This is a genomic window from Chitinophaga rupis (genome assembly GCF_900109685.1).
Lineage (GTDB): Bacteria > Bacteroidota > Bacteroidia > Chitinophagales > Chitinophagaceae > Chitinophaga > Chitinophaga rupis.
Genome location: NZ_FOBB01000001.1, coordinates 1,095,755 through 1,153,425, shown reverse-complemented (window position 1 = coordinate 1,153,425; position 57,671 = coordinate 1,095,755). Strand labels below are relative to the sequence as shown.

44 protein-coding genes (2 of these 44 running past the window's edge) are annotated in these 57,671 nt (G+C 48.4%); 24 read left to right on the top strand and 20 right to left on the bottom strand.

The genetic code is table 11. The features are described 5' to 3' along the window. The 4 genes from BMZ54_RS04565 to BMZ54_RS04545 form a co-directional block, all read right to left on the bottom strand. Positions 1-418, bottom strand: the 5' portion of a protein-coding gene (locus BMZ54_RS04565) for a hypothetical protein (RefSeq protein ID WP_143080905.1). Its footprint begins 176 nt before the window's first position; 418 of the gene's 594 nt are visible here — the first part of the coding sequence; its start codon is at positions 416-418; its stop codon lies beyond the left edge, outside the window. A 135-nt stretch (positions 419-553) separates the two neighbouring features. Further along, positions 554-2,029 (bottom strand): glutamate synthase subunit beta, encoded by a 1,476-nt coding sequence (locus tag BMZ54_RS04560; RefSeq protein WP_089906935.1) that lies wholly within the window; start codon positions 2,027-2,029, stop codon positions 554-556. A 43-nt stretch (positions 2,030-2,072) separates the two neighbouring features. Then, positions 2,073-6,614 (bottom strand): glutamate synthase large subunit, encoded by a 4,542-nt coding sequence (gene gltB, locus BMZ54_RS04555; RefSeq protein ID WP_089908360.1) that lies wholly within the window; start codon positions 6,612-6,614, stop codon positions 2,073-2,075. Between the two features lie 445 nt (positions 6,615-7,059). After that, positions 7,060-8,604, bottom strand: a complete 1,545-nt coding sequence (locus tag BMZ54_RS04545) for a glycoside hydrolase family 10-like protein (protein ID WP_202909134.1) — start codon at positions 8,602-8,604, stop codon at positions 7,060-7,062. A 121-nt stretch (positions 8,605-8,725) separates the two neighbouring features. Here BMZ54_RS04545 and BMZ54_RS04540 point away from each other — a divergent pair, with 121 nt between their 5' ends. Further along, on the top strand, positions 8,726-9,748 hold the full coding sequence (locus BMZ54_RS04540; protein ID WP_089906933.1) for a DUF3500 domain-containing protein: 1,023 nt from the start codon (positions 8,726-8,728) through the stop codon (positions 9,746-9,748). Between the two features lies 1 nt (position 9,749). Here the strand turns inward: BMZ54_RS04540 and BMZ54_RS04535 are convergent, their stop codons facing one another. After that, positions 9,750-10,214 (bottom strand): methylglyoxal synthase, encoded by a 465-nt coding sequence (locus BMZ54_RS04535; RefSeq protein ID WP_089906932.1) that lies wholly within the window; start codon positions 10,212-10,214, stop codon positions 9,750-9,752. 64 nt (positions 10,215-10,278) lie between these two features. Then, on the bottom strand, positions 10,279-10,794 hold the full coding sequence (locus tag BMZ54_RS04530; RefSeq protein ID WP_089906931.1) for a ferritin: 516 nt from the start codon (positions 10,792-10,794) through the stop codon (positions 10,279-10,281). Positions 10,795-10,953: 159 nt separating this feature from the next. Between BMZ54_RS04530 and BMZ54_RS04525 the strand changes: the two genes are divergently transcribed. The 3 genes from BMZ54_RS04525 (at position 10,954) to BMZ54_RS04515 (ending at position 12,798) form a co-directional block, all read left to right on the top strand. Continuing rightward, complete coding sequence (locus BMZ54_RS04525) at positions 10,954-11,550, top strand: NifU family protein (RefSeq protein ID WP_089906930.1); 597 nt, start codon at positions 10,954-10,956, stop codon at positions 11,548-11,550. A 92-nt stretch (positions 11,551-11,642) separates the two neighbouring features. Further along, positions 11,643-12,278, top strand: a complete 636-nt coding sequence (gene pnuC / locus BMZ54_RS04520) for a nicotinamide riboside transporter PnuC (RefSeq protein ID WP_089906929.1) — start codon at positions 11,643-11,645, stop codon at positions 12,276-12,278. After that, positions 12,271-12,798, top strand: a complete 528-nt coding sequence (locus BMZ54_RS04515; RefSeq protein WP_089906928.1) for an AAA family ATPase — start codon at positions 12,271-12,273, stop codon at positions 12,796-12,798. Before pnuC ends, BMZ54_RS04515 begins: the two co-directional genes overlap by 8 nt. 112 nt (positions 12,799-12,910) lie before the next feature. Here the strand turns inward: BMZ54_RS04515 and mtgA are convergent, their stop codons facing one another. Further along, a complete protein-coding gene (mtgA, locus tag BMZ54_RS04510; protein ID WP_089906927.1) occupies positions 12,911-13,654 on the bottom strand; it encodes a monofunctional biosynthetic peptidoglycan transglycosylase in 744 nt (247 codons plus the stop codon). 107 nt (positions 13,655-13,761) lie between these two features. Here mtgA and BMZ54_RS04505 point away from each other — a divergent pair, with 107 nt between their 5' ends. Together BMZ54_RS04505 and BMZ54_RS04500 are read left to right on the top strand one after the other, a co-directional pair. Further along, a complete protein-coding gene (locus tag BMZ54_RS04505) occupies positions 13,762-14,379 on the top strand; it encodes an L-threonylcarbamoyladenylate synthase (RefSeq protein ID WP_089906926.1) in 618 nt (205 codons plus the stop codon). Between the two features lie 2 nt (positions 14,380-14,381). Then, positions 14,382-14,672: a hypothetical protein gene (locus BMZ54_RS04500; RefSeq protein WP_089906925.1), complete on the top strand. Its 291-nt coding sequence runs from the start codon at positions 14,382-14,384 to the stop codon at positions 14,670-14,672. A 132-nt stretch (positions 14,673-14,804) separates the two neighbouring features. On the opposite strand, the gene BMZ54_RS04495 is transcribed toward BMZ54_RS04500, so the two are convergent. From BMZ54_RS04495 to polA, 3 genes are all read right to left on the bottom strand, one after another. Beyond that, entirely contained in the window at positions 14,805-15,947 is a 1,143-nt protein-coding gene (locus BMZ54_RS04495) for a C1 family peptidase (protein WP_089906924.1), read from the bottom strand. A 188-nt stretch (positions 15,948-16,135) separates the two neighbouring features. Continuing rightward, complete coding sequence (locus tag BMZ54_RS04490; RefSeq protein WP_089906923.1) at positions 16,136-16,690, bottom strand: GNAT family N-acetyltransferase; 555 nt, start codon at positions 16,688-16,690, stop codon at positions 16,136-16,138. 305 nt (positions 16,691-16,995) lie between these two features. Next, complete coding sequence (gene polA / locus BMZ54_RS04485; RefSeq protein WP_089906922.1) at positions 16,996-19,821, bottom strand: DNA polymerase I; 2,826 nt, start codon at positions 19,819-19,821, stop codon at positions 16,996-16,998. Positions 19,822-19,926: 105 nt separating this feature from the next. Here polA and BMZ54_RS04480 point away from each other — a divergent pair, with 105 nt between their 5' ends. Then, positions 19,927-20,256, top strand: a complete 330-nt coding sequence (locus tag BMZ54_RS04480; protein WP_089908352.1) for an arsenate reductase family protein — start codon at positions 19,927-19,929, stop codon at positions 20,254-20,256. Positions 20,257-20,462: 206 nt separating this feature from the next. Here the strand turns inward: BMZ54_RS04480 and BMZ54_RS04475 are convergent, their stop codons facing one another. Beyond that, complete coding sequence (locus tag BMZ54_RS04475) at positions 20,463-21,554, bottom strand: glycosyltransferase (RefSeq protein ID WP_089906921.1); 1,092 nt, start codon at positions 21,552-21,554, stop codon at positions 20,463-20,465. A 356-nt stretch (positions 21,555-21,910) separates the two neighbouring features. On the opposite strand from BMZ54_RS04475, the gene BMZ54_RS04470 reads away from it, so the two are divergent. The 4 genes from BMZ54_RS04470 to BMZ54_RS04455 all read left to right on the top strand — a co-directional run bounded on the left by BMZ54_RS04470 (position 21,911) and on the right by BMZ54_RS04455 (position 25,846). Next, positions 21,911-22,159 (top strand): hypothetical protein, encoded by a 249-nt coding sequence (locus BMZ54_RS04470; RefSeq protein WP_089906920.1) that lies wholly within the window; start codon positions 21,911-21,913, stop codon positions 22,157-22,159. 297 nt (positions 22,160-22,456) lie between these two features. Next, on the top strand, positions 22,457-23,596 hold the full coding sequence (locus tag BMZ54_RS04465; protein WP_089906919.1) for a formimidoylglutamase: 1,140 nt from the start codon (positions 22,457-22,459) through the stop codon (positions 23,594-23,596). Between the two features lie 437 nt (positions 23,597-24,033). Next, positions 24,034-24,930, top strand: coding sequence for a YitT family protein (locus tag BMZ54_RS04460; RefSeq protein WP_089906918.1), 897 nt, complete (start codon positions 24,034-24,036; stop codon positions 24,928-24,930). 19 nt (positions 24,931-24,949) lie between these two features. Beyond that, entirely contained in the window at positions 24,950-25,846 is an 897-nt protein-coding gene (locus BMZ54_RS04455; RefSeq protein WP_089906917.1) for an alpha/beta hydrolase, read from the top strand. Positions 25,847-25,931: 85 nt separating this feature from the next. On the opposite strand, the gene BMZ54_RS04450 is transcribed toward BMZ54_RS04455, so the two are convergent. Continuing rightward, positions 25,932-26,354, bottom strand: a complete 423-nt coding sequence (locus tag BMZ54_RS04450; protein WP_089906916.1) for a lysozyme inhibitor LprI family protein — start codon at positions 26,352-26,354, stop codon at positions 25,932-25,934. A 156-nt stretch (positions 26,355-26,510) separates the two neighbouring features. Between BMZ54_RS04450 and BMZ54_RS04445 the strand changes: the two genes are divergently transcribed. From BMZ54_RS04445 to BMZ54_RS04415, 7 genes are all read left to right on the top strand, one after another. Continuing rightward, complete coding sequence (locus BMZ54_RS04445; RefSeq protein ID WP_089906915.1) at positions 26,511-27,620, top strand: Gfo/Idh/MocA family protein; 1,110 nt, start codon at positions 26,511-26,513, stop codon at positions 27,618-27,620. Between the two features lie 89 nt (positions 27,621-27,709). Then, positions 27,710-29,365, top strand: a complete 1,656-nt coding sequence (locus BMZ54_RS04440; RefSeq protein WP_143080904.1) for a DUF6377 domain-containing protein — start codon at positions 27,710-27,712, stop codon at positions 29,363-29,365. A 338-nt stretch (positions 29,366-29,703) separates the two neighbouring features. Then, the gene (locus BMZ54_RS04435) at positions 29,704-32,664 is read left to right on the top strand and encodes a SusC/RagA family TonB-linked outer membrane protein (protein ID WP_089906913.1); all 2,961 of its coding nucleotides are present in this window, start codon (positions 29,704-29,706) and stop codon (positions 32,662-32,664) included. 18 nt (positions 32,665-32,682) lie between these two features. Beyond that, a complete protein-coding gene (locus BMZ54_RS04430) occupies positions 32,683-34,263 on the top strand; it encodes a RagB/SusD family nutrient uptake outer membrane protein (RefSeq protein ID WP_089906912.1) in 1,581 nt (526 codons plus the stop codon). Between the two features lie 23 nt (positions 34,264-34,286). Continuing rightward, the gene (locus tag BMZ54_RS04425; RefSeq protein ID WP_089906911.1) at positions 34,287-35,396 is read left to right on the top strand and encodes a SusE domain-containing protein; all 1,110 of its coding nucleotides are present in this window, start codon (positions 34,287-34,289) and stop codon (positions 35,394-35,396) included. A 19-nt stretch (positions 35,397-35,415) separates the two neighbouring features. Next, positions 35,416-36,813: an alpha-amylase family glycosyl hydrolase gene (locus BMZ54_RS04420; RefSeq protein ID WP_089906910.1), complete on the top strand. Its 1,398-nt coding sequence runs from the start codon at positions 35,416-35,418 to the stop codon at positions 36,811-36,813. A 21-nt stretch (positions 36,814-36,834) separates the two neighbouring features. Continuing rightward, positions 36,835-39,279, top strand: coding sequence for a glycoside hydrolase family 31 protein (locus tag BMZ54_RS04415; protein WP_089906909.1), 2,445 nt, complete (start codon positions 36,835-36,837; stop codon positions 39,277-39,279). Between the two features lie 111 nt (positions 39,280-39,390). On the opposite strand, the gene BMZ54_RS04410 is transcribed toward BMZ54_RS04415, so the two are convergent. From BMZ54_RS04410 to BMZ54_RS04395, 4 genes are all read right to left on the bottom strand, one after another. After that, positions 39,391-40,671 carry a M16 family metallopeptidase gene (locus tag BMZ54_RS04410; protein WP_089906908.1) on the bottom strand — a complete coding sequence of 427 codons (1,281 nt, stop codon included), beginning with the start codon at positions 40,669-40,671 and terminating at the stop codon, positions 39,391-39,393. Beyond that, positions 40,668-41,912 (bottom strand): M16 family metallopeptidase, encoded by a 1,245-nt coding sequence (locus BMZ54_RS04405; RefSeq protein ID WP_089906907.1) that lies wholly within the window; start codon positions 41,910-41,912, stop codon positions 40,668-40,670. The genes BMZ54_RS04410 and BMZ54_RS04405 overlap by 4 nt, the downstream gene beginning before the upstream one ends. Before the next feature lie 101 nt (positions 41,913-42,013). Further along, positions 42,014-42,940 (bottom strand): aspartyl protease family protein, encoded by a 927-nt coding sequence (locus BMZ54_RS04400; protein ID WP_089906906.1) that lies wholly within the window; start codon positions 42,938-42,940, stop codon positions 42,014-42,016. Between the two features lie 24 nt (positions 42,941-42,964). Beyond that, on the bottom strand, positions 42,965-44,200 hold the full coding sequence (locus BMZ54_RS04395; protein WP_089906905.1) for an aspartyl protease family protein: 1,236 nt from the start codon (positions 44,198-44,200) through the stop codon (positions 42,965-42,967). Between the two features lie 852 nt (positions 44,201-45,052). Here BMZ54_RS04395 and mqnC point away from each other — a divergent pair. The 3 genes from mqnC to BMZ54_RS04380 all read left to right on the top strand — a co-directional run bounded on the left by mqnC (position 45,053) and on the right by BMZ54_RS04380 (position 48,185). Beyond that, on the top strand, positions 45,053-46,177 hold the full coding sequence (gene mqnC, locus BMZ54_RS04390; RefSeq protein WP_089906904.1) for a cyclic dehypoxanthinyl futalosine synthase: 1,125 nt from the start codon (positions 45,053-45,055) through the stop codon (positions 46,175-46,177). 677 nt (positions 46,178-46,854) lie between these two features. Beyond that, complete coding sequence (locus tag BMZ54_RS04385) at positions 46,855-47,490, top strand: hypothetical protein (protein ID WP_089906903.1); 636 nt, start codon at positions 46,855-46,857, stop codon at positions 47,488-47,490. A gap of 119 nt (positions 47,491-47,609) precedes the next feature. Then, on the top strand, positions 47,610-48,185 hold the full coding sequence (locus tag BMZ54_RS04380; RefSeq protein ID WP_162277471.1) for a GNAT family N-acetyltransferase: 576 nt from the start codon (positions 47,610-47,612) through the stop codon (positions 48,183-48,185). Between the two features lie 162 nt (positions 48,186-48,347). Here the strand turns inward: BMZ54_RS04380 and BMZ54_RS04375 are convergent, their stop codons facing one another. Both BMZ54_RS04375 and BMZ54_RS04370 read right to left on the bottom strand, forming a co-directional pair. Then, positions 48,348-49,808 (bottom strand): amino acid permease, encoded by a 1,461-nt coding sequence (locus BMZ54_RS04375; protein ID WP_089906901.1) that lies wholly within the window; start codon positions 49,806-49,808, stop codon positions 48,348-48,350. Between the two features lie 371 nt (positions 49,809-50,179). Continuing rightward, the gene (locus BMZ54_RS04370) at positions 50,180-51,073 is read right to left on the bottom strand and encodes a hydroxypyruvate isomerase family protein (protein WP_089906900.1); all 894 of its coding nucleotides are present in this window, start codon (positions 51,071-51,073) and stop codon (positions 50,180-50,182) included. A 544-nt stretch (positions 51,074-51,617) separates the two neighbouring features. Between BMZ54_RS04370 and BMZ54_RS04365 the strand changes: the two genes are divergently transcribed. After that, on the top strand, positions 51,618-51,920 hold the full coding sequence (locus BMZ54_RS04365; RefSeq protein ID WP_089906899.1) for a hypothetical protein: 303 nt from the start codon (positions 51,618-51,620) through the stop codon (positions 51,918-51,920). Between the two features lie 143 nt (positions 51,921-52,063). Here the strand turns inward: BMZ54_RS04365 and BMZ54_RS04360 are convergent, their stop codons facing one another. Beyond that, positions 52,064-54,877 (bottom strand): outer membrane beta-barrel family protein, encoded by a 2,814-nt coding sequence (locus BMZ54_RS04360; protein WP_089906898.1) that lies wholly within the window; start codon positions 54,875-54,877, stop codon positions 52,064-52,066. A 310-nt stretch (positions 54,878-55,187) separates the two neighbouring features. Between BMZ54_RS04360 and BMZ54_RS04355 the strand changes: the two genes are divergently transcribed. Beyond that, positions 55,188-56,624, top strand: coding sequence for a sensor histidine kinase (locus BMZ54_RS04355; protein ID WP_162277470.1), 1,437 nt, complete (start codon positions 55,188-55,190; stop codon positions 56,622-56,624). Between the two features lie 82 nt (positions 56,625-56,706). Further along, a complete protein-coding gene (locus tag BMZ54_RS04350) occupies positions 56,707-57,399 on the top strand; it encodes a response regulator transcription factor (RefSeq protein ID WP_089906896.1) in 693 nt (230 codons plus the stop codon). On the opposite strand, the gene BMZ54_RS04345 is transcribed toward BMZ54_RS04350, so the two are convergent. After that, a protein-coding gene (locus BMZ54_RS04345; protein WP_089906895.1) for a histidine kinase crosses the window boundary here: on the bottom strand, positions 57,396-57,671 show its 3' portion. Its footprint extends 1,023 nt past the window's final position; the window shows 276 of its 1,299 coding nt (coding positions 1,024-1,299); the start codon falls outside the window, past its right edge; its stop codon occupies positions 57,396-57,398. The two genes, BMZ54_RS04350 and BMZ54_RS04345, sit on opposite strands and share 4 nt — an antisense overlap.

Below are 57,671 nucleotides of genomic sequence, written 5' to 3'. Positions count from 1 at the left end.
GCAGCAGGGAGGTGCTGCTGGCATACGGCATGCCAGTGGGGGTAGTGTTAGTTGTTGCTGATCTTGTATAACCGATGGCTGCCATTGGGCGAATGTGTAAAAGTGCATCCGATGGGTTGGCGTCCATTACCCTTTTCAGGTTATTTTCTATGCTCACCCTTTCCGGGTTGCCCAGGAACTCATAATGATAAGAAAGCTTGGCTTTTTCCAGGCCGGGTTTCATGGCCCATACAATATTCTCAATGTAGGTGCGGCTAAGGAGCGAGCCTTCTGCTACGATGAGCAGGTTCTTATATTGTTTTTGCTGAGTGTTGGGCTGATAGGTTTCCATCCGGATCTTACTATTGGATCGTTCACTTACAGTACAGGAAACGGTACATACTATTAATAGGGTTATGGCCGGTAAAAATCGGATCATAGGGATAGTATAATATCATAAAAATACTACTTCTCCGGCAAGGTTGGTAAAAAGAAAGGGCCGGGTAAAAACCCAGCCCGGCTGAAGGTTACAACAAAATCTAAACCTGCTTATGAGAAAACTTTATATAAGTTATCAAATAGCCATTGCTTGTAAGGAATGATCCTTGCTTTCCAGCTGGGAGGTACCCATCAGGAACTCATCTACTTTACGCGCGCACTCCCGGCCTTCACTGATAGCCCATACCACCAAAGATTGTCCGCGGCGCATATCGCCGGCAGTAAATACTTTGGGAACAGAAGTCTGGTAAGCTTTTTCAGTAGCCTTTACGTTGCCGCGTTCATCTTTTTCCACACCCAGATCATCCAGCATACCGGTGTGCTGCGGATTGGTGAAACCCATAGCCAGCAGCGCCAGCTCACAGGGAACTTCCCTTTCGGAGCCCGGTACTTCTTTAAATCCACCCGGACGGCCATCTGTACCTGTGGACCATTGAATGTCCACCAGCTTCAGGCCTTTCAGGTTTCCATTCTCATCGCCCACAAATTCTTTGGTGGCAATAGCCCAGTGGCGGTTAGCGCCTTCTTCGTGGGAAGAAGATGTTTTCAGCACCATGGGATAGGTAGGCCAGGGCATGTACGGTGTACGCTCGCCCGGCGGTTTGGGCAGCAGCTCCAGCTGGGTAACGCTTACTGCGCCATGACGGTTGGAGGTACCTACACAGTCGGAGCCGGTATCGCCCCCGCCAATCACTACCACATTCTTTCCGGTAGCCCAAATGTCTTCCCCACCTACGGGGCGGTTGCTTACCCTTTTGTTCTGCTGTTTCAGGAAATCCATGGCAAAGTGCACCCCATTCAGCTCACGGCCCGGGATAGCCAGGTCGCGGGGAATGGTGGAACCACCTGCCAGCACGATGGCATTGTATTCCCGCAGCAGATCGCTCACACTAACGTTAACGCCTACATTGGCATTGCAGCGGAACTCTACGCCTTCTTCTTCCATTAGCTTGATACGGCGATCGATGACCCATTTTTCCAGCTTGAAATCCGGGATGCCGTAGCGCAATAATCCGCCCGGAGCATCATCCCTTTCAAAAACGGTTACCTGGTGGCCGGCATAATTGAGCTGTGCGGCAGCAGCCAGGCCGGCGGGGCCGGAACCTATTACGGCTATTTTTTTACCGGTGTGTACACGCGGTACTTTAGCCAGCACCAGCCCTTTATCAAAAGCAATTTCTATAATGTGCTTTTCTATTTCCTCAATAGCTACCGGCGGCTGGTTAATACCCAGTACGCATGCGCTTTCGCAAGGCGCAGGGCATATACGGCCGGTAAATTCGGGGAAGTTATTGGTGCTGGAAAGAATGTCATATGCTTCTTTCCAGTCTTTATGATATACTGCATCATTAAACTCCGGAATCACATTACCCAGCGGGCATCCGCTGTGGCAAAAGGGTACGCCGCAGTTCATACAACGCGCGGCCTGGTTGTTCAGCTTAGGCTCGCTGTAGCGTTCTACAAACTCATTATAATGCTGCGTTCTTTCCTTCGGGTCTGTTTTGCCCGGCAGCTCGCGTGTGAATTCCAGGAATCCTGTTGGTTTACCCATCTCTCTGATTCTTTAATTGTTAAGTAACAAGGCGTTTTTACGATCAGGATTTTTTCACCTGCTGGCTTTCTTCCGGTGCAGACGTTGCAGTCTTCAACACCGCCTTGTATTCTTTCGGGAACACCTTTACAAAATGGCGTAACTGATTTTCCCAGTCTTTTAATATGAACTTGGCCACAGTACTGTTCGTGTAGGCGTGGTGTTTGGTGATCAGGTCGTGCAGCTTGCTCACATCTTCCTGTTCCAGCGGATCCAGGTCGATCATGTCTTTATTGCACCTGCCTGCAAACGTGCCTTTTACATCATACACATATGCAATACCACCGCTCATGCCTGCGCCGAAGTTGCGGCCTGTTTCGCCCAGTATTACGGCACGGCCACCGGTCATGTATTCACAACCGTGATCGCCGGTACCTTCTACTACTACGGTAGCGCCGGAGTTACGTACGCAAAAACGTTCGCCTGCCTTACCGCGGATGTAGGCCTCACCGGAGGTAGCACCATACAGGGCTACGTTGCCGGCAATAATATTTTCCTCTGCTTTAAAACCTGCTTCTGCATGCGGGTATACAATTATTTTGGCGCCGGATAATCCCTTACCAAAATAGTCATTGGCTTCGCCTTCCAGCTCCAGCGTTACGCCGCGCGTGTTAAAGGCGCCAAAGCTTTGCCCTGCAGAGCCCTGGAATTTAAAGTGAATAGTATCTTCCGGTAATCCTTCGCCCTTGTAGCGTTTGGATATTTCGTTGCTTAAGATAGTACCAATAGTACGGTCTGTATTTCTTACACTGAACTGCTGGAACACGCGTGTTTTCTTGTCCAGCGCGGGCTGTGCGGCTTTCAGCAGCTGCCAGTCCAGCACTTCGCTGATACCGTGATCCTGCTCCTCCTGTTTGTATAAACCTACTTCAGGAGCTGAGGGCTCGCGGTACAGGATGGATGAGAGATCCAGTGTTTTATACTTCCAGTGATCCACGCCTTCACGCACCTGCAGGGACTCTACCTGGCCTACCATTTCATTTACGGTACGGAAGCCCAGGTCGGCCATGATCTCGCGCAGCTCTTCTACCAGGAATTTAAACAGGTTCACTACGTGATCTGCATTACCGGAAAAGCGTTTGCGCAGCTCAGGATCCTGTGTGGCTACCCCTACCGGGCAGGTGTTCACATGGCATTTACGCATCATGATACAACCTTCTACTACCAGGGCAGCAGTGGCTACACCCCATTCCTCAGCGCCCAGCAAAGTAGCAATGGCAATATCACGGCCGGTTTTCAGCTGGCCGTCGGATTGTACCACTACGCGGCTGCGGAGCTTATTACGTACCAGGGTCTGGTGGGTTTCTGCCAGGCCCAGCTCCCAGGGTAAACCGGCGTGTTTGATAGAGCTTATCGGGGAGGCGCCGGTACCGCCATCATGACCGGAGATCAGCACTACATCCGCATGGGCTTTGGCCACGCCGGCTGCAATGGTGCCTACACCGGCTTTGGATACCAGCTTAACGCTGATACGTGCGGCGCGGTTAGCATTCTTCAGGTCAAAGATCAGCTGTGCCAGATCCTCAATAGAATAAATATCATGGTGTGGCGGCGGGGAAATGAGGCCTACACCCGGGGTAGAGTGCCGCACTTTTGCAATCCAGTCATCCACCTTATGGCCGGGCAGCTGGCCACCCTCGCCGGGCTTGGCGCCCTGTGCCATTTTGATCTGCAGCTCATCTGCATTGGTAAGGTAGTAGCTGGTAACCCCAAAGCGGGCGCTGGCTACCTGTTTAATGGCAGAACGCATGCTGTCGCCATTGGGCAGCTGTTCATAACGCAGCTCATCTTCACCACCTTCACCGGTATTGCTTTTAGCGCCAATCCGGTTCATGGCAATTGCCAGGGTGGAGTGGGCCTCATGCGAGATAGAGCCAAAGCTCATAGCGCCGGTAGCAAAACGTTTCAGGATCACCTCTGCCGGCTCCACTTCCTCAATGGGAACGGAGGGGCGGGTGCGTTTGAAAGCAAACATGCTGCGTAATGTGCAGGCTTTTTCGCTCTGCTCATTTACGGCTTTGGAATATTTTTTAAACAGGCTGTAGTCGCCCTGGCGGGTGGAATATTGCAGCAGGTGTATGGTAGTGGGGTTAAAGAGGTGGAACTCACCTTTCCGTTTCCACTGGTATACACCGCCTACGGTTAAACGCTGTACGGGTGTTTCCTTACGGCCAAAACCCATCCAGTGCTTAGCCAGCGTTTCGCGGGCTATTTCATCCAGGCCCATGCCCTGTATGCGGGATACGGCGCCGGCAAAATATTTATCTACTACTTGTTGATTAATACCGAGTATTTCAAAGATCTGTGCACCCTGGTAAGACTGCAGGGTGGAGATACCCATTTTAGAGAACACTTTCAGCAGGCCTTCGCATACGGCCTTGATGTAGTTCTTCTTCAGCTTATCCACATCGTACTCCGTTTCCAGCTTGCCATTCAGCTTCATATCGCGGATGGTGCTGAGCGCCAGGTAAGGGTTAATGGCAGTAGCGCCAAAACCTAACAGGGCGGCAAAGTGGTGTACTTCCCAAACATCGCCGGCTTCTACGATCAGCCCTACCTGGCCACGGTAACCCTTGCGGATGAGGTGGTGGTGTACGGCGGATGCTGCCAGCAAAGAAGGAATGGGCGCGTGCTCAGAATCAATGGAGCGGTCAGAGAGGATCACCACCTCAAAACCATCTTCCACTGCATCTACCGCGTAGCGGCATAAGCGGGCCAGGCCTTTTTCCAAAGAGCCGGGCTTACCATCGGCCTTAAAATATGTTTGTAAGGTTTTAGCCTGGAAAATACCGGTATCAATACTGCGGATCTTTTCCAGCTCATGATTGTTCAGGATCGGGTGGCGCAGTGCCAGGCCATGGCAGTGCAGCGGATCTTCATCCAGCAGGTTGCCGTTGTTACCTACAAAGGTAGCCAGCGACATTACCAGTCTTTCCCGGATAGGATCAATGGGCGGGTTGGTTACCTGTGCAAACAGCTGTTTGAAGTAGCTGCTCAGGTGCTGGGGCTGATCGCTCAGCACGGCCAGCGGTACATCCGTACCCATAGAGCCAATAGGCTCCTTACCATCCAGGGCCATGGGCGCAATGATCTGATCCAGGTCCTCGGTTGTGTAACCAAATGCGCGCTGGTATTTAAAGATCTGGTCGTGCTCCAGGTGCGTAAAGGCTACGCGCGGCTCCGGCAGCTCTTCCAGGCGGATCTTATATTTATTCAGCCACTCAGCATAGGGTTGCTGGGTGCAAATGGTTTGCTTCAGCTCCTCATCGCCAATAATGCGGCCTTCGTCCATATTTACTATGAACATTTTACCGGGCTGCAGGCGGCCTTTTTCTTTAATATTCTTAGGATCTATTGGCAGTACCCCGGCTTCTGAAGCCATGATCACGCGGTCGTCCTTGGTTACTACAAAGCGGCTGGGGCGCAGACCGTTACGGTCCAGCGTGGCGCCAATGATCTTACCATCTGTAAAGGAGATGGAAGCAGGGCCGTCCCAGGGTTCCATTAAAGAAGCGTGGTATTCATAGAATGCTTTCTTGGCCGGATCCATATCCTCATTACCATCCCAGGCTTCCGGTATCAGCATCATCATTACATGCGGCAGTGAGCGGCCTGTCATGGTGAGCAGCTCTATTACATTATCCAGGCTGGCGGAGTCTGACTGACCTTCTTCTACAATAGGCAGCAGCATGTCCAGCTCTTCTTTGGAAAAATACTTGGTTACAAAATCCCGCTCACCGGCACGCAGCCAGTTCAGGTTCCCTTTGAGCGTATTGATCTCACCATTATGCGCAATGTAGCGGTAAGGGTGGGCCAGGCGCCAGCTGGGGAAGGTGTTGGTGGCAAAGCGGGAGTGGATCAGCGCAAAGGCGGATACCATTTTCTCATCACTCAGGTCAGGATAATAATGACGTACCTGGTAAGTGGTGAGCTGTCCTTTATATACAATGGTTTTGTAAGAAAGGGATGAGATATAGAACAGCGCCTTTTCTTTAGGCACCGTATTACGTACGGTTTTGGAAATATAGTTACGCAGTACGAAGAGCTTGCGTTCAAATGTTTCTGCGTCTGCAATATGATAAGGGCAGGCAATAAATACCTGCTCAATTTCCGGTTCTACGGAAAGGGCGCTTTCACCAATGCCATCGGGGCGTACCGGCACTTTGCGGTAACCCAGTATATCCAGTCCCAGCTTCTCTGCCGCCCGTTCAAAGATCTCGCGGCACTCTTCGCGCCAGCGGGGTTCTTTGGGGAAAAAGATCTGTCCTACGCCATATTTGCCGAATTCCGGCAGCGCAATCCCGATCTTCAGGCACTCGTCATAAAAAAATTCATGCGGCATCTGGATCAGGATACCGGCCCCGTCGCCGGTAGTGCGCTCACAACCGCAGGCACCACGGTGTTCCATGTTTTCCAGCATCGTCAGGGCATCCCGCACAATCTGGTGAGACTTACGGCCTTTAATGTGGGCCGTAAAACCAGTTCCGCAGGCGTCATGTTCAAATTCCGGACGATACAGGCCTTCCTGTTTTCTCACTTCAAGCATTCGTTTAAATTTTTGTATCAGGTACACTACACCTTTTAAGCTGTTGCTGGCCGGGAGAAGTACCATTATTATTTCGGGAACGGTTTAAAGATACTAAAAGAATGCAGTATTTTTTATATAAACATTTGTTTAGCCCCTAAAATTTAGAAAAAATTAAAATTAAATAGGAATAAGTTGAATTTAATGAAAAAATAGGCTACACAAAAGTGCTAGTTGGCTCCAGGAGGGAAGGTTAATATTCCATTAGGGAGAGGTATGAAAGTTTCCCGCTATATTATTAAAAGATGTTCTACCCGTGGAGCCGGGTTGCGGGAAAAGAAATACCGGGTACAAAATCCCGGCCGCCAGCACGCGGCCAGTTCAGGTTCCTTCAGCGGATTAAATTACCTGCTGGCTGCGGAAGATTGCGGTGCATTTCGGATGGCCGGGTATATGTTTAACCTGTTTACGGGAATATAAAAATGGTTTTCCCGTTCTGCACTTTGGTGCGGAGCGGCTCACTGGAAAAACTTTCATTTTGCATACGGTCCAGCGCGGTTACCACATAAGTATAGATATGGCCTTTCTGATAGGTTACATCGGTAAACTGCGGGTCGGGCATTTGCGGTACCAGGGCCAGTATTTTCGCAGGGTCGTTCAGGTTCACTACTTCCGTACCTTCAAAACGGTACAGCACATATTGCTGCGTGCGTTGCAGGGTATCATCATCCGACCAATAGACCTGCAGGCCATTGGCCCGTTCAAAAGCATCTATAAAATAAGGGGATTTGGGCGCCTGCTGCTGGCCCAGCCAGGGCATTAGCGGGCGCAGGGCCGGGTACCGGTACAGGTGGTTGTGCAAACTATCTTCTATACCCAGCGGGTTGCCGGAAAAGGATTTATTGCTGTAAAAAATGCTGCCCTGCACGGTGTTGAGTGTACGGGCTTCTGCTATTTGCCGGGGCAGCTCGCTGGGATCGCGCCAGGCTGCATTGCTGTTAATGCGGTATACGCCGTGGCCAATGTACACATGCCGGCCGTAACCATGCTGCGCCCACCAGTTCAGCAGCACCTCATAGGCTACCAGGCGGTGGCCGGTTTCCCAATACAGCTGGGGTGCTACATAATCGATCCAGCCATTCTTCAGCCATTTGAGCACATCGGCAAACAGATCGTCGTAATTGGTTTGGCCGCCGGTGGTATAGGAGCCTTCCATATCTTTATTATGATTACGCCATACACCAAAGGGACTTACGCCGAACTTAACCCAGGGCTTGGCGGCTTTAATGGCCAGGCTTACCATGTGCACAAATGTATCCACATTCTGGCGGCGCCAGTCGTCCCGCATCATATTATTACCATACTGGCGGTAGGAGTTATTATCCGGGAACTCTTTGCCGGGAATGCGGTAAGGGTAAAAGTAATCGTCGAAATGTACGGCATCAATATCATAGCGGGTTACCACATCTTTAATGATCTGTGTTACATACAGACGGGCTTCCGGAATGCCGGGGTCAAAATATTTTTTATCGCCGTAGGTAACAAACCACTGCGGGCGTAAGCGGGTAATATGATTAGGGGCGATGCTGCTGCGGCCTACATTGAATACTGCACGGTAGGGGTTAAACCAGGCATGGAACTCCATACCGCGTTTATGGGTTTCCGTTACCATAAACTCCAGCGGATCATAATAAGGATTGGGGGCCTGTCCCTGTGAGCCGGTTAAAAATTCAGACCAGGGCTCAAAGGGCGATGCATAAAATGCATCGGTAGCCGGGCGCACCTGCACCACCACGGCATTCATGCCGTTGCGCTGCTGCCGGTCCAGTATATCAATAAACTCCTGCTTTTGCTGTTCTGTACTCAAACCCCTGCGGGAAGGCCAGTCTATATTTTCTACGGTGGCTATCCATACGGCCCTGAGTTCCCTTTTTGGGGGTAGCTGTGCGTGTAAGGATGTTACTATGCAACACAGTAACATGATACCCGCTGCCAATTGCTTCACATTCATCTACAATGCGTTACTTTAAAATGCTAAAAGTGCGAAAATAAGTAAAAAGTATGCCACACATCAAAGATGTACCCTACATATTGATGTGTTTTGGTATTTTGTTCCAACAATTTCCACGCTTATGCTCTTCCGTACTTTATTACCGGGCCTGTTGCTGATCAGCAGCTACACCTATGCACAATCTACCGGGAAAGATATTACTACTGCGGCGCAGCAGTTCCTGCAAACACTGGATGCCGGTACCCGGCAGCAGGCTGTATTTACCTGGGGCGATGCGGAGCGTTTTCACTGGAACTTTGTGCCCATGCCACGCAAGGGATTGCCTTTAAAAGCCATGAACAAGCAGCAGCAAACTGCGGCGCTGCACCTGCTGCAAACCTGCATGAGCGCGCAGGGATATAAAAAAGCCACCTCTATTATTGCGCTGGAAAATGTGCTGAAAGTACTGGAAAACCGCGGGGCGGATGATCATTACCGGGACCCTACCAACTACTACTTTTCCGTATTCGGGGAGCCTGGGCCGCAAAAGCCCTGGGGCTGGCGGCTGGAAGGGCACCACGTAAGCCTGAACTTTTCTGCAGCCAATAATACGCTGGTAGCCAGCACCCCTTCCTTCTTTGGCTCAAACCCGGGCATAGTGCCCTCCGGGCCGGAAAAAGGTAAACAGGTATTAAAGCAGGAAGCCGTGTTAGCATTTGAGCTGCTGCATTCATTAGATAAAACCCAGCTGCAGCAGGCTATGATACAAACCGATGCGCCCCGCGAAATTATTACCGGCAACCAACGCAAAGCCATGCTGCTGGACCCGCCGGGCCTTACCTATAGCCAGATGAACCCGCGGCAGCAGCAAATGCTGCAACAGCTGGTTGCAGTGTATATTGATAATTACACCAAGCTGATGGCCGATATTTTACTGAAAGAAATTACAACTGCCGGCTGGAACAATATGCACTTTGCCTGGGCGGGCGCCAGCGCCTGGGGTGGCGGGCATTATTACCGCATACAGAACCCCGCGATATTAATAGAATATGATAATACCCAGAACAACGGCAACCATGTGCACACCGTGCTGCGCGATCTGAAAAATGATTTTGGGGAGGATGTGCTGAAGGAACATTACCAGGCAGCGCATCAGGGGGAATAAACTACTGAACACTACTCACCTTCCGTCCCAGGTACTGGGAATAATCCGTTAGCAGCACTTCATAATCCTGGTGCATGAGCGGGGAGGTAAGCAAAAAATCAGCGCTGGTGCGGTTGCAGGCCATTGGAATGTTCCAAACGGCGCACAAACGCAGCAGCGCTTTAATATCAGGATCGTGTGGCAGCGCCTCCATAGGGTCCCAGAAAAAGATTACCGCATCAATATGGCCTTCCGCCACCATGGAACCTATCTGCTGATCGCCGCCCAGGGGGCCGCTCAGCAATTTACGCACCGGCACATCCAGGTACTCTTCCAGCAGCTTGCCGGTAGTACCGGTAGCATACAACTCATGGCGGCTTAAAACGGTTTTATTATAAACGGCCCACTCTACCAGCTCCCCCTTTTTATGGTCATGCGCTATCAGGGCTACGCGCTTACGTGCCTTTAGCGTTCTCTTAGATTGCATAGTTGTAATTTGTTATACAAAATAAGCAGAATTAAAACAACTTGCAATCCTATGCTGTCACACTTTAGTGTTGATCTTCCGTACGCAGGGCGCCCATATCCCGGTCAAAAATGTATAAACCGCCTTTGTCCTCTCCGATCAGCTTCAGCTTATCCAGGATCTTGCTGGCCATTTTTTCTTCTTCGATCTGTTCGTTCACATACCATTGCAGAAAGGTGTGGGTGGTATAGTCTTTCTCCTGCAGGCAAAGGTCTACAAGCTTATTAATCTCAGTAGATACCAGTATTTCATGTTTCAGCACCTGCTCAAAAATATCATGTATGTTCTTAAACTCTAAAGGGGGCTGCTTCAGCGCAGGTACAACACCAAAACCGCCGCGGTCATTAATGAAGGTAAGCAGCTTAAGCATGTGGATACGCTCTTCGTCGGAGTGCCGGAACAGGAACTGGGCAATGCCGTTATAACCCTGCACATCGGCCCAGGAAGCCATGGCCAGGTAGTATTGGGATGAGGCGGCTTCCAGCTCCACCTGTTCGTTCAATGCCTTTTCTGTGTTGGTTGATAGCTTTTTGTATAGCATAAGAAAAGTGTTTAAAACGGTGCTTCAAATGGTCTATTCTGAACGAATATAATCATTTGCCTATAAGCCTATTGCAAAAATCGATGGAATATCCGGCCCGGCGTTCCAACTTTCTGGCTGAAAGTTGCTACCTTTGTTGTGTTAAATAAGGTTAAGAAAATGATTAAAACAGGCAATCCCATCATCAGTATCTATACGGAAATGACGCCGAACCCGGAAACCATGAAGTTTGTGGCTAACAAGCTCCTGTATCCCGGCAAAAGCATTGATTTCCCTGATGAGGCCAGCGCGAAACCTTCTCCCCTGGCTGTGGAGCTGTTCAGCTTCCCTTTTATACGGGGCGTATTTATAATGGCCAATTTTATTACCCTTACCAAAACTCCTGATACAGACTGGATGGATGTGATACCTTCCATTAAGGCATTCCTGAAAGAATACCTGGAAGATAACCGCCCCATTATTAATGAGGAGGAGATTGTGGTAACAAAAACAGCGGCCACTAATGAAGTAAGTGCTGATGACAGTGACGTGGTAAAACGTATTAAAGAATTACTGGAGAACTATGTGAAGCCCGCCGTTGAAATGGACGGTGGCGCCATACAGTTCAAGGACTATAACGAAGGCGTGGTGAAACTGATGCTGCAGGGGTCCTGCTCCGGCTGCCCTTCTTCCATGATCACCTTAAAAGCAGGTATTGAAGGCATGATGAAACGCATGATACCTGAAGTAAGGGAAGTAGTGGCGGAAGCAGAATAATAAGCCATAGTTGAGAAGAATGATAGTGTTAAAAGGAGCGCAGTCTTAGTGACTGTGCTTTTTTATTTCCCCCTACCGATTACATTTGCACCATGAATTTTCAGGCTATATACCAAAGCCTGCTGGATGGCGTGCATGCCATGAGCTGGCTGGAGATCATTGCCGCCCTATTTGGCGCCATCAGCGTGGTTTGCAGCAAACAAAACAGCATTTGGCTATACCCTACCGGTTTGGTAAGCACGGGTATTTATGTGTACCTGCTGTCGCGGGAGCAGTTCCGGCTGTATGCAGAGGCTACGCTGAATGCCTATTATTTTGTGATGAGCGTATATGGCTGGTACCACTGGGCGCATAAAGATGCGCAGCAGCACACTACCGCTGTAGCCTGGGCTACCCGGCGGGAGTGGATAGTAACTATGCTGATAGCCCTGTTTGGCTGGGCGCTGTTCTATGTGCTGCTACGGAATTTTTCCAATTCCGATGTACCGCTGGTGGATGCCTTTGTATCTGCCACGGCCTGCGCCGGCATGTGGCTGCTGGCCAAGCGGAAAATTGAGAACTGGGTGGTATTGAATGTATCTAACCTGGTGGCAGTGCCGCTGCTGTTCCATAAAAAATTATATCCTACTGCATTACTCACCATTTTCCTGTTCATAGTAGCTGTAATGGGATATTTCAGCTGGAAAAAGATCTGGGAAGCACAGGAAAAAAATGCCCTGCATGCATAAGATAGTAGTACTGGGACCGGAATCAACCGGCAAAAGCACGCTGAGCCAAAAGCTGGCTGCACATTACAACACGGTGTGGACGCCAGAGTATGCACGGGAGTATATTGAAAACCTGCCCCGCTCTTATGAGCAGCATGACCTGCTGGCCATTGCCCGGGGACAACTACAGCTGGAAGATGAAAAAGCGCAGCAAGCCAGCGAACTGCTGATCTGCGATACAGACCTGTACGTGATTAAAGTCTGGAGCGAGCATAAATACGGACAGTGCGATCCGCAGATACTGGAACAGATTGCCAGCCGACGGTACGACCTGTATTTACTTACCTATATAGATATTCCCTGGGAAAATGATCCGCAGCGGGAGTATCCTGATCCGCAGATGCGGGAATATTTTTACCGCATTTACCGGGATATTGTAATGAACAGCGGAGTACCGTGGGCGGATATACGCGGAAGCTATGCCGAAAGGGAAGCAAAGGCGATTGCAGCGGTGGACGCATTGAGGAATGTAAAATCATAAATGTAAAAGGGGGGTGCTACAGATCGCGGCACTCCCCTTTTACATTTAGTATTATCTCGTTCATAAAGTCTTTTAAATGGCCTCTATGAACCCTCTATCGCCGGTTTAAATTTTACATTTTCCTGGACGTTTTCTTTGTTTCCAGCTTTGCTACTACCAGTGCTGCTACATCCGGGTCGCCGGTGAGGTTGCGCATCTGGGTCAGGATCCTGCGCTGGCGCCAGCTGGTGATACGTGCCGGCGGATTCACTGTATATTTTACCGGGTTAGGCAGGGCAGCGGTGATCATGGCAGCCTGCTCACGGTTTAAAGCAGCAGCAGACTTATGATAGTATTGCTGTGCGGCGGCTTCAAAACCAAAAATGCCATCGCCGGTTTGGGCCACATTCATATACATTTCCAGGATGCGTTTTTTGCCCCAGAGCTTTTCTATCATAAAAGTAAAATACACCTCCAGCCCTTTGCGCACCCAGCTGCGGCCCTGCCATAAAAACACGTTTTTGGCTACCTGCTGGCTAATGGTGCTGGCCCCGCGGATCTTTTTACTTTTCTGGTTATGCTTCATGGCTTTTTCAATGGATTTGAAATCAAACCCATCATGGTCCGGGAACAGCTGATCTTCGCTGGCTATAACGGCCAGCTTGGCGTATTGGGAAATATCTTCCGAATCGGCCCAGGTTTTGTGAAAGTGTTTGTCCGTACCCCAGAGGCTTACCCAGCTGGAGATCATGGTGATAGTTATAGGAGGATTGACCCAGCGTAACAAGATCAGGTATACGAAATGCGCAATAAACAGGATCAGCAGTACGCGTCTCAGTTTTTTCCAGGTTCTGGGTACAATACCTTTTAATTCCATTCAGGCCGGTTTAAACAAAAATCGGCCGAAAGGTATATAAAATTTAGTTTAGGAAATGGTACTACCTTTGTTATATAAGATCATTTATCATCATTTAATTGGAGCTCATGCTATTACAATTGCACCCGGAAAATCCCAATGCCCGTCATTTAAAAACGATTGTGGAATGTTTGCGGAATGGTGGCGTGATCATATATCCTACTGATACCGTGTATGGTATGGGATGCGATATCTTTCAGCCTAAAGCTATAGAACGTATTTGCCGCATTAAACAGATAGATCCGAAGAAGGCACATTTTTCCTTTATCTGTTCTGATCTGAGCCATTTGTCGGACTACGCCAAGAGCGTGGATACACCGGTGTTCCGTATGCTAAAGAAGGCGCTGCCGGGGCCTTACACGTTTATTTTGCCGGCCAGCAGGCAGGTGCCTAAAATGCTGAAGACAAAAAGGGATACGGTGGGCATACGTGTGCCGGATAACAATATTTGCCGTACCATTGTACAGGAATTGGGTAACCCGGTAATGAGCACCTCTTTACCGGTTGAGCACTACGTGGAAGAATATACGGACCCGGAGATCATCCATGAAAAGTTTGGCAAGATCGTGGATATTGTAGTGGATGGCGGCATGGGAGGTATTACTTTTTCTACTGTAATAGACCTTACCGGGCCGGAACCGGAAGTGATCCGGGAGGGCGCCGGCAGCTTAGAACTGATTGGTTAACAATGAAAAAATTATTAGGTTACATAAGGATGGCGGTATTGCTGTTAGCAGCTACCAGGGCCGGTGCGCAGAGTTTGCGCTTACCCGCGCCAGGGACGGATACTGTTAAGCGGGCGCCTTTGCCGGCGTATATGCTTACACCTGCTACTTCCGTAGCGCCGGGGGCTTATTACCAGCAGCATTTTGGCGTTTTTTGCAAACAGGAATGGCTGCTGGAAAAACAGATGCGTGTGCCGGTGAAGCTGCGGCTGGGAACTTACCAGTATACGCAAAAGCTGGAAGGGAAACCGTGATGAAATGTAAAATCATAAATGATAAATGCAAAAGGGGAATGGCACGGATCGCGGCATTCCCCTTTTACATGAAGTCTTTTCAATGGTCTCTATAAACCTCTTTCACCGGTTTATGATCCGGACTTTGAAATTCTATTTGATCCCCATTTTCTTTGCTATATCTGCCGGGATGGATTTTTTGTTCACCAGTATGTTAGTGGTTTTGTAGGCAAAGTATGGTACAGAGGCATAAAAGTAACCCTGACCAAAGTTGCCGGTACCCCAGGAGTTCTTAACCCGGAAATATTTATTGCCATTCTGGTCTTTTGCCAGGCCAACGAGGTGCATACCATGATCATCCTGGGTTTCATAATTATCAAAAGCCAGCTGGCGTACTTCCGGAGTAATGTTCTTTTCTGTTCCTGGTTCTTCAAACAATTTCTTGCGCTCTTCTGCAGTCATCTCGTCCCAGTCTTTTTCCGGCACTACGGCCAGGCCGTTAGGGAAGCTGAAATATTTTTCACTTACATCTGCCGCCCAGGCTACAGTGTAGCCGGTGTTGATGGCGTTTTCCGCAATGCTGATCATATCGTTCAGGGGTACGTTGTACACTTTTTCCCAGTTCCAGTTGTCCGGTACTTCCAGCACAAACTGTTCATAATAAGGGTGGTGGGTAAAGGAGGTTACGATCACATAATCATCTGCATTCAGGCCCAGCTCTTTGGCAAAGGATTGCGGGGTATATGATTTGCCTTTGTATTCAAACTTTTCAGGCGCATCGCCCATGTAGCTATCCAGCACACCGTTAAAAGCTTTTTGCCAGCTGGGATTAATGGTGCCTTCCCGGTTGCCGATGTTTTTTAAAAATCCTTCCAGCAGGCTTTCCATTTCAGCATGATTGTACATTTTGGTACGGTTGCCGTCATATACGGTTTGGGGTACCAGGCCATAACGGCGCAGGCACAACAGGTCATCAGGGAAGCCGCCGCCTTCACCAAAATTGGCTTTGCCGTGCATACGCACATAGTTAGCTGCTTTAAGGGGGTACATTTTACGTACTACAAACATTTCGCTCAGGTTAAGACCCTGGCCTTTGCCGCTGCGCAATAATTCCGATTCAAAAAAAGAAAGGCCGGAAAAAGACCAGCAGGTGCCTGTCATACCCTGGTTCTGAACATCATAGGCATCCAGGTTCTTAATGGTGGTGAATTGGTAATGGCTGCCTTCTTTGTTGGTGTTCTGCGCCATTACAGCGGTACAGGAGAGTAGTGCTGCGCACACGATCCATTTTTTCATACGATTGTAAGTTTGTTTTGTTGTTTGCCAGTTAAACAGTTCAATAATTGCCCTCCGGGAGATACGCCGTGGGCGTAACATAATTATGGTTGGTTCATTAAAAGCGGGTGCCTTCAATAAACAAGGTGCCAAAAATAAGGGAATGACGGGAATGCGGTGTATAAAAGATGGATGAGCGGAAGGGAGCCCTAAGAGCGGCTTTCCAGTTGATCCTTTTTCTGTAATGCGGCGTATTGTTCTCTTGTGATGGCCCACTGCCAGAGCTGTTCATTTTCCTTATCGGATACTTCGCCGGCAAACTGCATCCCGGCTTTTTGCAGGATCTTTACGGAGGCATTATATTCTTCTTCCGTATGCGCTACTACCTTTTGTACGTAGTTGTGGCTAAATGCAAAACGTATAAGGGCTGCTGCCAGCTCCGTACCATAGCCCTGTTCCCGGTAATCGGCCGTTATTTCATAACCTATTTCCACCATCCCGTTCTTGTCCGGCCGTTCTTTAAAGCCGCCGGAGCCAATGAGGCGGCGGTCTGCCCGGTGTATCACCAGGTAAAAGAACCAGCCCAGCATGGAAGGGTCGTTCCGGAGCTTATCATAGGCCACCAGTATTATTTCCGGGAACTCTGTCCAGTATTCCGGAATATCTATGCCCAGCAGATCCGCCAAAACATCGTTGCCCTGCAACAGCGCTTCAAAGTACTGCAGGGTGCATGGTAATAATTGTAATCTTGATGTTTGGATCATGAACGAAAGCTAGTAAACGTATTTGGGAAATACAAGCATAACAAGCAGCTAGTTGTTAATATTTTATTGAGGTACAACGGCAGTTTTTTATCAAATAAAGTACAAAAGTAAATTGATAAATCATAGCGGAATTTTCCCAGCGGTAAATATAAACCCTGATCCATGGATTGCTGCGTAAACCTGTACTGCGGGTATTATGCAGTTTTTTAACCGGCGCATGATCATTATGAAACCTACCTGTATAAATAAGAACGCAACAGGTAATGACCTGCTGCGTTCTATAAATAAGTGGTAAATATTATTGACTAATGCGCTTCCAGCCAATTCTTGCCGGCGCCTATTTCCGCTTCTACCGGAACGGCCAGGGGCAGGGCATTGCGCATGCATTCCAGTATAAGGGGCTTAATGGTTTCCACCTCTGAATGGTGGGCATCAAACACCAATTCATCATGCACCTGTAAGATCATGCGGGATTTAAGGTTATGCTGTTTAAAAGTATTGTGCACGGCTATCATGGCCAGCTTTATCATATCAGCGGCAGTGCCCTGTATAGGCATGTTAATGGCATTGCGCTCCGCATAACCGCGTACTACAGCGTTGGAGGAATTAATATCCTTTAGCCAGCGCTTGCGGCCCAGCTGCGTTTGTACGTAACCGTTCTTCTGCGCAAAGCTGATCTGTTTTTCCATGTACTCCTTAATAGAAGGGTACTGGGTAAAATAGTTATCAATAAGCATTTTGGCTTCTGAACGGGGTATGCCCAGGTTTTCAGACAGGCCAAAGGCGCTTTGCCCGTATATGATCCCAAAGTTTACGCTTTTGGCATTGCGGCGCATGTCGGAAGTTACCTCTTTCATATCCACTCCATATACCTTTGCCGCGGTAGCAATGTGAATGTCCAGCCCTTTCTGAAAAGCATCTATCATCTGTGCATCCTCACTAATGGCGGCAATAATGCGCAGCTCAATCTGTGAATAGTCGGCAGAGAGTAATACATATTCCTCATTACGCGGTACAAACGCTTTACGCACTTCGCGGCCACGGTCTGTACGGATGGGAATATTCTGCAGGTTAGGGTTGTTGGAGCTTAAACGCCCTGTTACGGCTACGGCCTGGTTGTAAGAGGTATGAATGCGATTGGTGCGTTTGTTGATCATTAACGGCAACGCATCAACGTAAGTTGATTTCAGCTTGCTTAGCTCGCGGAAAATAAGAATGTCTTCCACGATCTGGTGCTTAACAGACAGTTTTGCCAGCACATCCTCGCCTGTAGCGTATTGCCCGGTGCGGGTTTTCTTGGCTTTGGGATCCAGCTGCAGCTTTTCAAACAGCACCTCTCCCAGCTGTTTGGGCGATGCCAGGTTAAAGCGCACGCCGGCCTGCTGGTACACACTTTCTTCCGCTCTTTTTATTTCGCCTTCCAGCTCGCGGGAATAATCGGCCAGGGTTTGGTTATTTACTGCAATGCCTTCAAACTCCATATCGGTAAGCACGCGTACCAAAGGATTTTCTACTTCATAAAAAACTTTGTCAACACTTTTTTGCGTGAGCAGCGGCACAAATTTTTCTTTTAGCTGCAGGGTAATGTCGGCATCTTCCGCGGCATATTCCTTGATCTTTTCCAGCTCCACATCGCGCATGTTGCCCTGCCCTTTTCCTTTTTTACCAATGAGCGTTTCAATGGATACCGGTGCGTACTGCAGGTACTGTGCGCTCAGCAGATCCATGCCGCGCCGGCCTTCCGGCTCAATCAGGTAATGCGCCAGCATGGTATCAAAGATGGGGCCTTTAATTTCCAGGCCATACCATTTCAGCACCAGCATATCGTACTTAATGTTCTGCCCTACAAAAGTGATCTGCTCATTTTCAAACAAGGGGCGGAAGGTTTCCAGGATTGCTTTGGTGGCCTGCTGGTCGGTGGGTACCGGTACATACCAGCCCTCATGTTTGCAGCAGGCAAAGCTCATGCCTACCATTTCTACCGCATTGGCATCGGTGCCGGTGGTTTCGGTATCAAAACAGATCTCTTTTTGCTGTTGTAAATGTGCGATGAGCTCCGCTATTTTCTCCGGCGTATCTACCAGGCGGTAGGTGTGTTCCGTATTATCAATGTTCTTATCGGCCAGCAGTATATTAATGCCGCTGTCTGCATTCTCTTCACGTGCAGCTAGGGTGCTGGTATCTTCTACTATATTGCCGAAAAGGTCCTGCTGCTGGGGCTTTGCGGGCAGAGGAGCTTCTGCGTTGGCTGATGAAAAGCCATCGCCCAAAATCCTTTTACCCAGGGTTTTAAACTCCAGCTCCGTGAAAATTTCCGTAAGCTTTTCTTTGTTAGGTTCCTTGATGCAAAAGTCTTCTTCATGAAAAGTGCAGGGCACATCAGTAATAATAGTAGCCAGCTGTTTTGACATGATGGCGTCGGCGGATCCGGCTTTGATCTTCTCTCCCATTTTACCGCCAATGGTATCTGCATTGGCCAGCACATTTTCCAGGGAATGATATTGTGATAGCAGCTTCATGGCGGTTTTTTCGCCAATACCGGCAATACCGGGAATATTATCCACCGCATCGCCCATCAGGCCCAGGATATCTATTACCTGGTGCACATCTGTGATCTGCCATTTGGCGCAAATTTCTTTGGGCCCCATGATCTCCTCTTTATTACCCATGTACGGCGGCTTGTAAATGAATACATTTTCTTTTACCAGCTGCCCGTAATCCTTATCCGGCGTTACCATATATACTTCGTAACCCACATTGGCGGCCTGCCAGGCCAGGGTGCCTATCACATCATCCGCCTCATAGCCATCTACTTCAATTACGGGTATGTTAAAGCCTTCAATAATGCGCTTGATGTCCGGGAGCGCATCGGTAAGATCCTCAGGGGCTTCCTGCCGGTTGGCTTTATATGCTTCAAAGGAGGTATGCCGTTCAGTGGGTGCTGCGGTATCAAAAGCCACTGCCATATGTGTGGGCTTTTCTTTATTGATGAGGTCCAGCAGGGTGGTGGTAAAACCAAACTGCGCGTTGGTATTACGGCCGGCCGTGGTTAACCGTGGATTCCTGATCAGGGCATAATAAGCACGGTAAATGAGTGCCATAGCATCCAGTAAAAACAATTTCTTTTGCATGCGCTAAACCTACGTGAATTTGAGTAATGTGCAAAGTTAGGAGTTTAAAGTTTGAAAGTTTTTACGGCGGATGTAAGTTTGAGGGGGAATTATACCTGGATAAACATGAAGAAATTGTATCATTTGTCGAGCTGCAGCACCTGCAAGAAAATTATTGCAGAAACGGGCGTACAGAAAAAGGGATTTGTATTGCAGGACATTAAAACGGAGCACATTACCCCGGCCCAGCTGGATGAAATGGCTAAGCTGGCAGGCAGCTATGAAGCGCTGTTCAGCCGCCGTAGTCAAAAGTACCGGCCCATGGGCTTACATGAAAAGACCTTAACGGAAAAAGATTACCGGGATCTGATATTGCAGGAATATACTTTCCTGAAACGGCCGGTAGCGGTGGTGGATGGGAAGATCTATGTGGGAGCGGATGCGAAAAATGTGTAGATGTTGGAAAATGTGCAGATGCGCAGTTGGGAGGGAATGGGTTGATATGCTGGTTTTTGAATAACAAAAGCGCAAATGACGTGCAATTGCTGTATTCATCTGCATGTTTGCAAACCAGCATCAGAAATATCGGTCGTTGAATAAAAAATGTGCAAATGAAATGCAATCAATCGTTGCATTTCATTTGCACATTGCATATTTATGCATCAGCACATTAAAAACTTGCGTACGGCCTCTTTATACTGCTCCATATCCTGCTCATGCTGGAAAGAGCGGAAAGGAAAGCTGGCAGCGGCTTCCAGGGCTTTGCCCAGGTTAAATTTATCCTGCGGCAGGCTGTAGAAATAACCTTTCTCCATCAGGTATTCACCTAAGTATACCTGTTCTGACTGGCCGGGTGTGGGTACCAGGATCGCTTTTTTATTCAGCTTGGCCAGGTCCATCAGCGTGGTATAACCACTACGGCTCAGCACCATGCCAGAGGCCAGCATGGCCTCATTCAGCTCCTGTGCATTCATATGATTCACCTGCAGCACGTTAGGCGTGATCTGTTCCTGATGGGGCGTGCCCGGCTTGCCGCTTACAATAAGGGCGCGGATGGGCAGCTGTTTTATTTGTTCCAGGATCAGCTTTTCCAGGTTAGAACGTTGTGGCTCAGGGCCGGAAATGAGCACCAGCAGATCGTAGAGCTGCTTTACTCCCTCCCGGGGCTGAAAGCGGCTCAGGCAGCCAATATAGCTCGTATTGGGTGGCAGCTCTTTGGGATGGCCTAAAATACCGGAAAGATTATTGTCCCCCGCAAAATCCGGGATCCAGCAGGCGCTGTACCGGCGAATGTATTTATAATTAAGCTTTTGTAAAATGCGTTCTGTAACCCCGCCAAAGGGTGTTTTGATCAGCAGCTGGTGGGAAATAAACACACAGGGAATATCCGGGTGGTATAGGCCAAAGCGGTTATCTGAAATAACTCCCTGAATACCATGGGTTTTTACTACTTCCTGCAGCCATTGCTGCTCATAGCGGATACTTTTCAGGATCTTGGGAATCTGCTGCATTATTTTCCAGCCGAAGAACCAGCCTTTTTGCGCGTACTGGATGCGGTAGCCCGGCAGGGGCAGGATGGTGAGCTGCGGAAATTCCTGCTGTAAAAGAGCGGCATGTTTACCCTCTGCCGCAATAACAACCTCGCAGCCAGCGTTTAGTATTTCGTAGATGAGCGGAATGTCGCGGGTAGCATGTCCCAGGCCCCAGTCAAGCGGTACTACCAGTATTTTTTTTGAAGCGTAGCTTGTGGACAAATAATTTAAAATTTTTTGCGAATTTAGCGTAAATTAGAGAAGGTGTATTGTTAAGAAAAGGTAAACTCTTATAACGAAAGGATTTAAATTTAAAGAAGCTAGTTATAATTAGTATGAAACAAATGAAATGGCTGTTGATCTTTTTTTTGTGTGGGAGTTTAGTATTGCAGGGTTGCAGTGTATTTAAGAAAAATGATTGCGGTTGCCCAACTATGAATAAGAAACGCATGCATTGATCAGTGATTCGCCACTAAGCAAGTAAGTACAGAGCCATCTTACCTTAAGCAAGACCTAACCTATCCGCCTTATTGAAAACCCTGGTGAAAAATTATAGGGAACGTCAAACTTATTTCTCAATGAAACCTGTAGAAAGGGATTTACTGATCTTACTTCACGAAGAGCGGTATAACGAACAACAGATACAGTTCGCTGTTAAACAAATCAGCGAAATGCTGACCGTCGTAGAAACTATGGAATACCTCTGCGCTGTCATGGAAGTAGTGGATTGCAACAAGAGCCGCGTTACCAGCAAACGCTCCGTACTGGAAAAAGTTTTTGCCAGGAAAACGCAACGCGCTTTTGAATTTGTAGTGCACAAGAACTGATACTATTTATGATCCCGGATTTACGATTTTAGAACTGTTTAACACACTTCCTAACCTACATCTAAAATCCTGATCTACTCTCCCAGATTTATACTAATAGATTTGTTGTAACCCGCTGTGTGTTTGAATTTTTTCCTAACTATTTGTTAAAATTATTTCCCCTTATTCGCCTTCTTTTTCAATTCTGCACGGACAATTCATTTAATTACAATACCTTCTCCCGGTTTAAAAATTGTAAAATCATCTCACTTTTAAAATCTTGTTGTAGGTTTGCCGGCAAACAAACCACTTATTGCAATGGCAGACTTTACGCACCTGCATGATTTTTTACAGCCCCTTTCCAAAGCCTCCCTGAATGAAGACCAGGAATTTGATATTGCCCAGATAGGCGGTATCACGGATCTATTTGAAGACGGGGAGCTGCCTGACCTGGAAGCCGCGGACATTATTCTGCTGGGTGTAGGTGAGAACCGTGGCAACGGCCCCGGTAAAAAAAGTACAGATGCGCCTGATTTGATACGTAGCGAGTTCTATAAATTATTTTACTGGCATAAAGATGTGAAGATAGCCGACCTGGGCAACCTGCAGCAGGGCGTAAGCCTGGGCGATACCTATGCCGCGCTGCGTACGGTACTGGGAGAGCTGTTGCAGCTGCAAAAACCGGTGATCATATTAGGCGGCTCACATGATCTTACCCTTGCGCAATACCAGGCCTACGCAAAACAGGAGTTTGTAATTGAAGCCAGTATAGCCGATGCGCTGATAGATCTGCAGGAAGAAAGCCCGATACCGGCTACCGGCTTTTTAATGGATATGCTTACAGAGCAGCCCAACTATATCAAACACTATAATCATATCGGTTTCCAGAGCTATTTCGTACACCCGCGTATGTTAGAAACGCTGGACAAGCTGCGCTTTGACTGTTACCGCCTGGGTAAGATACGGGAGAACCTGGAAGAAGCAGAACCGGTGCTGCGCAACACCGACCTTTTCAGCCTGGACATTAACATCATTAAACATACGGATGCGCCGGCCAACAGCCTTTCCCCCAACGGTTTCAGCGGAGAGGAAGCCTGTGCGCTGTCACGTTACGCCGGCATGAGCACGCAGCTTAGCACCTACGGCATTTACGGTTATAACCCGGCAAAGGATAAAGACCAGCTGACCGCTAAGCAAATAGCGCAAATGCTGTGGTACTTTATGGACGGCCGCTCTGTAAAGAACAAGGAAGCGCTGCTGGAAGAAAGGGATGCTTTCTGGGAATTTCATATAGCCTTTGGCGATATAGATACCGTGTTCCTGAAGAGTAAAAAGACCGGCCGCTGGTGGATGCAGCTGCCCGGTAAGGATTTTGTACCCTGCGCATACAGTGATTATTTGCTGGCCAGTAATAATGAGATCCCCGAAAGATGGCTGAGGCACCAGGAGAGGATGTAGGGAATTACGAATTATTCATTACGCCCCGCAAAACGGGGCATGAATGCCATTGAAAATAATTATAATTATGAATAATTACGAATTGAGTAGTGCGTGGAGGCTGGGTTTACAGGGAATTGGAAGATGTGTGATGGATTGATTTATGGGTTGAATTAGATGGATTGTGGTGGATCGATTTATGGGAATTGACCAATGAATATTTTTAGATCTGTGATGGATGGGTTTTGAAATGTAGTTCGTGATTATAACTAGTAATTATTCCTATAATGAACCCTGGTTGTTTGATCCTTATTAAAAACCGTATTGCATTTATTTTTCAAATAACATTTATGAATACCGGCCTTGTAATTATTCAATCATTATTACCTTCAATAGTGCATATGAATAGCCCGCGGTCCATAATTCGTAATTCGTAATTGACAATTCGTAATTCACCCATGTCTTCCACCAGAAAGGCCCGCCTGGCGCGGATAAGGTTAGTTCAAAATACGCAGGATGCTGTGCTCATCGTGATCGGCGTATTGCTGGCGGCGCTGGGCTTAAAAGGTTTCCTGCTGCCGAATGAGTTTTTGGATGGTGGCGTAACGGGTATTTCCCTGCTCATTAGCCGCCTTACCGGCTGGTCTATTTCCGTACTGCTGATTGTTATTAATATTCCCTTTATACTGCTGGCTTACCGGCAGCTTTCACTGAGCTTCACCATTAAAGCGCTGGCTGCTATTATAGGATTGGCCACGGCGCTGGTATTTATAAAAGTACCGGTTATTACCAGCGATAAGCTGCTCATAGCCCTCTTTGGCGGTTTTTTCCTGGGCGCCGGTATTGGTATGAGCGTGCGGGGCGGCGCCGTGCTGGATGGTACGGAAGTGCTGGCGCTGTACATTAACCGTAAAACGGTGCTGTCTATGGGAGAGGTGATCATGTACTTCAACATCCTTATTTTTGGAGTGGCTGCAGTGCTGATCAATATAGAAACGGCCATGTACGCCATGCTCACCTATTTATCCGCTTCCAAAACAGTAGATTTTATTATCCAGGGTTTTGAGGAATATATAGCCTTAACCATTATATCGCCGGAGAGTGAGTTGATCCGTAAAATGCTTACATTAAAGCTGAAAAAAGGCGTAACAGTATATAAAGGCAAAAGTGGATTTGGTAAGCGCGGTAGTGTAGATAACGAAATAGATATTATTTACACCGTGGTTACCCGCCTGGAGGTACATAAGATCATTGATGAAATTGAAAAGATAGACAGCAAGGCATTTATTGTACAACATAATATTAACGATACCAAGGGCGGTATGATCAAACGCCGCGCTACACACGGAAAATAGCAGTTATAAATCCTCAGCTATGATAAAACACAGATGGTATGCGGCATTAACCTATGCAGCCCGTACGTTTACGGCTTTATTGCTCCTTTGCAGTATTAGCACTGCGCAAGCCCAGGAAAAAATATACCTCTACCCGGATCAGCCCAACCTGCATATTGGGGGACGGGAAAAAGTTGCCGACGCTCCTTTTATAGAACATTACAGCGCAGCTAAAAAGAATGGCGCTGCCATCTTAATATGCCCTGGTGGCGGTTATGCAACCCATGCCCTGGGCCATGAAGGAAAAGATATTGCAGCATTTTTTACCAGCAAGGGTTATGATGCAATTGTACTGCACTACCGTGTAAATGATGAAAGCCAATCCGGCTCCCGCTATCCTGCTGCGTATAATGATGTAACTACCGCTATGCGGCTGCTAAGATCAAAAGCAGCGGACTGGGGTTTTGACCCGGAAAAAACCGGTGTGATCGGCTTTTCAGCGGGTGGGCATCTGGCCTCCTGTTTGGCTACGATGTTGCAACCGGCAAATGAAAAGGAGAAATGGAGCACGCGCCCGGCCTTTGCCATACTGGTGTACCCGGTTATCAGCATGAAGCCGCCTTACAAACATGCGGGCAGCACTAACATGCTGCTGGGACCAGACCCTGCGCCGGGTATGACAGATTCTTTAAGCACAAATGAAAGGGTAACTGCGCAAACGCCGCCTACGCTGTTAATACATTCTACAGATGATACTGTAGTGCCGGTAGAAAACAGTTTAATGTTCTTTGATGCATTGCGCAAAAATCATGTAAAGGCTACCCTGCAGATATATGACCATGGCGGGCACGGGTTTGGCCTGGGTACAAAGGATGCGGTGCTGAACACATGGCCTGCATTGTGTATTGCCTGGCTGCAAAGTTTGGGTATGCCCTGATGCTATAATAGCAGTAAAGCTTTCTGCAGTATAACTTGTGCTGCGGTAAGCTCTCCTATCAGCGCAGCCTCTTGAACACCCGCTATCAACCAGCAGTAGGGTAACGGCTGATCAGCTCTGTTACGCGGTCTTTTATATAAGCTGCTTTGTGGTCGGTGGCAATTACCTGGTCGTCCAGGCCGGCCAGCGTTTTCTTGTGCAGCTTTTCCACGCGGGTATCCAGCAATTTAAAGTAGGCTTCTTTTTTCTCTTTCCACAGACTTTGCTGTACCATCAGGTTTTGGCGGCGGCTGGTATCCAGCTTGCTGTATAACTGCCGGTACACCAGGTCCAGCATACTATCCAGGTCGCGGTAATATTCCAGGGCGCAGCCATACATGTACTGGCTTTTAGCCAGGCAGCGCTGGTAGCGGCTTTCCAGGGAATCAATAGCGGCCTTTTTGTTCTGTGCCACCATGTTAAGGCATAACAGCAATAACACTGGGATAAAAAGTAGTAGTCTTTTCATAGGCTCAAAAGCGGTATAGGGAGGGCAAAGGTATAACAATTATTCTTAATCTAAAGGCCGGATAGGTATCGCATTATTAAAAACCGGGTAAAATCCGTATTATTAAATACGGAACTATCAGCTTAAATTTTAACCTGCAAACCCAAACTCACCGTTATGAATACACGCCGTAACTTTTTACAACAGCTGGCCGCATCAGCACTGGCCATTCAGCTGCAACCACTTACCAGCCTGGCAAAAACGCCCTTTTTATCATATGACGGCCCTATGCTGCGGGTAGCCATCATGGGCCTGGGTAGCTATGGCAACCGCGTAGCAGAAGCAATGAAGGATTGTAAAAAGGCAAAGCTGGTAGGGGCCATCAGCGGCACGCCCTCCAAGCTTAAAGACTGGCAGGGCAAATACGGTATTCCTGAGAAGAACTGTTATAACTATGAAACGTACGACCAGATCAAAAATAACCCGGAGATAGATGTGGTGTACATCACCACGCCCAACGCCCTGCATCATGACCAGGTGATAAAGGTAGCCTCATTAGGCAAACACGTGATCTGCGAAAAGCCTATGGCGCTGAATGCAAAAGAAGGCCAGGAAATGGTAGATGCCTGTAAAAAAGCCAAAGTACATCTGCTGGTAGGTTATCGTATGCACTTTGAGGCCAAAACGCTGGAAGTGATCCGTATGCGCAATGCCGGTGAATTTGGAAAGATAATGTTTTTCCAGGGGCAGTGCGGTTTCCGCATTGGCGATCCTACACAGTGGCGGCTGAATAAACAGCTGGCCGGCGGCGGCTCATTAATGGATATCGGTATTTACGCCATCAACGGATCGCGCTACATGGTTGGTGAAGAACCGGTATGGGTAACTGCCCAGGAAACCAAAACAGATCCCGTGAAGTTTAAAGAAGGCGTAGATGAAACCATACAGTTCCAGCTGGGCTTTCCCAGTGGTGCGGTAGCCTCCTGCCTTTCCACTTATAGCATGAATAACCTGGACCGCTTTTTCCTGAATGGCGAAAAGGGTTTTGCAGAAATGCAGCCCTCAACCGGCTACGGGCCTATTAAAGGCCGTACCAATAAAGGGGAGCTTACCCAGCCGCACATGACCCATCAAACCGTACAGATGGATGCAATGGCCGGTATTATACTGGAAGGCCAGCAACCGCCGGTACCGGTAAATGGAGAGGAAGCGGTGAAAGACCTGAAGATCATTGACGCCATCTATAAAGCCACAAAAACCGGTGAAAAGGTAGCGCTGAAGCTGTAAGGCCGGGGGGAAAAAAATAAATCCTACCTTAGTCCATTCAGCCGCAGGCGTTATGGGGGCCGCCTGCTTTTTCGTATAATCATGAGGGTATGCAATTGCGCTACATACTATTGCTTTTACTACCTATAACTGCGGTAGCTCAATCGGGCAGCGATACGCTAATGAAGGCGCTGAACAGGACCATTCAGCAGGCAGACACCTATGACCGGCAGAAGCTGCAGCGGATAGACCGTATTAAAACCCTGTACCGGGAGGCTAAAACCCTGCCGCAGCAATACGCCGCCACCCTGCAGCTGTATGAGGAGTATAAGGTATATAAATTTGATTCTGCCTTTACCTACGCCAGCAACCTGGAAAATATGGCCGCTGCCATGAACGATAGCATTAAGATAGCTGCGTCTAAAAATAAGCTGGCCTTCATATTACTCTCTGCCGGTAAGTTCAAGGAAGCTTTTGAATACCTGCAGGCCGTGCACCCTGCGCAGCAAACAGACAGCATTAAAGGCGAATACTACCTGCTGATGGGCCGTTATTATAACGACCTGGCAGATTATAACAACGATAATAACTACACCGCCAAATACCAGGTAATAGCCAATAATTACTTTGATTCCGCCCTGGTATATATACCTGCAGATTCTTTTGAAAGCCTGTATTATGCCGGCCTTAAAAGCCTGAAACGGGATAGCCTGGATAAAGCCTTTACCCTTTTCCGCACGCTGCTGGACCGCCCCAGCCTTACGGACCACCAGCTTGCCATTGTAAGCTCTACCCTCAGCTTTATTTATGCGCTGCATAAAGACCGGGCCGGGGCTATTAACTCACAAGTAAGGGCCGCCATGGCAGATATCCGGTCCTCTACCAAAGAAACCTTTGCCACCTTTAACCTTGCACAGCTGTTGTATGAGGAGGGCGACTTTGAGCAGGCCTCCATATACATTGAAAAGGCGATTGACGATGCCACCTTTTACGGCGCCCGGCAGCGTAAAATGCAGGTGAGCGCTATGCTGCCCATTATACAGGGCGCCAAGATCAGCTATATTGAACGGCAACGCAAGCTATGGCTTACCTATGCCCTCATTGCCACGCTGGTGCTGATCATACTGGGGCTGCTGATAGTAGTGATCTATAAACAATTCAACAAGCTGAAACGGGCGGAGAAAACTATTTCCGACGCCCGCAATAACCTGGAGCAGGCCAACCAGCAGCTGCACCATGTGAATGAAACGCTGAAAAGCCTGAACACCGAGCTGCAGGATGTGAACGGTAAGCTACGGGAAGCCAATAAGATCAAGGAGGAGTACATTGGCTATTTCTTTAACATCAGCTCCGTATTCTTTGAGAAAATAGTACGCTTCAAAAACCTCATAGATCAGAAAATAGCCGACCGCAAACCCGATGAGCTGCGCATGGTGCTCAATAATATTAATATGCGCAATGAGCGGGAAGACCTGCTGAAAAGCTTTGACAAAGTATTCCTGAAGCTGTTCCCCACCTTTGTAGAAGAATTTAATAAGCTGTTTAATGAAGAAGACCAGATAGTGCTCAAAAACGATGAGCTGCTGAATAATGAGCTGCGCATTTATGCCCTGATGCGCATGGGCATTACAGAGAATGAAAAAATAGCCCAGATCCTGGAATATTCCGTTAAAACCATCTACGCCTACAAGACCAAAATACGTAACCGCACCATTGTGCCCAAAGACGAATTTGATAAAAGGGTAATGGCGGTAAAGTCCATTTAAAGCACATTTTCAGGGGCCTGAAGCGGCCTTTTTTCCTTCTCAGGCATATATATGATTATTATTTTAATGTGTCTTTAACCAGTTAACTATCAGGCACTTAATTTTCCCTTCCTCTCCGTTTAGCTGTCTATTTTCTTTATTTCAAGGCTATAAATTTGCCGCCTTCCCCGGAAAGTTTTCTTTTGACATTACAAGCTAAATCCGAATTCCAGTTATGAACCAAGATCACCTATACAGTGGCGACCGGCCACCTCCAATAGCCGGATGGGACAACTAAAGGAACAATGAAACAAAACAGTATTTAAAGATTCCACTTTTTATAATTGACACCTTACCGTATGACTAAGATCCGAACAATTCAGCTGCTGCTAACTTGTCTGGTATTGCTGTGCGCACAAACGGCCGCCGCGCAAACCAGAACATTTGCGGGGCTTGTGCATGACAATGCCAAGGGACCAGTAATAGGGGCTACCGTGCAGGTAAAAGGCACCGCTACCGGTACCACCACGAATGAAACAGGCCGTTTTACGCTGCAGGTGCCGGAAGGCAGCGCTACCCTGGTAATATCCTACATTGGATTTAATACGCAGGAAGTAAGCATTACCGGCATAAACGATATTACCGTTACCCTTACACCCAATGCCCAGTCGCTGGGCGATGTGGTAGTAATTGGTTATGGTACGGCGCGCAAAAAAGAGCTTACCGGCTCCATAGCCACCGTAACATCCAAAGAGTTTCAAACAGGCGCCATTACCACACCGGAGCAATTGATTGCCGGTAAAGTGGCCGGGGTATCCATTACCTCCAACAGCGGGTCGCCCGGCGCCGGCAGTGTGATACGCATACGCGGAGGGGCCTCCCTGAACGCCAGTAACGATCCACTGATAGTGATTGACGGACTGCCGGTAGCCAATATGAATATTTACGGCGCCTCCAGCCCCTTAAGCCTGGTGAACCCGAATGATATTGCCAGCTTTACCGTGTTAAAAGATGCCGCTGCCACGGCTATTTATGGTTCCAGGGCTTCCAACGGCGTAATACTCATCACCACTAAAAAAGGAATGGCAGGCAAACCGCAGTTCAGCTTCTCGACCCAGGTATCTGTAGCCACACTGGCAAAAAAGGCCGATGTACTTTCCGCCGGCGCATTCCGTAAGCTGGTTGATTCACTGGGCACTGGCCTGGTTGGTAATGTGCCTTTTAAAAGCCTGATGGGCAGCGCTAATACAGACTGGCAGAAAGAAATTTACCAGGCCGCTATTGCAACAGATAATAACCTGAGCATGGCCGGCGCGCTGAAGAACATGCCCTACCGCCTTTCTTTCGGTTACCTGAACCAGGATGGGATCCTGAAAACGGATAACCTGCAGCGCATCAGCGGCGGCGTATCCTTAACGCCTATGCTGTTTGATAATCATTTAAAGATCGACATCAACTTAAAAGGCGCAGTGAACAAAAGCCGCTTTGCCAACTCCGCTGCTGTAAGCTCCGCAGTGTACTTTGATCCTACGCAGCCGGTGCATTCCGCTGAGTCGCCCTTCGGCGGCTACTATGAATGGTATGCCAAAGACGCCGGTACTGGTGAGGTAACGCTGAACAAGCTGGCGCCCCGCAACCCGGTAGCCCTGCTGGACCTGTATAATAACCACAGCGATGTGCAGCGCAGTTATGGCAACATACAATTTGATTATAAGTTCCATTTTCTGCCGGAGCTGCATGCTAACCTGAACCTGGGTTATGATGTAGCTAAAGGGGAAGGGAAGATAGATGTGCCGGCCTATGCTGCACAGAACTTCCTGGACAGCGGGCAGCATAATCAATATGGCAACCGCATAAGGAATAAGGTAGGCGAGTTTTTCCTGAACTATAACAAGACCATTGAATCTATCAAAAGTAATTTCAACGTAACGGCAGGTTATGGTTATTATGATAACCTAGCCACCAACTACAATTACCCGGCCTTCCGCGCCAACGGGGATACTATTCCCGGCAGCATACCAACTTTCCCACTGGATAAGCCACAGAATATCCTGATCTCTTACTACGGCCGGTTAATTTACACGCTGAATAGCCGTTACATACTGGCAGCATCGTTGCGTACAGATGGCTCTTCCCGGTTTTCACCGGCGACCCGCTGGGGTACCTTTCCCTCTGTAGCCTTCACCTGGCGCGCCAACCAGGAAAAATTCCTTGCAGCGGCCAAAAGCCTGAGTGACCTGAAGCTGCGCCTGAGCTATGGCGTTACTGGCAACCAGGATGGTATTTATAACTATGCTTACCTGGGTGTGTATTCGCTCAGCGACAACGCATCTACCGTGCAAATAGGCGATAAGTTCTATAACATGGGTTCACCGGCCGCCTATGATGCAGGTATTAAATGGGAGCAAACGAAAACCTACAATGCGGGGGTAGATTATGCTTTCCTGAACAACCGCATTGGCGGTAGCGTGGATGTGTATTATAAGAAAACAAAAGACCTGCTGAACACCATTCCCATTCCTGCAGGCTCCAACTTTAGCAGCACCATTCTTACCAACGTAGGTAATATTGAAAATAAAGGGGTGGAAGTGCAGATAGAAGCTACACCTATTACCGGCAAAAGATTTACCTGGTACCTGGCGTTTAACGCAGCGTATAACAATAACAAGATCACCAACCTTACGGCCACCAGGGACTCCACCTACCCCGGTTCACTGGTAGGTACGGTGCAGATCCATAGCGTGGGCTACAGCCCTTACGCCTTTTATGTATACCACCAGGTGTATGATGCTGCCGGTAAACCCATTGAAGGCGTGTATGCAGATGTGAACCACGACGGGCAAATAAACCAGGCAGACCTTTACCGTTATAAATCGCCGGTACCAAAGTTCATATTCGGCTTTACTACAGAATTCAGCTATGATAAATGGAGCCTGCGCACCGTGCTGCGCGCCAATGTAGGCAACTACATGTTCAACAACCTGGCTACCGGCGCTTCCAAAGCCAATATGTTCAACACGCTGGGCTACCTGGCCAACACACTGTCTGAAGTAACAAAGAGCAGCTTTTACTATGGGCAGCAACAGTCCGATTATTTCGTGCAGAATGCTTCTTTCCTGAAAATGGATAACCTGACGCTATCGCGCGATTTTGGTAATATTATCAGCAACCGTGTAGGCCTGCGCGTTACAGCTGCCTGCCAGAATGTATTTACCATTACCAAATATACCGGCATTGATCCGGAAATATATGGCGGTATAGATAATGCCCTGTATCCACGCCCGCGTACTTTCAGCCTGGGCGCAAACCTTCAGTTTTAATGCTTTTAAATCACGGATATGAAAAAGATATTTAGTTGGGTATTTATGGGCGCCGTGTTATTTACAGGCTGCGCCAAAGACCTGAACCTGAAACCATTGAATTCCAATATAGCCGATGTGCAGTATGCCACCCCCCTGGGCTACAAACAGGTATTGGCCAAGGTATACGGCAGCTACTCACTGGTGAGCAGCACCGGTGTGGGCAACTCTGATGTGAATGTACCGGGTATTACAGATGCAGGGACTACCGATTTTTTGCGTGCTTACTGGAACCTGCAGGAGCTAACTACAGATGAAGCCAAGTGCGCCTGGAACGATGCTAACCTGCAAAGCTATCACAACTTCAACTGGACCTCCAGCAACATTTTTATTAATGCGCTGTACTCCCGCTGCCTGTTCTCTATAACCATCTGTAATGAGTTCATCCGAGAATCAACTGATGAGAAGCTGGCCAGCCGCGGTATTGGCGGTAAAGATGCAGACGATATTAAACATTACCGTGCAGAAGCCCGCTTTGTACGCGCGTTCCAGTACTGGGTGCTGATGGACCTTTTTGGCAGGCCGCCGTTTGTAACAGATCAGGATCCTATTGGTAAGTTCATTCCGAAACAGATCTCCCGTGCAGAACTGTTCGCCTACATAGAAACAGAGCTGAAAGCCATTGACGGGGAGCTGGTACCGCCGCGTGGCAATGAATACGGCCGTGCCGACCAGGCAGCCGCCTGGGCCCTGCTGGCGCGGATGTACCTGAATGCGGAAATATATACCGGCACTGCACATTATGCGGATGCTATTACCTATGCCACACGGGTGATCAATGCCGGCTATGTGCTGATGCCGCATTACAAAAACCTGTTCATGGCGGATAATAATGTGAACAATACAGAAATGATATTGCCCATTACCTACGATGCTACGCACTCGCAGAATTATGGCGGCACTACCTTTCTCATTTGTTCCGGCCACGGCACCAACGTAGCGGACAATGCCAAAGCAGGTATACCCGGCGGCGGCTGGAGTGGTAACCGCGCTACCAAAAACCTGCCGCAGGCCTTTGGCGATTATAGCGGGAATGCAGACAAGCGCGCTATGTTTGGCTTAGGCTCCCTGGAAATAAACGATGTGCTGAACTTTAATGCCGGCCTGGGTGTAACCAAGTTCAATAATGTGAACAGTGATGGCACTACCCCTTACTCACCGAACGGTGTGCTGGTGAATGTGGACTTTCCTTTATTCCGCCTGGCGGAAATGTACCTCATATACATAGAGACGGTAAAGCGCAATGGCGGCGGCAGCGAAGCTACTGCCCTGGAATATTTTAACCGCTTACGTGCAAGGGCCTACGAAAATGATAATGGCAAAGTGACCAGCTTTTCACTGGAGGATGTGTTTAACGAAAGGCAGCGGGAGCTGTATTGGGAAGGTTTTCGCCGTACGGACCTGGTACGTTTTAACCGCTTTACCTCCGGCAGCTACCTGTGGCCCTGGAAGGCAGGCGTAGCGGGTGGCGCGGGGGCTGATGCGCATTACAACGTATTCCCCATTCCTTCTTCTGAAATTATTTCCAACACCAACCTGGTGCAGAACGCTAATTATTGATCCCTTATTCTAAAAGTTATTATATGCGTATAAAAAGCTATCGTTATACACTCCTGGCCCTTTGCGCGCTGCTGTTAGCAGCTGCCTGCAAAAAGGATGGAGAACAGCTTACGCTGCAGCCCGGCAGCTTTTCCGGTGGAGCGCTGAGCGCCAGCAGCAGCACTGTAGTGCTTACCAAGACTGCGGAGAATGATACGGCCCTTAAGTTCAGCTGGGGAGCAGCCGGTTTTGGCGGCGCTACCGTTACCGCCTACACGCTGCAGCTGGATGTGCCTTCAGATACCTCCGGCGCCAATGCCTGGGGCCAGGCCAAAACCTTTAATGCAGGCACCCGGCCTAATGGCTACAGCTTTGTGGGTAAAGACCTGAACAACCTGTTAAGCGCCATGGGCCTGCAGGGCGGCACTACCAGCCAGGTAGCAGCAAGAATAAAGGCAGAGGTGCCGCAGTATAACGGCGCCGCCTCTACGGTAACGCCGGTATATTCCAACACCCTGGTATTAACCATTACTACCTTTAGCTCTAACCTGTATGTACCGGGCGACTACCAGGGCTGGGACCCCGGCAAGGCGCCCACCTTTCCGCCCATAGAAGGTAAAGCCGGTATGTTTGAAGGATATGTGAATATGCCGGGCAGCGGCGGCCCTTATTATTTTAAGTTCACCAACTCACCGGACTGGGACCATACCAATTACGGGGATGGCGGTAACGGTACCTTCAGCACCGATGGTAATGCTGCGGGCCTGAGTGTGCCCACCGGTGGTTATTACTACCTCACAGCAGACCTGAACACCAACAAGTGGACGGCCACCAAAGTTACCTGGGGCATTATTGGCGATGCCACGCCGGGCGGCTGGAATAATGATACGCCGCTTGCCTACGATGCAGCCACGCAGGTATGGACAGTAACAGCCGTGATGAAAAAGAACGGCTCCTTTAAGTTCAGGGCCAACAATGCCTGGGCTATTGATTTTGGTACAGACGCCAATGGTAAGCTGGTATATGCAGATAACCCTTTCCTGGGCTACACACCCAGCCTTAATAACCTGAGCGTACCGGAAGATGGTACCTATACTATTAAGCTGGACCTGCACCTTTCAGGCCAGTACACCTACAGCCTTACCAAAAACTAGGAAACCACATTTTTAAATAATGAAGCAGGCAGTTGTGACTTTAACATTGATCCTTTTTTCCTGGATGCTGGGCGCCTGCGGTAAAAATGATACCGCCGCGCCTTATACACCACCCATAACACCACCGGTAACAGATACGACCATTGCCGCGCAGTATGGAACCCCTTTTGCCAATGTAACGGACCCGCAGGATGCAGTGATATACCAGGTGAATATGCGCGTATTCAGCCAGCAGGGCAATTTTGCCGGGGTTACCGCCCGTTTGAATGCCATTAAAGACCTGGGCGCTAACGTGGTGTACCTGATGCCCGTGTTCCCGGTGGGGCAGCTGAAAGCGCTGAACTCACCCTACTGCGTAAAGGACTATTTTACCATAAACCCTGAATTTGGTACACTAGCAGACCTGCGTACACTGGTAGATGCAGCGCACCAGCAGAACATGAGCGTAATACTGGACTGGGTGGCCAACCACACCGCCTGGGACCATTCCTGGATAACGGCGCACAAAGACTGGTATATGCAGGATGGCAGCGGTAACATCATGAGTCCGCCTGGCACGGGCTGGAACGATGTGGCGCAGCTAAACTACCAGAACGCGGAGATGCGCAAAGCCATGATAAAGGCCATGAAATTTTGGGTAATGACGGCTAACATAGACGGTTTCCGCTGCGATTATGCTGACGGGCCGCCAACAGACTTCTGGAAGCAGGCCATGGACACGCTGCGAGGTATTAGCACGCACAAGCTGATCATGCTGGCAGAGGGTGGCCGCACTGCTAATTTTACCCTGGGGTTCAATTATAATTTCGGATTCAGCTATTTCAATACTTTAAAGGATATTTATAGTAAAGAACGCCCGGTTACGGCTATTGATACGCTGAATACCAGTGAGTACCTGAGCGCATCGCCCGGCCAGCGTGTGGTACGCTATACCAGCAACCATGATGTAAATGGTTCTGACGGTACGCCCACTGAATTATTCGGTGGTATAAACGGAGCAATGGCAGCCTTTGTAGTAACGGCCTTTATGAAAAGTGTGCCCATGATCTACAACGGGCAGGAAGTAGCCACAGCCTACCGGCTGCTGTTTCCCTTTACCATGGCTAAAATAGACTGGAGCGTACATCCTGAGGTAACGGCCGCGTATAAAAAAGTGCTGGCTTTCCGTAGCAGCAGCGCAGCAGTAAAGCGGGGCGCCTTAACAACATACAGCACCAGCGATGTATGTGCTTTTACAAAAGTGCAGGGTGCAGAACAGGTGCTGATAATTGCCAACCTTCGCAACCGGGCCGTGAACTATACCGTACCTGCTGCTTTGCAGCCCCTGGCCTGGAAAGATGCGCTGAGCGGTAATGCCGTAACGCTGGGTACAGCTATTACCCTGGCGCCGTATGAATACCAGCTATTGAAACTGTAAAAAAAAGAGGAATAACAGCACATGTTAACAAGAGCATATACAATAACTATTACCGCGCTGCTGGCCATTACAGCCAGCTATGCGCAGGTAAAAGAGCCGGGCAATGTAACGGCTGTGCAAAAAGAAGCGCAAGGGGTAAAGATTACCACCGCTAATGCCTTTGCGGAGATAACAGCGTACAGCGCAGGCACCATACGGGTGCGGATAGATAAGCAACCGCTGGCAGCCGATTTCTCCTATGCGGTAATAGCCAAGCCGGAAACGGTAAAAACAAGCATTACCGAATCAGATAAGGAGATTGTTCTGCAAACGGATTCACTGAGAACCGTGATCAGCAAGCAGCCTTTTTCCGTAGCATTCTACACACCGGCAGGCGAAGTTATTAACCAGGATGAAACCGGGTTAAATACCAGCTGGACGGGCGAAGAGGTGGCCACCTATAAAAAGATGCAGGAAGGCGAACGCTTTATTGGCCTGGGCGAAAAAACAGGTAACCTGGACCGTACCGGCAGCGGCTACACGAACTGGAACTCTGATGTATTTGGCTACCAGGTAGGGCAGGACCCGCTGTACTCCACCATCCCCTTTTATATAGGCATTCACCATGATAAGAGCTATGGTATTTTCTTTGATAATACCTACCAGAGCGATTTTAACTTTGGCGCCAGCAACAACCGCTTTTCTTCTTTTGGCGCGCATGGCGGGGAAATGAACTATTACTTTATTTACCACCATAACCTGGCGGATATTATTACGGCATACACGGCGCTCACCGGCCGTATGCACCTGCCGCCTATGTGGAGCCTGGGTTACCAGCAAAACCGCTACTCCTATTATCCTGATACGGAGGTGCTGCGCATTGCGCAAACCCTGCGGGAGAAGCAGATACCGGCAGACGGCATTACGCTGGATATTCACTACATGGACCGCTACCAGCTGTTCACCTGGGATAAAGAGCGCTTCCCTGACCCGGTAAAGCTTACCGGTACGCTGAAGAAAATGGGTTTTCGTACAACCGTGATCGTTGACCCGGGCATTAAGGTAGAAAAAGGCGCTCCTGCATTTGAGCGGGGTGTAAAAGACAGTGTATACATTAAGTACCCGGACGGACAGTTTTACACCGGGCAGGTATGGCCGGGCTGGTGCCACTTTCCTGACTTTACTGCTGAAAAGGGGCGTGCCTGGTGGCGTAGGGAAGTAAAGTTCTTTTCCGATAATGGTGTAAGCGGCATCTGGAACGATATGAATGAAATAGCTACCTGGGGGCAAAAGATGCCGAATAACGTGCTGTTTGATTACGATGGTATAAAGGCCAGCCACCTGCGCGCGCACAACGTATACGGGCTGCAGATGATACGCGCATCGTACGAGGGAGCGCGGGAAAACACCAGCGAGCGGCCCTTTATACTCACCCGCTCCGGCTATGCCGGTTTGCAGCGCTACTCCGCCATTTGGACGGGCGATAACCGTGCGGAAGATAACCACATGATGCTGGGCATACGCCTAATGAACAGCCTGGGATTAAGCGGGGTACCTTTTACGGGTATGGATATTGGCGGCTTTACCGGCAACCCCAGCGTAGCGTTGTACACCCGCTGGATGCAGATAGGCGCTTTTATTCCCTATTACCGGAACCACACCGGGGTAAACACCAAATCTGCCGAGCCCTGGGCTTTTGGGGAAGAGGCGCTGGAAATAGCACGTAATTACATTAACCTGCGTTACCGGCTGCTGCCCTACCTGTACAGCACTTTTTATGAAGCCACGCAGAACGGCCTGCCCGTTATGCGCAGCCTGGCCATTAACTACACCTTTGACCCCAAGATCTATGACCCGCAATACCAGCAGCAATACCTGTTTGGCGCAGCGCTGCTGATAGCGCCTTTTGAAAGCGGTAAAGATTTTGGGCGGGTGTACCTGCCCGCAGGTAAGTGGTATGAGCTGTATACCGGTGCAGTGAATGAAGGCGGGCGTGAACAGATCATTCCGCTGAGCACACAGCAGCTACCTGTGTATGTAAAGGAAAGCAGCATTATTCCTATGCAATCGCAAATACAGAACACTACAGAGCAGCCGTCAGATACGCTGCTGCTGCATGTATACAATGGCGGGGTGAAAAACAGCTTTGTGTATTATGAGGATGATGGTATTAGCTTTGACTATGAGAAAGGTGCGTTTTACAAGCGCAGCATCACCTTTGACCCGGCGGCTAAAGCGCTGGTTTTTGGTAAGGCAGATGGCAGCCGTGCATCAAAGTTCAAATATGTAAAGCTGCTGCTGCATGGTTTTGAGCAGCAAAGCTGGAAAGTGAAAGGTAAAAGCGTAACGGCAAAGGAAGAGGCCTGTTCTTTCCTGCACAGCATTTCCAAATTTGACCCGGAAAAGAGCGCCGGCAGTGTGGATACAGATCATGTAAAAACGCTGGTAATAGCGAATGAGCGTAGTGAAATTTCTATAGGAATGTAAAATTATAAATATAGAGATCCATAGAGACCATTTAAAAGACTTTATAAGATAAACGTAAAAGGCTAATGCATCTGTTGCATTAGCCTTTTACATTTAAAATTTTACATTCCATTATATCACCACCAGCTCGTAAAAATCAGACGGGGTGAAGTATTGTTTGGCCAGCTGCTGCAGCTCCTCTGCAGTAATGGTTTTAATAATGCGGATGTTGTTGTTGAAATAATTCTCATCCAGGTCGTTCAGGATCAGGCTTTTCCAGCGCTGGATCACCTGGAAAGCGCCATCCAGGTCGCCCAGTATGGAGCCGATCATATAGTTACGTACCAGGCTCAGTTCTTCTTCCGGTACCGGCTCATTCTGCAGGTTTTGGAGCTCCTTATAAATTTCTTCAATAGTAGCTTCGCACACATCGCGGCCGGCCTCTGTTTGTATGTTCAGCGCGCTGGTTTGGCGGAAGTTATAGAGCTGTGAATGGATGCCGTAGGTGTAACCCTTTTCTTCCCGGATATTACTCATCAGGCGGGAGCCAAAGTAGCCACCCAGGATAGTGTTCAGCACCATCATTTTCGGAAAGTCAGGATGGTAGCGGTTAGGGAAATGCCTTGCTACGCGTACGGCGCCCTGCACGCCATTTTCATCATTAAAAATGCGGTGCTTTTTTTCATCTGCCGTTTGTATGGGCAGCTCCGGCCGCAGCAGCGTGGTTTCCCCGTTCCATTGTGTGCTGCCAAAATATTTATTCAGCAGCGCTATCATGTTTTCCGGCAGGTGGCCGGCTACAAAGATCTTGCAGTTGTTGTACGAGTAATGCTTCTGGTAAAAGGCGCGCAGGCTTTCCGGCTGCAATGCATCATACGCCATCATGGTGCTTACGCGGCCATAGGGATGGAACTCGCCGAACAGGTATTTATCAATGTAGCGGTTGGCTACAAAGTCGCACTTTTGAAGGTTCACGGCAAGGCGCTGTTTCATGTTCTGCTGGTAGGTGGCCAGTTCATCGGCGCTGAAGGCCGGGTCCTGGATCACTTCCTGCAGCAGCGGCAGCAGATCTTCCGTATGCCGGGTAAGGCAGTGCAGCGTATACGTAGCATTTTCATGATAGCTGTTACGGTTCAGGTAAGCGCCAAAATATTCAATGCTTTCATTTATTTCCAGTGCGTTATGTTTGGTGCTGCCATTCTTTATTAAAAAGTTGGTGGCTGCCGCTACCTGGCTTTCCTGCTCATACCAGCTACCTGCAGGGAATATAAATTCCAGCTGCAGCGTATCCTGCTCATCGCTTTTTATAACGTATACGGGTATACCGTTATCCAGCGTGAATTTTTCGTATGGTTTCAGCGTTACATCAAACTCCACTGCATCTTTTATAGCCGGGGCAATTTTTCTGTTCATATTTGGTTATCTGCGTAGTAATAGATAGTGTTGGAATTTTTTTCATCAAAAATGATGTTGGCCTCGCGGTGAATATCGGCGGTGGTTACTACTTCATAGTTCGTAAACTCCGTATTCATCAGGGCGGCATCGCCCATCAGCTCATAAAAGGCCAGGTTGTTGGCGCGGTTCAGCAGGCTCATATCTTCAAAGGCCAGCAGGCTTTCCACGCGGTTCTTTACCTTCTGCAATTCGCGCTCCGGTATTACGGTTTGCTGCAGCTTGCTCAACTCTTCCTGAACGGCTTTTTCAGCGTCCTTCATTTTTACGCCTTTTACCAGCTTGCCGTCAATAGCCAGCAGGCCGGCATCCAGGCTGCCAAAGTGGTAACATTCTATGTTGCTGAACAGCTTTTTTTCCTTTACCAGCACCTGGTGCAGGCGGCTGGAGCTGCCTCCGCCCAGGATGTCTGAAATAAGATCGGCGGCATAATAACGGGGATCTTCCCGTTTGTAGATGTGGTAGCATTTATACAGGGCATCCAGCGGTACATTGGCTTTTACTTCCAGCTTATGCGCGGCTGTTTGTGGAGGCTCCTGCGGCAGCTGGCGCTGGTATTTTTCGCCGGAGGGAATGTCGCCAAACCATTTTTCGGCCAGCACCTTCACCTGTGCGGTGGTTACCTTGCCCCCTACTACCAGGATAGCATTTACCGGGCGGTAATATTTGAAAAAGAATGCCTTTACATCTTCCAGGCTGGCGTTTTCAATATGGGAAAGCTCCTTGCCGATGGTCATCCAGCGGTAGGGGTGGCTGCTGTAAGCCAGCTCCCGCATTTTATGCCATACATCGCCATAGGGCTTGTTTATGTAATGCTCTTTAAACTCCTCACTCACTACCTTACGCTGTACATCCAGGCTTTTTTCATCAAAGGCCAGGGATAACATACGGTCGCTTTCAAGCCAGAAAGCGGTTTCTATATTTTCTGCGGGCAGCTGTATATAGTAGTTGGTAAGATCGTTGGTGGTAAAGGCATTGTTTTCGCCGCCGGCCATCTGCAAAGGCTCATCATAATCCGGTATGTTCACAGAGCCGCCAAACATCAAATGCTCAAACAAATGGGCAAAACCGGTGCGGGCGGGGTCTTCATCCCGCGCGCCTACATCATACAACACATTCAGCACCGCCATTGGCGTGGTATGATCTTCATGCACGATGACCCTTAAACCATTGCCCAGGGTGAATTTATTAAAGTGGATCATATTCGTTTTTTGAGAAACTATAAAACATTTTCCCGCAAAAGGGCGGGAAATGCAAGTTATTAAAATTCCACGTGACAATGATAATTAGTAAGAAGGAGATATCAGGGTTGCAGGTATAGCTCGTTTTGGCGGTAGTTGATGATAACGGCGGAGAATTGTTTCCATACGGAATAACCAATAGCGCCGGCTATTTCCATGGTTTGCCCGTCGTCATTCACATCTTTACAATAGCTTACGGGTACTTTACGCAGCTGCTTGTTGCCGATGCTGAGCGCAGGAATGTTGCTGTTCACATAATCATAGGTTTTCAGCAGGTCCTGCACCTGTTCAGAGCCCAGGGTGATCATACGGTCGGCCAGCTGGTTCTTTTGCACATAGGGCCAGTTAAATAAAAGCCCATAGTCGCCGCCGGTAGTTACGTGATAGTTGCCGGTAATGGTCTGGCCATCGTCCAGCTCTATGGTGGCGGGTATTACCGGGGTGCGGAAGTTAAGCTTAAAGGGCAGCACCTGCGCGCCTGCAAACTCCATGGAGGTGCCGGGGTTGTAGAGCACCAGCTGCTGCTGTGCATAGTCTATTTTTACCACAAACTGCTTCAGCAGGTCAATGCCTATAAAGCCGTCTATTACCAGCGGACCTGTGCGGAATTCGGGAATATTTTCCAGGTATACCTTCAGGAAAGGCATTTTGGTTTTGCCCAGGTACAGCACATTCAGCGTGGCGGTGTTTACCTTCAGCATCAGGTTATTGGTAGCGGTAACGCCGGCTTTTTGTTTGGCGGAGATGTTTAGCTTTTTGGCCAGGCCATAATGCAGGATGGTTACTTCTGTACCGGTATCAAAAATAAAGTGCAGGGTATCTGAGCTGCCGGATACCATGGCGGGTATCACGATCTGGTTACCGTAAAACCGGAACGGCAGCACCGCAGCGGCGTCCGGCTCCCCCTTTACGGGCTGGCGCTTACTTTGCGCATGCACAGCCATGGAAAGGCTGCTGGATAGCAATATGAATAAAAGAGATCTCCGCATGAAAAAAAACTCCCTACTAAAACGTTACAAAATACTTTTTATTGGTAGCTTTTTGAGGATAAGTTCTTTATCGCGGATAACGAGGATGCTAGGTTTGGTACCTACGGTCTTAAGTATATCCCTGTAAACCTGCAGGTTATTGGTGAAATTGTTGTTGATGGCCAGGATCACATCCCCCTTTTTAAAGCCTGCGTTTTCTGCCGGGGAATTTTTGATGATATCGGTGATCTCTACACGGCCGTTGATCAGGTAAATGATCAAACCCGTATAGGAGTAATCGAACGGATCCCGGTAGTGGGAGTTGGGCAGCAGGTAAATTTCTTTTTTGGGATAGTTGAGGGTGAGGTTAAAGCGGCGCAGCAGGTCGTTCCCGATCATGCCACCCAGGAAAGGATAAGCTGTAATGTTGGTTATATCATCAAACAGATACACCGGTACATTGCGGAAGCTGTAGTTGCCTACTTTAAACTCCTGGATGGTGGTGATGTGCATTTCCATTTTACCGCCCAGGCCCTGGGCCTCTGTTTGAATGATTTTACGCTGCCGTTTGCGGGAAGAAAGCAGTGCGCTGTCTTTCACAAACTGGTTGGAGAGCAGCAGGCACATACCGGCGCCGGTATCAAAGTAATAGCGGTTCAGGGTTTGCGCCTTGCCATTGCGCAGGGGTGCGGGTATAATGGGAATGAGCGTTAATGAAGGTCTTAGCAGCTGGCCTCCCTTTGGATAGTTGAACTTGCCCTTGGTGTAGATATTTATAAGCTCCTTATCATAATCCACATTTACAATGTAGCGGCTTAGCAGGCTGTGGCCAATAATACCATCTACCTGCAGCCCATATACCTGGCTAATAAGCTCATAATCATTCACATGAAAATCAAGGCTGTCCACCTCCAGGCCAGGTAATACTAAGGTGCGGTCCCTGGCAAAAGATACCTGTTTGGCGCCGCCCAGGCCCCGTACAATACGATCCGAGGGTTGCAGCGTAATGCCCAGCCGCACGCAGGTAGCGGTGTCCAATGAAATGCCGGCGCTGCCGGTATCCAGTATAAACTGCAGGGTATCCGGTATTCCTTTGAGTTGTGCCTGTATAACCACTACCCCGCCATAATATTGCTTGAACGGGAAGCTGGTAATAAGCACCGATCCTTTTTCTGTGGTATCGGAATTTAGGGCGCTGAAAGAGATCAGGGCAGCTGCGTGGGTGGAATTGCCGGCAAAGGCGTGCAGGAGGCAACAGTATAACAGTAAGGTATATCGCATACAGGACGCGTGAAGCTCTCGTTTACCTAAATTTAACATTAAAATGGTTTTACATAACAAAAAAATATTTCAAACGGCGGCAAAAGCGTACAAACAACGGGTTACGCAGTATAAAGTGTTCTGAAGCGGAGACGAATGGACTGCAGGGGATCTGCAGTGGTGAGATGGGAAGAAGGTGTATGAGGGTATGACGGATAGATATGGGAGTATGAGTACTTATCTAGTGCGAGCATGCAGGTAATGATGGCATTGTACAGGGGTAGTGTCTTGCAGCAGTAATGCTTGCGGGATTGCTTTATTGGCGCTGCCGCAGGCGAAGGGGCGCCAGCTATATGATCTGGTTTGTTATATGCCGGAATAATGTACATAACCACAGCAGCACCTGTAATTTACCAGGCCAGCACCCGGAAAAACACGGAACGTACCCCTGTTGTACACGATTGATTATCAGATACGTTGTGGACATGACGTGGACTTGATGCGGATTTAAGGTGGACTTGATCCGGAATTGAGCGGACTGACGAATGAACCGGTTTGCAGGAAGTACAGCAACCATGATTATTATTTCTGCAGCCGTTAAGACAACTACGAAACAATCAGCCAGGATCAGCTTTTGCAAGCTGATAATGTGCTGATATAATGCTCATTCCCTTGTTACCTGCAGGTAAGGGCCAGCACCCGGGCAAACTATGGATCGCACAGCCGTTGTACACGACTGATTATCAGCTACGTTGTGGACATGACGTGGACTTGATGCGGGCCTAAGGTGGACTTGATCCGGAATTGAGCGGACTGACGAATATCAGCAACTTATATCCTGTAATTAGTAACTTTGCTGCATAAGGCTTAACAATGCAATTGAAAGATCTATATCAGAAAGCCCTCGCCTTTGAGTGGCTGACTGCGGAAGAAGGAGTGTTCTTATTTGAGAAAGCGCCCATGGCAGAGCTGGCGCATATTGCCAACGAGCTGCGTAAGATACAGGTACCGCATGGCAAAGTAACCTGGCAGATAGACCGGAACGTGAATACCACCAACGTTTGCACGGCTAACTGCAAGTTCTGCAATTTTTACCGGATACCCGGGCATGCGGAGGCTTACATTACCAACATTGAAGAGTACAAGCGCAAGATAGATGAAACCCTGAAGTACGGCGGCGATCAGCTGCTGCTGCAGGGCGGCCATCACCCTGAGCTGGGACTCAGCTTTTATGTAGACCTGTTCAAGGAGCTGAAACGGTTATACCCCACCTTACGCCTGCACACGCTTGGGCCCCCCGAAGTAGCACATATTACCAAGCTGGAAAAAAGCACGCATATTGAAGTGCTGAAAGCCTTGCAGGAAGCAGGTATGGATAGCCTGCCCGGCGCTGGCGCGGAAATACTGAACGACCGGGTGCGCCGCCTCATCTCCAAAGGGAAATGTGGTGCGCAGGAGTGGCTGGATGTAATGCGGGCTGCACATAAGCTGAACATTGCCTCCTCTGCTACCATGATGTTTGGCCACGTAGAAACCGTGCTGGAAAGGTTTGAGCACCTTGTAGATATACGCCAGGTACAAAGTGAAAAGCCGGAAGGGCATTATGGTTTTACCGCCTTTATTCCCTGGACCTTCCAGGATGTGGATACGCTGCTGGCCCGCATACGCGGAGTACACAACATTACCACTGCCGAAGAATATATACGCATGATAGCGCTGAGCCGCATTATGCTGCCGAATGTGAAGAATATACAGGCCTCCTGGCTTACTGTTGGTAAACAGGTAGCGCAGCTATGCCTGCATGCCGGCGCCAATGATTTTGGCTCTATTATGATCGAAGAGAATGTGGTAAGCGCAGCGGGTGCACCGCACCGGTTCACTTACCGCTCTATACAGGAAGCTATTAAAGAAGCCGGTTTTGAGCCGCAGCTGCGTACGCAGCTATACCAGTTCCGGGAAATACCTGCTGCTATTGAAGAGCAGGTGATTAATTATTAGTGGGTCCATGGTCGATGGTCCATAGTCCATGGCCTGGTGCAGAGTGGAAGTATTGCGTGGTTAGTAAATGGGTCGATGGTCCCTGTGCGATGGTCTTGTGCAAGGAGAATGTTTTTTCCGCGTATAGTTATAAGTAGGTCCATAGTCGATAGCCTTGTAATGGGTTATAGGCTATGGACTTTTGCTTTTAGGGGGTGCTGATGTTATTTTTTAGTATTTGATGATAACCCTATATCCTAATTTGCTTTATCACTTTATTATGTCGTATTGATTAGCCGGCTGTCATCGTATTATAATGCGATAGCAATCCATCTCCCACAACAACAACCCCATCCACATTTCCCGAAAAAACATCCCGTGCAGTATGCAATAGATCATGGCCTATTTTCTACTCCCCAAGGAATTTAACCCGTGCAGTATGCAATGGACTATTGCCCCATTTACTAACCATGCAATACTTCTTCCCCGTACTATGCCATGGACTATTTTCCGTTCCCCCAAGAATTTAACTCCTGCAGTATGCAATGGAGTATTGACCCATTTACTAACCCGCAATAATTCTTCCCCGCACCAGGCCATGGACTATGGACCATCAACTATTTTTGCATTCCCTTAACACCACCCCATGTAACTATGCTCCCCTTTGCCCGTCTAAACAGTATAAAAACGAGGCGATTATGAAAAAGATTGGATTATTTATAACGGGCGCAGGATTGCTGCTGCTGGGTGCTTGTACCAGCACCAAGCTCACCTCTTCCTGGAAAACGAATGATGCGCAGCTACAAAAAGATAAAAAGATCATGGTAATGGCATTGGTACCGCAACGTGAAAAACAGCTGCGGGCCCTGATGGAAGATAACCTGGTAGCTGAGCTGCAGAAAGAAGGGCTGAATGCTGCTTCTGCCCTGCGTACTTACGGGCCGGATGCTTTTGGAGACAAGACAGATGAAAAAGCGGCCCTGCGCCAGCTGCGTAACAGCGATGCCAGCCAGGTGCTGACAGTAGTGCTGTTGAACAAAGCGCGTGAAAGGGATTTTGTACCATCAAGCCCTTACGGCCCATACGGACCGTACTATGGTGGTTTTTGGCCGTATTACAGCCGCTGGTATGGAGCAATGTACCAGCCAGGTTATTACCAGACCAACACCCGGTATAACTGGCAAAGTAACCTGTATGACCTGGACCAGCGTAAGCTGATCTACTCTGCCCAAACGCAGTCCGTAGACCCGCCTACTGCCGTGAGACAGGCCTACCTGTACGCCAAACTGATTGTAAAGGACATGACTAAACAACAGTTGATAGCGCAGAATTAGGAATGTGTTTTCATTCAATCCAAACTAAACGCTACAACTGTACAAGGCTGGCAATAGTGCCGGCCTTTTTTATATATGGCTGTAACACAAGCTTGTGGCTAAATTTGTTTAATTTGGCCGTGGAACATCTTACTGACCACCATTCTCCTGATATGCTGGAACTTCGTGTAAATGAGCTGATAACCCTGCGGCAGCTGCAGCCGGCGGATGCCGCACCTTTATATAAACAAATAGATGCATCGCGCAAAAGCCTGCGTAAATTTTTGCCGTGGGTAGATTATAATACCAATGAAGAACATTCCGTACGTTTTATACAGCTTATGCAGCGCAAGGCAGAAGAGCAGGAAGCCATGGCCCTGGGCATATGGTACCAGCAGCAGCTATGTGGTGTAATGGACCTGCATGGCTGGGATCACCTGCTGCAAAAGGCAGAAATAGGCTATTGGGTAAGCGAGGCCTTTCAGCGCAAAGGCATAGCCACAGCCAGCTGCAAGGCGCTGATCACGTTTGCGTTTAAAAAATTACGGCTGAATAAAATTGAGATCCGTTTTGTATTACAGAACGAGCGTAGCGCGCAAATACCCATACGGCTTGGTTTTACCAAGGAAGGCATACTGCGCCACAGCGCCAAGCTGCACGGGCAGTATGTGGATATGGTGGTGATGGGCGTGCTGCGGGAGGACTGGAAATTTTAGTGGGCAGTTAGCAGTGGGCAGTGGGCAGTTATTGGAGCGGATGGGTTGTAAATAGTAAGATAAACGTTTGAATATAGTTGGCAGTGGCCAGGTTAAATTTGAATATTAGTAATAGTTGGCAGTCATGGCAAAACGGTGTACATGACTGCCAACTGCCCACTGCTAACTGCCAACTGATTTTGCGTTCCTCACTTTGCTGTGCTTTTTCCCGTACCGGAAATAGATCACCATACCAATAGCCATCCATACGATCAGCCGCAACCAGGTATCCCAGGGCAGGAACAACATCATACCAACACAGGTAATAATCCCCATAATAGGTACAAAAGGCACTAAGGGTGTTTTAAAAGCACGGGGCGCATCCGGCATGGAATACCGCATGATCCATACACCGGCGCAAACGATCACAAATGCCAGCAGGGTACCAATGCTGGTCATTTCACCTACTACGCGGATAGGTACAAACGCTGCAAACAAACCTACAAAAATGCAGAACAGGATATTGGAGCGCCAGGGCGTTTGAAAACGGGGATGGATATCCGAAAACACTTTAGGCAGCAGACCATCTTTAGCCATAGCATAAAACACACGGGTTTGCCCTAATAGATCTACCAATATTACCGACGTATAGCCGATGAGGATAGCCAGTATGATCAGCTGCGAGAGCCAGGTATAAGGCGTGCGCTCGATAGCCACCGCCACCGGCGCAGCATTGCCTTTAAAGGCGGTATAAGGGGCCAGGCCGGTCATTACATGCGCAAACAGGATAAACAATATCGTACACACCACCAGCGATCCCAGGATACCGATAGGCATATTACGTTTAGGGTTACGCGTTTCCTGCGCGGCGGCGCTGATAATATCAAACCCTAAATACACAAAGAACACAACGCCTGCTCCGCGCAAAATGCCGGACCAGCCATATTCTCCAAAGGTGCCGGTATTAGCCGGTATATAAGGCGTATAGTTGGCGGGTTGTATATAACGCCAGCCCAGCGCAATGAATAAGATCACTACGCCTACTTTCAGGATCACTACCAGCGTATTCCAGATGGCGGAGCCTTTGGTGCCGCGTATCAGCAACCAGGACATAGCCAGTATAACCAGCGCTGCAGGGAGGTTCATAATACCGTGTACCACTGAACCATCTGCCAGCTGGGCGGTTTCAAAAGGTGAGTGTACCAGTTGCGGCGGCAGGTAAATATTATACGAGCTTAAGAACTTTACCAGGTAATTAGACCAGCTGATGGCTACCGTAGCTGCACCTACAGAAAATTCCAGCACCAGGTCCCAGCCAATGATCCAGGCGATCATTTCGCCCATGGTGGCGTATGCGTAGGTATAGGCGCTGCCGGCAACGGGTATCATGGATGAAAACTCCGCATAGCACAGTCCCGAAAAAGCGCAGCCAATAGCGGCTACTATAAAGGACAGTGTAACGGCCGGCCCTGCGTTGTTGGCTGCTGCCAGTCCGCTCAGGGAAAACAGGCCGGCGCCGATAATACCGCCTATGCCCAGCGTTACGAGCTGAAAAGCGCTCAAAGTGCGTTTTAAGGTATGGGCGCCTTCCTGGCCGGATTCCTGTAATAACCAGCTTAAAGGCTTTTTGAAGATCTGTGCCATGTGATTTATTCTATATTTGCGCAATTAGTCTATCAAATAAGTAGGATATACTTCGCGCAAATATAGAATAAATAGTCCACGGTCCACAGTCGATGGTCCATGGCCTGGTGCGTAGGGTGGTAGTTAGTGGAATAGAAGTTTGGTAGCGGGTGGCCGATGGTCGATGGTCCATTGCCTATTTCATAAGGGAATAGTCAGGTGGAAAGGAAGTTTAGTAACGGGTGCCGATGGTCTATGGCCTGCTGCGTAGGGTAATAGCTTAGTGGAGTGGGAATTTGGAGGGGAAGAAATTTACGGTCCATGGCCGTTCCCCGTACTACCTGCTTTACCGCAGTATGCCGTGGACTGTGGACCATGGACCGTGGACTGTTCTAAATATCACAGATCTCAACCCCCTGTTTCAGAGAGCCGATTTTATCAGCACGTTTAGGCACAAACTCCTGTGCTACAAATCCTTTGAAGCCAGTATCATGTATGGCTTTCATAATAGCCGGGTAATACAGCTCCTGTGTTTCATCTATTTCATGACGGCCGGGTACCCCGCCGGTATGGTAGTGCGCAATGTAGGGATGATAATCCTGTATGGTACGGATCACATCTCCCTCCATGATCTGCATGTGGTAAATATCGTACAGCAGCTTAAAACGTTCATCGCCAATAGCCTTGCATAATTCCACGCCCCACAGCGTATGATCGCACTGGTAATCATGGTGATTTATTTTGCTGTTCAGCAGCTCCATTACAATGGTCACTTTTTTCTTTTCAGCATAGCCCATAATACGTTTAAGACCCTGGGCACAGTTTTTCAGGCCCTGTTCATCATCCAGTCCTTCGCGGTTACCGGAAAAGCATATGAGGTTGGGAAACCCCGCTTTGGCCGTTTCATCGATCAGGTATTGGTAATATTCCACCAGCTTATCATGATGCTCTACCCGGTTCCAGCCTTTGTTGATACCCCAGTCTTTGTTGATAGAAGCTACCATGGCGCAGGTAAGGTCATATTTTTTTGCGGTGGCAAAATCTTTCGGATCCAGCAGGTCAATGGATTGTAAACCAATGTTCTTAGAGGATTTGCACAGCTCTTCCAGCGGAATATCGTTATAACACCAGGCGCAAACGGAGTGGTTAATGTTGCCTTTCAGTTTTTCATCCATAGCCTCTTCGTGGGCCATTACCCGGTTGGTGAGGGATGATAAGGTTGTGGAGGCAAAGGCCAGTGCAGCGGCTTTTTTAATCATATCGCGGCGTGAGTTTTTATCAGGCATTGTATTGGAATTACGAATTATCAATTATGATCCCGCCGAAGCGGGACATGAAAGCCCCTAAAAATAATTATGATTATGAATAATTACGAATGAAAATACCACAATTGGGCTCATTTTCATAATACTATTGAAAATCAGGCAATGTATTGTGAATTACGAATTATCAATTACGAATTGGGTACATCGCACGCAAACGAATGCCTATGGAAATCAATAATGTTTTGAACCAACGGCGATTAACAATTCAATAACACTACTGATAACCAGTACAACCGTACATATAAATGGGGCGCGACTATTAAAGATCAATCGCTTAGCGCTATTCGTAATTGTCAATTCCTCCTGCGGGTTCTACGCATTTTCGATTTTCCGTATAACGTGCACATCTTTTTGACTTACTTTTACGTATATATCAATAAGTTAGAAAGCCAGTCCAGCAGCCTGTTTCAGCGACCCCAAAGTTTGGCATTAATTGTGCTTATTTATCAGAAACTGTAACATTTTACCTGTTTAAAGCTTTTATAAGAAAAGAGGAGGTTGAAAGATGGAAAAAAGATATACTCCCAGTTTATTGGTTTGCGTGATAATGGACCTTTTAGGTTGTGCAAGTTATGCAGTACCTCTGTTAGGAGAAGTAAGTGACGTTATTTGGGCGCCCATCTCCGCCATTATTTTTTACCGCATGTTTGGCGGTACCCTGGGCACCTTTGGCAGTTTATTCAATTTTATGGAAGAGCTGTTCCCCGGGCTCGATTTCATACCCACCTTTACACTTTCCTGGGTAATGCAGCGCATCGCTCAGGGCTGGAAGGTACAAAAGGTGAAAATGGAAGGACAAAAAGCATGATCAGATGTGGTACTTCACGGTAAGTTACACGTCTACTAAGATACCAAGGTTGTAAGGATTTAAAGTTGGATGCTAGCGGGAACTTATGTGCATTTAAACATGCATCCACCTTTATTTTCTTTCAACCTTTCAAGTTTTCAGGCCTAGCCTCTCGTTCTTATCATCCGCGCACCCCCTGGCATCATTTGCATTGGCATAACATTCCTCATGCGCATATTTTTGTTGCCCCCTTTCTCCCCACCTCCAAAACGGTTCAGGAAATAAGAAAAGCTCAGCAGGCAAAAACGCTGTAATACCCTGGCCTGTACATCCTCAATATAATTCTCGCCCACATTGCGGCTAATGCTTACATTCTGGTTCAGCAGGTCAAAGCCCTGCAGCTTTATAAGGGCCTGCTTATTGCGGAACAGGCTTTTGGATATATAAGCATTCAGCATCGTTACATCCTGGTTATAACCTGCTGCCAGCCCGGTGTTCAGCGTATAGTCCAGGTCAAAGCCAATGTTAAAGCCCAAGGGCAGGTTCACATTAAAATCAAAGGAAAAAAAGTAGTTGAAATAATCGCGGTTATTATCTTTTTGCACGCTATAGCGGGCGCCGTTATAATTTATGCCGCCATTGGTTGAAAAGTCAAACAGCTCGCGGTAGGCGTAGTTAAAGCTTAGCCCCTGGTTTACCATAAAATTGCGCGTAATACCCTTAATGTTGTTAATGTAGCTTACATCCCGGTTCAGGCTAAAATTGGTGGTGGCATTCAGGGAAGTATGCTCTCTTTTAAGGGGAATGGTATTTACCAGGTTACCATTAATGTTATAAGCGCCATTCACATTCACCGGCTGGCTTACCTGCCTGCCCAGGGAATCAAAGTAATTGGCATTAATGATCTTGTTGCTGGTAAGCGCCATGCTTATATTGGCAAATAACCCCTGCATGCTGGAAGGGTTAAAAGTGTTATATCCTATGCTGAAGTTGTTGTTGAAAGAAGGTTTCAGGTCAGGGTTGCCTAACTGAATATACAACGGATTACTGTTGTCCGGCACGGGTTGCAGCTGGTTTACACTAGGCTGCTGGGTACCGCCCCGGTAAAAGAAACGCAGGCGTTTATTATTGTTAAATGCGTAGCTGAAACTGGCGGACGGGAAAAAGTTAAACGTATGCTGCTGCAGCCGGTTCTGCAGGCTGATATTGTTGTTATCCAGGTCACTGTACTGCACATTCAGCCCCAGGCTGTAATCATACGTTTTCTTTTGCGTGCGCAGGCTTACTCCCGCCTGCTGGGTAGAGAAAGTATTCTCAAAGGAATTACTTAAGCTATCATTGGGCCGGTCGTAAATGCCTTTAACAGCATTAAAATCATACGTGAGCTTATCGGATGATGAATAGTTACGGCTCCAGGCATAGGTAAATTCCAGGAAGTGGTCTTTTGCCAGCGGCTCCGTGTAAATGAGGCGTACATTGGTGTTCAGGCCCTTGTTGGTAATATCATTACGCTGGTCTATACTATCTGTTTGAATGGCACCGTTAGGTTGTATAAACAGGTTATTGGAGTGGTTATAGTTCTCCATATCACCGTTGTTGGTGCCCATATTCAGATTGGCACTGAAGGTGCGCCCGGTTTTATGGAACTTTTTGCGATACAGCACATCTGCAGCAAAGGTGGGCGTTGTATTATTGCCGGCATTACGGGTGGTACCGTTGTTCACCAGCTGGTGCGAGCCTCCCAGGGATTCATACAGGTTATCCTGGAAATTGCTGCTGGTAGTATAATTTAAGTTGGGTGAAACAATCAGGGACTGTGTGCTGTCTATCTCATACTCCACCCGCATGTTAAAGTTATGATTGGCGTTGGTGCTGATTGAATTTGAGCGCTGGTTATAGTAGTAGGTAGTATCCGGCAGCAGGTTCTGGCGCGCGCTGTTGCGCTCATTTTCCGTGGTGGTATTGTTATAAAAATAGCTGCCGCTGATACGGAGCCTTTTCGTGAGGTCCTGGCTGTAATTAAGGCCTGCGGTCCAGTTACGGGAAATGCCGTTACCGCCGTTATTACCCATACCCCCGCGCATACCCCGGCCACCACCCATACTCAGTCCGCTGATATCTGTATAACCCTGGTTGTTGACGTTGTTGCCGCTGCCTATGAAAGAGAGCTGCTGATCTTCCCGGAAACGGTTCAGAGAGGTGCTGGCCGCAAAACGTTCACTGGTGCCTGCGCCGGCAGATACCTGGCCGAACATGCCTTTCTTGCGGTCTTTTTTGATGGTGATGTTGATGGCTTTTTCCGTTTGCCCGTCGTTGATACCGGAAAACTGGGCCTGGTCAGATTTTTTATCTATCAGCTGGATCTTGTCTACAATCTCCGCCGGCAGGTTTTTGGTGGCCAGCTTGGGATCATTGCCAAAAAAAGGTTTGCCATCTACCAGGATCTTTTTCACTGTTTCGCCCTGGGCTTTAATGTTACCATCCTTATCTACTTCCACGCCGGGCAGCTTTTTCAGCAATTCCTCCACCACGGCATTCTGCCGGGTTTTGAAGGAGCCTGCGTTGAACTCCAGCGTATCCTTTTTCACGCGGATGGGTGGTTTTATTTCCGTGATCTCAACAGCATCCAGGGTAACACCGGTTTTTTGCAGGGGAATAGCGCCCAGTGCAGCAATGGGCTGTTCCGGAGTAATAGATACGGTTTGTAATAATGGCTGATAGCCCAGGAAAGTGATGTAGAGCTTATAGGTGCCTTCCGGCAGATCGTCCAGGGTAAAGGCGCCTTTTTTATCTGTAAAGGCCGATGCGGCCATGGTGGAATCTTTGGCGTATAACAAAGCCACACTGGCATCTGCCAGCGGCTGTTCGGAGCTTTTATCAGTAAGATGGCCTTTGATCTGTCCTTTCTGCCTCATCTGCCCCCGGACCAGGGTACCACACAGGATAATAAAGACCAGCGTGCATACAAGTGACTTCATCTCTCTATCTGATTATTAACGCTATAGCTTCCTGCTTTTGATGCCTTTTTAGCGTTGTACACCGGCGCTGTAAGTTAATAAGTAAAAACCGGGCGAACATTGCCGCCTACGGAGTTTTACCGCCATTTATCTGCCCTGCGGAAACACTTGATCTTCAGCCGATCATAAAAGATCTAAAAGGATGCGGCTGCTATCCAACTGCCGCCAGGCATGTGCAAAGTACAGATTCTCAGTTAAGCATTCTTATTTACTGTTAATTATTGTTAAGAAAAGGAAGCAGACCCGCCGGGAAAACAATAGTTTTGTTGCCATGCGTAAGCGCATCCGTAACATACTTATACTAATGAGCGTCTGCATCCTGGGGATCTATCTTTTCCAGGGTTACTGGCTCTATAATTCCTACGAAGTACAGTTTGACCAGTTTAACCGGGATATAAACGGGGCGCTGCGTACGGCTTTATTCAATAACCAGTTTATTGAGGCCCGCCGGCTGGTACATTATTACGGCAAGGACACTGCCGCTAAAAAGGGATCCAACCTGGTTTTGCAGCCGGAGCAGCTGAGCGCATCCAACGCTAAAAGAGATTCTGCCCACGCAATGTTAGATGCTATTATGGGCGGGGAGCGCCCCCTGCCGGTGTTTAAACCCGGCACACCTTCCCGTACTTTTGCGGATACGCTGGCCCGGCAAATGTCTGATCTGATATTGTTAAATAACCTTTACGGAGATAGTGTGAACCTGAAAGGGCTGGACTCCAACTTTACCGCGGAGTTGCATAACCGGCAGATTGTAACGGGTTATAAGTTTGACACTTTTCATGTAAACTTCAGCAACTTTTCCCGGGAAAGCTTCCGGGACAGCATGCGCATAAGAGAGCCCCTAAAAACAAGCAAGATGCCTTTTAACCCGGCCAGCAACCTGTTTGTACAGGCTACCTTTGCATCGCCCTTACAATACATTCTGATGAAAATGGTGTGGACGCTGTTTACGTCGCTGGTATTACTAATACTGACCACCCTTTGCTTTATTTACATGCTGCGCACCATCTTAAAACAAAAGCGCTTATCGGATGTAAAGAATGATTTTATCAACAACATGACGCATGAGCTGAAAACGCCCATTGCCACTGTGTATGCGGCGGTAGAGGCTATGCAGAACTTTAACGCATTAAGCGATCAGCGTAAAACAAAGAACTACCTGGATATTTCAAAGCAGGAGCTGCAGCGCCTCTCTGACCTGGTGGAGAAAGTATTGCAGATTGCCGCAGAAGAGAAAGAAGAAATAGAGCTTTTTAAAGAAGAAACAGACCTGAACGACCTGATAGATAACATTATTACCAATCACCAGGTAAAAACCGGCCAGCCGGTACAGTTCCGCTATGATAACCATTTGGATCACCCGCTGGTGTATGTGGACAAAACCCATTTATCCAATGCAGTGAATAACCTGGTGGACAATGCTATTAAATACTCCGGCGATCAGCCGATGGTGCATATCCAGTGCAGCAAAAGCAATGGCCTGCTAACCATAAAAGTGAAGGATAACGGCATTGGCATACCCCGTATTTACCAGGAGAGTATTTTCGACAAATTCTTCCGGGTGCCTACCGGCAACCTGCATAATGTAAAGGGCTTTGGGCTGGGCCTGAGCTATGTGAAAAAGATAGTGGAGCTGCACCATGGCAGCATTACAGTACGTAGTGAGCCGGAAAAAGGCAGTGAATTTACCATGGAGATCCCTGTTTAAAATTTTAGAGCTTAGATTTACGATTTTAGATTTAAAGTGGCCCCAATCTGAAATCTAAAATCGTACATCGTAAATCAGTTTTATGGCAAAAGTATTATTGATAGAGGATGAATACCAGCTGGGCCAGATTGTGAAAGACAGCCTGGAAATGCGCGGCTTTGATATGCTGTACGCAGCAGATGGCAAAGATGGCCTGCGCCTGTACCAGCAGCACCATCCGGATGTGGTGGTGCTGGATATTATGATGCCCAACATGGATGGGTTTAGCGTAACCACAGAGATCCGCAGGCAGGATAAGCTGACGCCCATTATATTCCTTACCGCCAAATCGCAAACGGCGGATGTGGTGAAAGGTTTTGAGCTGGGTGGTAATGACTACCTGAAGAAACCTTTTAGCATGGATGAGCTGATCGTACGTATCAAGGCCCTGCTGAAACGTGCCGGCGAGCAGCCTGCGCGCCTGCCGGGTGTGGAAAGCGGGGAGGTAGTAATGATAGGGCAGTATGCTTTTAACTACATAAAACAAACGCTTACCCGTAATGGTAATTCGGCTTTTCTTTCGCACCGTGAAGCGGAGATACTGCGCCGCCTGTACGATAACAAGAACCAGGTAATGGAGCGTAAAGCTGTGCTGCTGGACCTTTGGGGGGATGATAGCTTTTTTAATGCCCGCAGCATGGATGTGTTCATCACCAAAATACGCCGCTACCTGAAAGAAGATCCGCGGGTACAGATCGTGAACATCCGCGGGGTAGGGTATAAGCTTATTTTTTAAATGACTTGTGTAGCGATCATATCCGGGTTTATATCAAAAGCAATGGTTACTTTGGTGCCGGCCGGCTGGTTACGCGCATCTACCAGGTCGGCCACCTGTATGCTGAAACGGGTATCGAACAGGGACTTGTACAGGTCTACCCGCTCCTGGCATAAGCCCATTCCCCTGGATTGATGCCTGCCTGTTTTTAACCCATTATCCGTGTACCTTGCCGCTTCACTGCGGCCTACCCCATTATCCATGATCTCACATATCACCACCCGCTCATTTTG

What these genes read in the sequence shown, in the direction of transcription:
- BMZ54_RS04370 (WP_089906900.1), bottom strand. Translation starts at nt 51,073, where the DNA reads ATGCCTGATAAAAACTCACGCCGCGATATGATTAAAAAAGCCGCTGCA.
- BMZ54_RS04470 (WP_089906920.1), top strand. Translation starts at nt 21,911, where the DNA reads ATGAAACCTGTAGAAAGGGATTTACTGATCTTACTTCACGAAGAGCGG.
- pnuC (WP_089906929.1), top strand. Translation starts at nt 11,643, where the DNA reads ATGAATTTTCAGGCTATATACCAAAGCCTGCTGGATGGCGTGCATGCC.
- BMZ54_RS04545 (WP_202909134.1), bottom strand. Translation starts at nt 8,604, where the DNA reads ATGAATGTGAAGCAATTGGCAGCGGGTATCATGTTACTGTGTTGCATA.
- BMZ54_RS04530 (WP_089906931.1), bottom strand. Translation starts at nt 10,794, where the DNA reads ATGCTATACAAAAAGCTATCAACCAACACAGAAAAGGCATTGAACGAA.
- BMZ54_RS04395 (WP_089906905.1), bottom strand. Translation starts at nt 44,200, where the DNA reads ATGCGATATACCTTACTGTTATACTGTTGCCTCCTGCACGCCTTTGCC.
- BMZ54_RS04460 (WP_089906918.1), top strand. Translation starts at nt 24,034, where the DNA reads ATGTCTTCCACCAGAAAGGCCCGCCTGGCGCGGATAAGGTTAGTTCAA.
- BMZ54_RS04430 (WP_089906912.1), top strand. Translation starts at nt 32,683, where the DNA reads ATGAAAAAGATATTTAGTTGGGTATTTATGGGCGCCGTGTTATTTACA.
- BMZ54_RS04420 (WP_089906910.1), top strand. Translation starts at nt 35,416, where the DNA reads ATGAAGCAGGCAGTTGTGACTTTAACATTGATCCTTTTTTCCTGGATG.
- BMZ54_RS04540 (WP_089906933.1), top strand. Translation starts at nt 8,726, where the DNA reads ATGCTCTTCCGTACTTTATTACCGGGCCTGTTGCTGATCAGCAGCTAC.
- BMZ54_RS04515 (WP_089906928.1), top strand. Translation starts at nt 12,271, where the DNA reads ATGCATAAGATAGTAGTACTGGGACCGGAATCAACCGGCAAAAGCACG.
- BMZ54_RS04490 (WP_089906923.1), bottom strand. Translation starts at nt 16,690, where the DNA reads ATGATCCAAACATCAAGATTACAATTATTACCATGCACCCTGCAGTAC.
- BMZ54_RS04560 (WP_089906935.1), bottom strand. Translation starts at nt 2,029, where the DNA reads ATGGGTAAACCAACAGGATTCCTGGAATTCACACGCGAGCTGCCGGGC.
- BMZ54_RS04410 (WP_089906908.1), bottom strand. Translation starts at nt 40,671, where the DNA reads ATGAACAGAAAAATTGCCCCGGCTATAAAAGATGCAGTGGAGTTTGAT.
- BMZ54_RS04415 (WP_089906909.1), top strand. Translation starts at nt 36,835, where the DNA reads ATGTTAACAAGAGCATATACAATAACTATTACCGCGCTGCTGGCCATT.
- BMZ54_RS04405 (WP_089906907.1), bottom strand. Translation starts at nt 41,912, where the DNA reads ATGATCCACTTTAATAAATTCACCCTGGGCAATGGTTTAAGGGTCATC.
- BMZ54_RS04505 (WP_089906926.1), top strand. Translation starts at nt 13,762, where the DNA reads ATGCTATTACAATTGCACCCGGAAAATCCCAATGCCCGTCATTTAAAA.
- gltB (WP_089908360.1), bottom strand. Translation starts at nt 6,614, where the DNA reads ATGCTTGAAGTGAGAAAACAGGAAGGCCTGTATCGTCCGGAATTTGAA.
- mqnC (WP_089906904.1), top strand. Translation starts at nt 45,053, where the DNA reads ATGCAATTGAAAGATCTATATCAGAAAGCCCTCGCCTTTGAGTGGCTG.
- BMZ54_RS04440 (WP_143080904.1), top strand. Translation starts at nt 27,710, where the DNA reads ATGCAATTGCGCTACATACTATTGCTTTTACTACCTATAACTGCGGTA.
- BMZ54_RS04535 (WP_089906932.1), bottom strand. Translation starts at nt 10,214, where the DNA reads ATGCAATCTAAGAGAACGCTAAAGGCACGTAAGCGCGTAGCCCTGATA.
- BMZ54_RS04400 (WP_089906906.1), bottom strand. Translation starts at nt 42,940, where the DNA reads ATGCGGAGATCTCTTTTATTCATATTGCTATCCAGCAGCCTTTCCATG.
- BMZ54_RS04500 (WP_089906925.1), top strand. Translation starts at nt 14,382, where the DNA reads ATGAAAAAATTATTAGGTTACATAAGGATGGCGGTATTGCTGTTAGCA.
- BMZ54_RS04375 (WP_089906901.1), bottom strand. Translation starts at nt 49,808, where the DNA reads ATGGCACAGATCTTCAAAAAGCCTTTAAGCTGGTTATTACAGGAATCC.
- BMZ54_RS04445 (WP_089906915.1), top strand. Translation starts at nt 26,511, where the DNA reads ATGAATACACGCCGTAACTTTTTACAACAGCTGGCCGCATCAGCACTG.
- BMZ54_RS04355 (WP_162277470.1), top strand. Translation starts at nt 55,188, where the DNA reads ATGCGTAAGCGCATCCGTAACATACTTATACTAATGAGCGTCTGCATC.
- mtgA (WP_089906927.1), bottom strand. Translation starts at nt 13,654, where the DNA reads ATGGAATTAAAAGGTATTGTACCCAGAACCTGGAAAAAACTGAGACGC.
- BMZ54_RS04365 (WP_089906899.1), top strand. Translation starts at nt 51,618, where the DNA reads ATGGAAAAAAGATATACTCCCAGTTTATTGGTTTGCGTGATAATGGAC.
- BMZ54_RS04425 (WP_089906911.1), top strand. Translation starts at nt 34,287, where the DNA reads ATGCGTATAAAAAGCTATCGTTATACACTCCTGGCCCTTTGCGCGCTG.
- BMZ54_RS04480 (WP_089908352.1), top strand. Translation starts at nt 19,927, where the DNA reads ATGAAGAAATTGTATCATTTGTCGAGCTGCAGCACCTGCAAGAAAATT.
- BMZ54_RS04350 (WP_089906896.1), top strand. Translation starts at nt 56,707, where the DNA reads ATGGCAAAAGTATTATTGATAGAGGATGAATACCAGCTGGGCCAGATT.
- BMZ54_RS04360 (WP_089906898.1), bottom strand. Translation starts at nt 54,877, where the DNA reads ATGAAGTCACTTGTATGCACGCTGGTCTTTATTATCCTGTGTGGTACC.
- BMZ54_RS04385 (WP_089906903.1), top strand. Translation starts at nt 46,855, where the DNA reads ATGAAAAAGATTGGATTATTTATAACGGGCGCAGGATTGCTGCTGCTG.
- BMZ54_RS04455 (WP_089906917.1), top strand. Translation starts at nt 24,950, where the DNA reads ATGATAAAACACAGATGGTATGCGGCATTAACCTATGCAGCCCGTACG.
- BMZ54_RS04450 (WP_089906916.1), bottom strand. Translation starts at nt 26,354, where the DNA reads ATGAAAAGACTACTACTTTTTATCCCAGTGTTATTGCTGTTATGCCTT.
- BMZ54_RS04465 (WP_089906919.1), top strand. Translation starts at nt 22,457, where the DNA reads ATGGCAGACTTTACGCACCTGCATGATTTTTTACAGCCCCTTTCCAAA.
- BMZ54_RS04435 (WP_089906913.1), top strand. Translation starts at nt 29,704, where the DNA reads ATGACTAAGATCCGAACAATTCAGCTGCTGCTAACTTGTCTGGTATTG.
- polA (WP_089906922.1), bottom strand. Translation starts at nt 19,821, where the DNA reads ATGCAAAAGAAATTGTTTTTACTGGATGCTATGGCACTCATTTACCGT.
- BMZ54_RS04525 (WP_089906930.1), top strand. Translation starts at nt 10,954, where the DNA reads ATGATTAAAACAGGCAATCCCATCATCAGTATCTATACGGAAATGACG.
- BMZ54_RS04495 (WP_089906924.1), bottom strand. Translation starts at nt 15,947, where the DNA reads ATGAAAAAATGGATCGTGTGCGCAGCACTACTCTCCTGTACCGCTGTA.